Source organism: Blastococcus sp. DSM 46786 (assembly GCF_900109665.1).
GTDB lineage: Bacteria > Actinomycetota > Actinomycetes > Mycobacteriales > Geodermatophilaceae > Blastococcus > Blastococcus carthaginiensis.
The window spans coordinates 1-56,093 of sequence record NZ_FOAO01000009.1; the positions used below are offsets into that span (position 1 = coordinate 1).

Annotated in this window: 55 protein-coding genes and 2 pseudogenes (1 of these 57 running past the window's edge); 28 read left to right on the top strand and 29 right to left on the bottom strand. The window is 74.5% G+C overall.

Annotated features, from left to right (window positions below; genetic code table 11):
- Nucleotides 1-149: 149 nt before the first annotated feature.
- From BMW62_RS09625 to BMW62_RS09635, 3 genes are all read left to right on the top strand, one after another.
- Complete coding sequence (locus BMW62_RS09625) at nt 150-848, top strand: succinate dehydrogenase cytochrome b subunit (protein WP_244523938.1); 699 nt, start codon at nt 150-152, stop codon at nt 846-848.
- Between the two features lie 12 nt (nt 849-860).
- Nucleotides 861-2,807: a fumarate reductase/succinate dehydrogenase flavoprotein subunit gene (locus BMW62_RS09630; protein WP_091930651.1), complete on the top strand. Its 1,947-nt coding sequence runs from the start codon at nt 861-863 to the stop codon at nt 2,805-2,807.
- 62 nt (nt 2,808-2,869) lie between these two features.
- Complete coding sequence (locus tag BMW62_RS09635; RefSeq protein ID WP_091930793.1) at nt 2,870-3,625, top strand: succinate dehydrogenase/fumarate reductase iron-sulfur subunit; 756 nt, start codon at nt 2,870-2,872, stop codon at nt 3,623-3,625.
- A gap of 142 nt (nt 3,626-3,767) precedes the next feature.
- Here the strand turns inward: BMW62_RS09635 and BMW62_RS09640 are convergent, their stop codons facing one another.
- The 5 genes from BMW62_RS09640 to BMW62_RS09660 all read right to left on the bottom strand — a co-directional run bounded on the left by BMW62_RS09640 (nt 3,768) and on the right by BMW62_RS09660 (nt 9,287).
- Nucleotides 3,768-6,053 carry a putative bifunctional diguanylate cyclase/phosphodiesterase gene (locus BMW62_RS09640; protein WP_091930652.1) on the bottom strand — a complete coding sequence of 762 codons (2,286 nt, stop codon included), beginning with the start codon at nt 6,051-6,053 and terminating at the stop codon, nt 3,768-3,770.
- A gap of 90 nt (nt 6,054-6,143) precedes the next feature.
- The gene (locus BMW62_RS09645; RefSeq protein ID WP_091930653.1) at nt 6,144-7,049 is read right to left on the bottom strand and encodes a DUF1028 domain-containing protein; all 906 of its coding nucleotides are present in this window, start codon (nt 7,047-7,049) and stop codon (nt 6,144-6,146) included.
- 46 nt (nt 7,050-7,095) lie between these two features.
- Entirely contained in the window at nt 7,096-8,085 is a 990-nt protein-coding gene (locus BMW62_RS09650; RefSeq protein WP_091930654.1) for an LLM class flavin-dependent oxidoreductase, read from the bottom strand.
- Between the two features lie 130 nt (nt 8,086-8,215).
- Nucleotides 8,216-8,833, bottom strand: a complete 618-nt coding sequence (locus tag BMW62_RS09655; RefSeq protein ID WP_091930655.1) for an LURP-one-related family protein — start codon at nt 8,831-8,833, stop codon at nt 8,216-8,218.
- A 112-nt stretch (nt 8,834-8,945) separates the two neighbouring features.
- Nucleotides 8,946-9,287: a PspC domain-containing protein gene (locus BMW62_RS09660; protein WP_091930656.1), complete on the bottom strand. Its 342-nt coding sequence runs from the start codon at nt 9,285-9,287 to the stop codon at nt 8,946-8,948.
- Between the two features lie 98 nt (nt 9,288-9,385).
- Between BMW62_RS09660 and BMW62_RS09665 the strand changes: the two genes are divergently transcribed.
- Nucleotides 9,386-9,613: a toxin-antitoxin system YwqK family antitoxin gene (locus tag BMW62_RS09665; protein ID WP_091930657.1), complete on the top strand. Its 228-nt coding sequence runs from the start codon at nt 9,386-9,388 to the stop codon at nt 9,611-9,613.
- A gap of 7 nt (nt 9,614-9,620) precedes the next feature.
- On the opposite strand, the gene BMW62_RS09670 is transcribed toward BMW62_RS09665, so the two are convergent.
- Nucleotides 9,621-10,073, bottom strand: coding sequence for a nuclear transport factor 2 family protein (locus BMW62_RS09670; RefSeq protein ID WP_091930658.1), 453 nt, complete (start codon nt 10,071-10,073; stop codon nt 9,621-9,623).
- 146 nt (nt 10,074-10,219) lie between these two features.
- On the opposite strand from BMW62_RS09670, the gene BMW62_RS09675 reads away from it, so the two are divergent.
- The 6 genes from BMW62_RS09675 (at nt 10,220) to BMW62_RS09700 (ending at nt 14,454) form a co-directional block, all read left to right on the top strand.
- The gene (locus BMW62_RS09675; protein WP_170852312.1) at nt 10,220-10,759 is read left to right on the top strand and encodes a dihydrofolate reductase family protein; all 540 of its coding nucleotides are present in this window, start codon (nt 10,220-10,222) and stop codon (nt 10,757-10,759) included.
- 77 nt (nt 10,760-10,836) lie between these two features.
- Entirely contained in the window at nt 10,837-11,073 is a 237-nt protein-coding gene (locus BMW62_RS09680) for a hypothetical protein (protein WP_091930660.1), read from the top strand.
- 60 nt (nt 11,074-11,133) lie between these two features.
- Nucleotides 11,134-11,466 (top strand): hypothetical protein, encoded by a 333-nt coding sequence (locus BMW62_RS09685; protein ID WP_091930661.1) that lies wholly within the window; start codon nt 11,134-11,136, stop codon nt 11,464-11,466.
- 127 nt (nt 11,467-11,593) lie between these two features.
- A complete protein-coding gene (locus BMW62_RS09690) occupies nt 11,594-12,778 on the top strand; it encodes an NAD(P)/FAD-dependent oxidoreductase (protein WP_091930662.1) in 1,185 nt (394 codons plus the stop codon).
- 114 nt (nt 12,779-12,892) lie between these two features.
- Entirely contained in the window at nt 12,893-13,300 is a 408-nt protein-coding gene (locus BMW62_RS09695; protein ID WP_091930663.1) for a YciI family protein, read from the top strand.
- Nucleotides 13,297-14,454, top strand: coding sequence for an RNA polymerase sigma factor (locus BMW62_RS09700; protein WP_211435067.1), 1,158 nt, complete (start codon nt 13,297-13,299; stop codon nt 14,452-14,454). The genes BMW62_RS09695 and BMW62_RS09700 overlap by 4 nt, the downstream gene beginning before the upstream one ends.
- A 4-nt stretch (nt 14,455-14,458) precedes the next feature.
- Here the strand turns inward: BMW62_RS09700 and BMW62_RS09705 are convergent, their stop codons facing one another.
- The 3 genes from BMW62_RS09705 to BMW62_RS09715 all read right to left on the bottom strand — a co-directional run bounded on the left by BMW62_RS09705 (nt 14,459) and on the right by BMW62_RS09715 (nt 16,407).
- Nucleotides 14,459-14,656, bottom strand: coding sequence for a hypothetical protein (locus BMW62_RS09705; protein WP_091930665.1), 198 nt, complete (start codon nt 14,654-14,656; stop codon nt 14,459-14,461).
- A gap of 108 nt (nt 14,657-14,764) precedes the next feature.
- On the bottom strand, nt 14,765-15,838 hold the full coding sequence (gene ychF / locus BMW62_RS09710) for a redox-regulated ATPase YchF (protein ID WP_091930666.1): 1,074 nt from the start codon (nt 15,836-15,838) through the stop codon (nt 14,765-14,767).
- 59 nt (nt 15,839-15,897) lie between these two features.
- Nucleotides 15,898-16,407 (bottom strand): hypothetical protein, encoded by a 510-nt coding sequence (locus tag BMW62_RS09715; RefSeq protein WP_139206233.1) that lies wholly within the window; start codon nt 16,405-16,407, stop codon nt 15,898-15,900.
- 129 nt (nt 16,408-16,536) lie between these two features.
- Here BMW62_RS09715 and BMW62_RS09720 point away from each other — a divergent pair, with 129 nt between their 5' ends.
- From BMW62_RS09720 to BMW62_RS09735, 4 genes are all read left to right on the top strand, one after another.
- Nucleotides 16,537-18,828, top strand: coding sequence for an MMPL family transporter (locus tag BMW62_RS09720; RefSeq protein WP_091930794.1), 2,292 nt, complete (start codon nt 16,537-16,539; stop codon nt 18,826-18,828).
- A gap of 23 nt (nt 18,829-18,851) precedes the next feature.
- The gene (locus BMW62_RS09725; protein ID WP_170852313.1) at nt 18,852-19,574 is read left to right on the top strand and encodes an LmeA family phospholipid-binding protein; all 723 of its coding nucleotides are present in this window, start codon (nt 18,852-18,854) and stop codon (nt 19,572-19,574) included.
- An 85-nt stretch (nt 19,575-19,659) separates the two neighbouring features.
- Nucleotides 19,660-20,070, top strand: a complete 411-nt coding sequence (locus tag BMW62_RS09730; protein WP_139206234.1) for a hypothetical protein — start codon at nt 19,660-19,662, stop codon at nt 20,068-20,070.
- Between the two features lie 72 nt (nt 20,071-20,142).
- Entirely contained in the window at nt 20,143-21,435 is a 1,293-nt protein-coding gene (locus BMW62_RS09735) for a sensor domain-containing phosphodiesterase (protein WP_091930670.1), read from the top strand.
- A gap of 4 nt (nt 21,436-21,439) precedes the next feature.
- On the opposite strand, the gene BMW62_RS09740 is transcribed toward BMW62_RS09735, so the two are convergent.
- From BMW62_RS09740 to BMW62_RS09760, 5 genes are all read right to left on the bottom strand, one after another.
- Nucleotides 21,440-22,699, bottom strand: coding sequence for an HNH endonuclease signature motif containing protein (locus BMW62_RS09740; protein ID WP_348271457.1), 1,260 nt, complete (start codon nt 22,697-22,699; stop codon nt 21,440-21,442).
- A 140-nt stretch (nt 22,700-22,839) separates the two neighbouring features.
- A complete protein-coding gene (locus tag BMW62_RS09745) occupies nt 22,840-23,472 on the bottom strand; it encodes a response regulator (protein ID WP_091930672.1) in 633 nt (210 codons plus the stop codon).
- Nucleotides 23,469-24,713 (bottom strand): sensor histidine kinase, encoded by a 1,245-nt coding sequence (locus tag BMW62_RS09750; RefSeq protein WP_244523940.1) that lies wholly within the window; start codon nt 24,711-24,713, stop codon nt 23,469-23,471. The genes BMW62_RS09745 and BMW62_RS09750 overlap by 4 nt, the downstream gene beginning before the upstream one ends.
- On the bottom strand, nt 24,710-25,543 hold the full coding sequence (locus BMW62_RS09755; RefSeq protein ID WP_091930673.1) for an ABC transporter permease: 834 nt from the start codon (nt 25,541-25,543) through the stop codon (nt 24,710-24,712). The genes BMW62_RS09750 and BMW62_RS09755 overlap by 4 nt, the downstream gene beginning before the upstream one ends.
- Complete coding sequence (locus tag BMW62_RS09760) at nt 25,540-26,454, bottom strand: ABC transporter ATP-binding protein (protein WP_091930674.1); 915 nt, start codon at nt 26,452-26,454, stop codon at nt 25,540-25,542. Before BMW62_RS09760 ends, BMW62_RS09755 begins: the two co-directional genes overlap by 4 nt.
- A 141-nt stretch (nt 26,455-26,595) precedes the next feature.
- Between BMW62_RS09760 and BMW62_RS09765 the strand changes: the two genes are divergently transcribed.
- The 4 genes from BMW62_RS09765 (at nt 26,596) to BMW62_RS09780 (ending at nt 30,664) form a co-directional block, all read left to right on the top strand.
- Entirely contained in the window at nt 26,596-28,077 is a 1,482-nt protein-coding gene (locus tag BMW62_RS09765; protein WP_244523941.1) for an AlkA N-terminal domain-containing protein, read from the top strand.
- A complete protein-coding gene (locus BMW62_RS09770; RefSeq protein WP_091930676.1) occupies nt 28,077-28,610 on the top strand; it encodes a methylated-DNA--[protein]-cysteine S-methyltransferase in 534 nt (177 codons plus the stop codon). The genes BMW62_RS09765 and BMW62_RS09770 overlap by 1 nt, the downstream gene beginning before the upstream one ends.
- Nucleotides 28,611-28,718: 108 nt before the next feature.
- A complete protein-coding gene (locus tag BMW62_RS09775) occupies nt 28,719-29,801 on the top strand; it encodes a DNA recombination protein RmuC (RefSeq protein WP_091930677.1) in 1,083 nt (360 codons plus the stop codon).
- Between the two features lie 188 nt (nt 29,802-29,989).
- Complete coding sequence (locus BMW62_RS09780) at nt 29,990-30,664, top strand: DUF6542 domain-containing protein (RefSeq protein ID WP_091930678.1); 675 nt, start codon at nt 29,990-29,992, stop codon at nt 30,662-30,664.
- An 84-nt stretch (nt 30,665-30,748) separates the two neighbouring features.
- Here the strand turns inward: BMW62_RS09780 and BMW62_RS09785 are convergent, their stop codons facing one another.
- A complete protein-coding gene (locus tag BMW62_RS09785) occupies nt 30,749-31,720 on the bottom strand; it encodes a 4-hydroxy-3-methylbut-2-enyl diphosphate reductase (RefSeq protein WP_091930679.1) in 972 nt (323 codons plus the stop codon).
- Between the two features lie 146 nt (nt 31,721-31,866).
- On the opposite strand from BMW62_RS09785, the gene BMW62_RS09790 reads away from it, so the two are divergent.
- The 3 genes from BMW62_RS09790 (at nt 31,867) to BMW62_RS09800 (ending at nt 34,658) form a co-directional block, all read left to right on the top strand.
- Nucleotides 31,867-33,117, top strand: a complete 1,251-nt coding sequence (locus BMW62_RS09790) for a hypothetical protein (RefSeq protein ID WP_139206235.1) — start codon at nt 31,867-31,869, stop codon at nt 33,115-33,117.
- Between the two features lie 63 nt (nt 33,118-33,180).
- A complete protein-coding gene (gene xseA, locus BMW62_RS09795) occupies nt 33,181-34,443 on the top strand; it encodes an exodeoxyribonuclease VII large subunit (RefSeq protein ID WP_091930681.1) in 1,263 nt (420 codons plus the stop codon).
- Nucleotides 34,440-34,658, top strand: a complete 219-nt coding sequence (locus BMW62_RS09800; protein ID WP_091930682.1) for an exodeoxyribonuclease VII small subunit — start codon at nt 34,440-34,442, stop codon at nt 34,656-34,658. Before xseA ends, BMW62_RS09800 begins: the two co-directional genes overlap by 4 nt.
- A 27-nt stretch (nt 34,659-34,685) precedes the next feature.
- On the opposite strand, the gene BMW62_RS09805 is transcribed toward BMW62_RS09800, so the two are convergent.
- Entirely contained in the window at nt 34,686-34,973 is a 288-nt protein-coding gene (locus tag BMW62_RS09805; protein ID WP_091930683.1) for a hypothetical protein, read from the bottom strand.
- Between the two features lie 115 nt (nt 34,974-35,088).
- A complete protein-coding gene (locus BMW62_RS09810) occupies nt 35,089-35,712 on the bottom strand; it encodes a DUF4245 domain-containing protein (protein WP_091930684.1) in 624 nt (207 codons plus the stop codon).
- 100 nt (nt 35,713-35,812) lie between these two features.
- Between BMW62_RS09810 and glpX the strand changes: the two genes are divergently transcribed.
- Nucleotides 35,813-36,862, top strand: coding sequence for a class II fructose-bisphosphatase (gene glpX / locus BMW62_RS09815; protein WP_211435068.1), 1,050 nt, complete (start codon nt 35,813-35,815; stop codon nt 36,860-36,862).
- 168 nt (nt 36,863-37,030) lie between these two features.
- On the opposite strand, the gene BMW62_RS09820 is transcribed toward glpX, so the two are convergent.
- Nucleotides 37,031-37,654, bottom strand: a complete 624-nt coding sequence (locus BMW62_RS09820) for a DUF1707 SHOCT-like domain-containing protein (protein ID WP_091930685.1) — start codon at nt 37,652-37,654, stop codon at nt 37,031-37,033.
- A 59-nt stretch (nt 37,655-37,713) separates the two neighbouring features.
- Entirely contained in the window at nt 37,714-38,385 is a 672-nt protein-coding gene (locus BMW62_RS09825) for a hypothetical protein (RefSeq protein ID WP_091930686.1), read from the bottom strand.
- A 172-nt stretch (nt 38,386-38,557) separates the two neighbouring features.
- Between BMW62_RS09825 and BMW62_RS09830 the strand changes: the two genes are divergently transcribed.
- Entirely contained in the window at nt 38,558-39,973 is a 1,416-nt protein-coding gene (locus BMW62_RS09830; protein WP_091930687.1) for a class II fumarate hydratase, read from the top strand.
- 123 nt (nt 39,974-40,096) lie between these two features.
- On the opposite strand, the pseudogene BMW62_RS23585 reads toward BMW62_RS09830, so the two are convergent.
- Both BMW62_RS23585 and BMW62_RS09840 read right to left on the bottom strand, forming a co-directional pair.
- A pseudogene (locus tag BMW62_RS23585) lies at nt 40,097-40,330 on the bottom strand (CatB-related O-acetyltransferase); the annotation flags it as partial.
- 876 nt (nt 40,331-41,206) lie between these two features.
- The gene (locus BMW62_RS09840; protein ID WP_091930688.1) at nt 41,207-42,313 is read right to left on the bottom strand and encodes a DegT/DnrJ/EryC1/StrS family aminotransferase; all 1,107 of its coding nucleotides are present in this window, start codon (nt 42,311-42,313) and stop codon (nt 41,207-41,209) included.
- A gap of 285 nt (nt 42,314-42,598) precedes the next feature.
- Here BMW62_RS09840 and BMW62_RS09845 point away from each other — a divergent pair, with 285 nt between their 5' ends.
- The 5 genes from BMW62_RS09845 (at nt 42,599) to BMW62_RS09865 (ending at nt 49,467) form a co-directional block, all read left to right on the top strand.
- Nucleotides 42,599-43,570, top strand: a complete 972-nt coding sequence (locus BMW62_RS09845) for a WxcM-like domain-containing protein (protein ID WP_091930689.1) — start codon at nt 42,599-42,601, stop codon at nt 43,568-43,570.
- A gap of 48 nt (nt 43,571-43,618) precedes the next feature.
- Nucleotides 43,619-45,538, top strand: a complete 1,920-nt coding sequence (locus BMW62_RS09850; protein ID WP_091930690.1) for a glycosyltransferase family protein — start codon at nt 43,619-43,621, stop codon at nt 45,536-45,538.
- Nucleotides 45,535-46,836 (top strand): citrate synthase, encoded by a 1,302-nt coding sequence (locus BMW62_RS09855; RefSeq protein ID WP_091930691.1) that lies wholly within the window; start codon nt 45,535-45,537, stop codon nt 46,834-46,836. The genes BMW62_RS09850 and BMW62_RS09855 overlap by 4 nt, the downstream gene beginning before the upstream one ends.
- Before the next feature lie 124 nt (nt 46,837-46,960).
- Nucleotides 46,961-47,152: a hypothetical protein gene (locus BMW62_RS09860; RefSeq protein WP_091930692.1), complete on the top strand. Its 192-nt coding sequence runs from the start codon at nt 46,961-46,963 to the stop codon at nt 47,150-47,152.
- A gap of 185 nt (nt 47,153-47,337) precedes the next feature.
- Complete coding sequence (locus BMW62_RS09865; RefSeq protein WP_091930693.1) at nt 47,338-49,467, top strand: D-alanyl-D-alanine carboxypeptidase family protein; 2,130 nt, start codon at nt 47,338-47,340, stop codon at nt 49,465-49,467.
- A gap of 22 nt (nt 49,468-49,489) precedes the next feature.
- Here BMW62_RS09865 and BMW62_RS09870 read toward each other — a convergent pair whose 3' ends face one another.
- The 8 genes and pseudogenes from BMW62_RS09870 to flgK all read right to left on the bottom strand — a co-directional run.
- A complete protein-coding gene (locus BMW62_RS09870; RefSeq protein WP_091930694.1) occupies nt 49,490-50,260 on the bottom strand; it encodes a hypothetical protein in 771 nt (256 codons plus the stop codon).
- The gene (locus BMW62_RS09875; protein WP_091930798.1) at nt 50,257-50,604 is read right to left on the bottom strand and encodes a hypothetical protein; all 348 of its coding nucleotides are present in this window, start codon (nt 50,602-50,604) and stop codon (nt 50,257-50,259) included. Before BMW62_RS09875 ends, BMW62_RS09870 begins: the two co-directional genes overlap by 4 nt.
- Before the next feature lie 489 nt (nt 50,605-51,093).
- Nucleotides 51,094-52,197, bottom strand: a complete 1,104-nt coding sequence (locus tag BMW62_RS09880; RefSeq protein ID WP_091930695.1) for a sigma-70 family RNA polymerase sigma factor — start codon at nt 52,195-52,197, stop codon at nt 51,094-51,096.
- A gap of 71 nt (nt 52,198-52,268) precedes the next feature.
- Nucleotides 52,269-52,775, bottom strand: a complete 507-nt coding sequence (locus BMW62_RS09885; RefSeq protein ID WP_091930696.1) for a hypothetical protein — start codon at nt 52,773-52,775, stop codon at nt 52,269-52,271.
- Nucleotides 52,776-53,106: 331 nt separating this feature from the next.
- A pseudogene (gene csrA, locus BMW62_RS23590) lies at nt 53,107-53,280 on the bottom strand (carbon storage regulator CsrA); the annotation flags it as partial.
- 92 nt (nt 53,281-53,372) lie between these two features.
- The gene (locus BMW62_RS09895; protein ID WP_091930698.1) at nt 53,373-53,816 is read right to left on the bottom strand and encodes a flagellar assembly protein FliW; all 444 of its coding nucleotides are present in this window, start codon (nt 53,814-53,816) and stop codon (nt 53,373-53,375) included.
- On the bottom strand, nt 53,813-54,694 hold the full coding sequence (gene flgL, locus BMW62_RS09900) for a flagellar hook-associated protein FlgL (RefSeq protein ID WP_091930699.1): 882 nt from the start codon (nt 54,692-54,694) through the stop codon (nt 53,813-53,815). The genes BMW62_RS09895 and flgL overlap by 4 nt, the downstream gene beginning before the upstream one ends.
- A gap of 5 nt (nt 54,695-54,699) precedes the next feature.
- A protein-coding gene (flgK, locus tag BMW62_RS09905) for a flagellar hook-associated protein FlgK (RefSeq protein WP_091930700.1) crosses the window boundary here: on the bottom strand, nt 54,700-56,093 show its 3' portion. The gene runs 7 nt beyond the window's last position; 1,394 of the gene's 1,401 nt are visible here — the last part of the coding sequence; its start codon lies beyond the right edge, outside the window — the gene reads right to left on this strand; it ends in the stop codon at nt 54,700-54,702.

The window sequence follows — 56,093 nt, forward strand, 5'->3', positions numbered from 1 at the left end:
GGCTGCCTGACCCGAGTGCAGAAGTACCGGAGGACGGGCTTCGCCCGCCCCGCGCTGACGCGCGCCTGCAACTCACCTATTCACGGGTCTGTGTCACCTCGTGTTTGGTTGGTGGCAAGCACCGTGTAGTCCTAGCGTGGGGACTTGTGGTGACGGTGGAGCACGCGCAGCGCAGGACCCCCAAGGTTGCGAAGACCAACTCGGTCTTCAAGAAGGCCGTCATGGCCATCAGCGGCATCATCATGGTGCTGTACCTGATCGCGCACGTGATCGGGAACCTGAAGGCCTTCTCGGGCGCCGAGGCGTTCAACTCGTACTCGGGCTGGATCCGGACGGTCGGCAACCCCGCGCTGCCGGGCCAGACGACGCTCTGGGTCATCCGGATCGTGCTGCTGGTGGCGGTGGTGGCGCACTTCTGGGCCGCCGTCTCGCTGTGGCGCCAGGCCAAGCGGGCCCGCCCGCAGGGCTACGTCACCAAGAAGGCCACCGCGCAGAGCTACGCCTCGCGCACCATGCGCTGGGGCGGCGTGATCATCGGCGCCTTCATCATCTACCACATCCTCGACCTCACCACGGGCACGGTGAACGCCGAGGGCTTCGACAGCACGCCGTACGAGCGGCTCGTCGCGAGCTTCCAGAACCCCTTCGTCACGATCTTCTACGCCATCTCGGTGATCCTGCTGGGCATGCACCTGCGGCACGGCATCTGGAGCGCCACGCAGACCCTGGGCCAGAGCAACCGCCGCCGCGAGAAGACCGTCAGCCTCTTCGCGGTGGCATTCGCGACCGTGCTCACTCTCGGCTTCCTGCTCGTGCCCTTCTCCGTCCTCTTCAACATCATCGACTGAGGAGCTCCCCAGATGCCTCTCGAGCTGTTCACCGTCGGCGAGCCGATCGCCGACACCAAGGCCCCCACCGACGTCCCGATCGGCGAGCGCTGGAGCGAGCGCAAGTTCCGCGGCCGCCTGGTCAACCCGGCCAACCGCCGCAAGCTGACGGTCATCGTCGTCGGCACCGGCCTGGCCGGCGGCTCGGCCGCCGCCACGCTGGGCGAGGCCGGCTACAACGTGAAGTCGTTCTGGTACCAGGACAGCCCGCGCCGCGCGCACAGCGTCGCCGCGCAGGGCGGGATCAACGCCGCCAAGAACTACCGCAACGACGGCGACAGCGTGCACCGGCTGTTCTACGACACGGTCAAGGGCGGCGACTTCCGGTCCCGCGAGAACAACGTGCACCGCCTCGCCGAGGTCAGCGTCAACATCATCGACCAGTGCGTGGCCCAGGGCGTGCCCTTCGCCCGCGAGTACGGCGGCCTGCTCGACAACCGCTCGTTCGGCGGCACGCAGGTCTCGCGCACCTTCTACGCCCGCGGCCAGACGGGCCAGCAGCTGCTCTACGGCGCCTACCAGGCCCTCGAGCGGCAGATCGCGGCCAGCAGCGTCGAGCAGCACGCGCGCACCGAGATGCTCGACCTGATCGTGGTCGACGGCCGCGCCCGCGGCATCGTCGCCCGCGACCTGGTCAGCGGCGAGATCAGCACCCACTTCGCGGACGCCGTCGTCATCGCCAGCGGCGGCTACGGCAACGTCTTCTACCTGTCCACCAACGCCAAGGGCTCGAACACCACGGCGATCTGGCGGGCGCACAAGCGGGGCGCGTACTTCGCCAACCCCTGCTACACGCAGATCCACCCGACCTGCATCCCGGTCAAGGGCGACTACCAGTCGAAGCTGACCCTGATGTCGGAGTCGCTCCGCAACGACGGCCGCGTGTGGGTGCCCAAGGAGCGCGGCGACGACCGCGACCCGCGGGACATCCCCGAGTCCGACCGCGACTACTACCTCGAGCGGCTCTACCCCTCGTTCGGCAACCTGGTGCCCCGCGACATCGCCTCGCGCCAGGCCAAGAACGTGTGCGACGAGGGCCGCGGCGTCGGCCCCGGCGGCCTGGGCGTCTACCTGGACTTCGCCGAGGCGATCGAGCGGCTGGGCCGCCCGGCGGTCGAGGCGAAGTACGGCAACCTCTTCGACATGTACGCCCAGATCACGGGCGAGGACCCCTACGCGGTGCCCATGCGGATCTACCCCGCCGTGCACTACACGATGGGCGGTCTGTGGGTGGACTACGACCTGCAGTCGACGATCCCGGGCATGTTCGTGATCGGTGAGGCGAACTTCTCCGACCACGGCGCCAACCGGCTGGGCGCGAGCGCGCTCATGCAGGGCCTGGCCGACGGCTACTTCGTGCTCCCGTCGACGATCAGCAGCTACCTGGCCGACGGGCCGTTCGAGAAGGTCGACGAGAGCCACCCGGCCGCCGTCGAGGCGCTCACCGGCGTGCAGGAGCAGGTGCAGAAGCTGCTCAGCATCAACGGCAACCGCACCCCGGCGTCCTTCCACCGGGAGGTCGGCCAGCTGATGTGGGACCTCTGCGGCATGGAGCGCACGGACGAGGGCCTGCGCAAGGCCATCGACCGCATCCAGGAGATCCGCCAGGAGTTCTGGAGCAACCTGAAGGTGACCGGCGACTGGCACTCGTTCAACCAGACGCTGGAGCACGCCGGCCGGGTCGCCGACTTCATCGAGCTCGCCGAACTGATGTGCATCGACGCCCTGCACCGCCGCGAGAGCTGCGGTGGCCACTTCCGCGCGGAGAGCCAGACCCCCGAGGGCGAGGCGCTCCGCGACGACGAGAACTTCGCCTACGTGGCGGCCTGGGAGTGGACGCCTGCGGGCCAGCCCCCGGTCCTGCACCGGGAAGACCTCGAGTACGAGTACGTCCACCTCGCCCAGCGGAGCTACAAGTGACAGCCACACACGAAGGCGCGATGCGCTCCAGCGTCGGCAACCCCGCGGCCGAGAAGCGCGGGATGAACCTGACGCTGCGCATCTGGCGCCAGCAGGGGCCGACGACCAAGGGCAAGATGGTGACCTACAAGATCACCGACATCTCCCCCGACATGTCGTTCCTCGAGATGCTCGACGTGCTCAACGAGCAGCTGATCATGCAGGGCGACGACCCGGTCGCCTTCGACCACGACTGCCGCGAGGGCATCTGCGGCATGTGCGGCGTCATGATCAACGGCCAGGCGCACGGCCCGCAGCAGACCACGACCTGCCAGCTGCACATGCGGTCCTTCGCCGACGGCGACACGATCGACATCGAGCCGTGGCGGGCCACCGCGTTCCCGATCATCAAGGACCTCGCGGTCGACCGGCGGGCCTTCGACCGGATCATCCAGGCCGGCGGCTACATCAGCGTCCCGACCGGGACCGCGCCGGAGGCGCACGCGACGCCGGTGCCCAAGGCCGACTCGGACGCGGCGTTCGACGCCGCGACCTGCATCGGCTGCGGCGCCTGCGTGGCGGCCTGCCCGAACGCCTCCTCGATGCTGTTCACCGCCGCCAAGGTGACGCACCTCGGGCTGCTCCCCCAGGGCCAGCCCGAGCGCAACGACCGCGTGGTCAACATGGTGGCGCAGCAGGACCGCGAGGGCTTCGGCGGCTGCACCAACATCGGCGAGTGCTCGGCCTCCTGCCCCAAGGGCATCTCGATGGAGACCATCTCCCGGCTCAACCACGACCTGCTCGGCGCCCTGCGCGCGGGGGCCCGCCCGAAGAGCTAGAGAAGGAACCCCTCAACGGGTGGGCACCCACCTGGGTGCCCGCCCGTCGTGCGCTGAGTCCCGAGGAGCGGGGGGCCGGAGGCCTCCCCGACGAGGGCTCTCGGGGCTCAGCGCGCGTGGGGGACGGCTCCTGGTCGCGGTGTCATCCGGAGGATGACGGTGTCATGGCCCGTTCCTGCAGCCAAGCCTCGAGCTGCTCCGGCGGGAGCGGCCGGCTCAGGTGGTACCCCTGGACGACGTCGCACCCCAGTTCGGCCAGCGCCGCGACCGTCGCCGCGTCCTCCGCTCCCTCGGCCACCAGCACCAGGCCCAGCGCGTGGGCGAGCTGGAGGGTGGAGGTGACGATCGACGCCGCCCGTGCGCTGCCGGTCATGGCGGCGATGAACGTGCGGTCCAGCTTCAGCTCGGTGACCGGGAGCGCCGCGAGGTAGGCCAGGCTGGAGTGCCCGGTGCCGTAGTCGTCGATCGCCACGCCGACCCCGGCGTCCCGGAGCCGGGTGAGCACCCGGACAGCGCGCTCCCGGTCCTCCATCAGGAGGCTCTCGGTGACCTCGAGCACCAGGCTGCCGGCGGGGAGGCCGTGGACGGCCAGCAGGCGGGCGACGTCGTCCGGGAAGCCCTGGTCGACCAGGTTCGAGGGGCTGACGTTGACCGCCATGGTCAGCGACCGGCCCTGGTCGGCCCAGCGGCGGCACTGGCCCAGAGCCATGTCGATCACCCGGGTGGTCAGCTGCGCCATCAGCCCGGCCGACTCGGCGAGGTCGATGAACGCGTCGGGGTAGAGCAGGCCCCGCGTCGGGTGCTGCCAGCGCGCGAGCGCCTCGACGCCCGCCACGGTGCCCGTCGGGAGGTCCAGCTTCGGCTGGTAGTGCAGCACCAGCTCGCCGGTCTCCAGGGCCCGGCGCAGCGCCGCGATGTCCTCGAGCCGGTGCCGGCCGTGGCCGTCGCGGTCCTCGTCGTAGACGGCGGCGCCCAGCCGGCCGGACTTGGCCGAGTACATGGCCAGGTCGGCGAGCTGCAGCAGCTCGGCGGCGTTGCGGGAGTGCTCAGGCCCCACGGCGATGCCGGCGGCGGCGTCGACGGCGAGCTCCATGCCGCCCAGCCGGAACGGGCGCTGCAGATGGGTGCGCAGCCGCTCGGCCAGGGCCCGGGCGCCCTCGGCGTCGAGGTCCCGGGCAAGGACGACGAACTCGTCCCCACCCAGCCGGGCCAGCAGGTCGCCCTCGCGCACCTGGGCCCGCAGCCGGGTGCCGACCTCGCGCAGCAGCGCGTCGCCGACCCCGTGGCCCAGCGAGTCGTTGATCTCCTTGAACCGGTCGAGGTCGAGCACGAGGACGGCCACCTCCTCGCCGGCGAGCAGCCGCTCGTCGCCGGCGTCGAGGGCCTCGAAGACCGAGCGGCGGTTGGGCAGCCCGGTCAGCTCGTCGGTGCGCGCCTGCCGGCGGCTGTCGGCCAGCGCCCGGACGGCGCGGAAGGTGAGCGCGGTGCGGGCCAGGGCGGCCAGGACGGCGCCGAGGGCGAGCGCCCCGGCGACCGGGTCGCCCCCGTGGAAGTAGCCGTGCGCCAGCAGGCCGACCGCGCTCAGTGTGCAGACCGCCGGCACGAGCAGCGGTGCACGCCCCGCCGAGGCGTCGGTGCGCCCGCTCTTCGGGATGTGGCACGCCGAGAGCCCGAAGCAGAGGAACGCCAGGCCCCACACCACGTCCAGCGGGCTGCCCACGACGTAGGTGCCGTGCGCGACCTGGTAGGCGTACGCGGTGTCACCGGTGACGAAGAGGAGGAGGCCGGTGACGATCCACCACCACCCGCCCCCGCCGTGCCGGCCGATGACGACCAGCCCGCCGGCCAGCAGGCTCAGCAGCAGCAGGTCACCCACCGGGTAGGCGATGCCGACGAACGCGGCACCGTCGCCACCGGGGGCGCTGCGCAGCAGGTCGCCGAGAACCAGGGACGCGGCCACGGCACCGGCGGTGAGCCCGGTGACCAGGCAGTCGAGCCAGAGGTTCGCCGTCAGGCGCCGCACCCGGCCCCGGATCATCAGCAGGAGCGCCAGGAAGGCCAGCGGGTAGAAGCCCAGCTGGAACGCATCGGCCCACGACGGCCGGGGGACGGCGTCCAGGGACCGGTAGTGCATCTCGTAGACCGCACCGCCCACCAGGTAGGCGCCGACCGCGCCGGCGAAGCAGTGCCACGCCCGGCGGGTGGCCGGCGACACCCGCGCCCGCACGACGAGCATGCCGGTGAGCGCCGCGAGGAATACGAGCTTCCCCCCGGCGGCCAGGTACTCCCCGACGTACGGCGTCCCGAGGGCGGCCAGCGCCAGGCTGAGCACCCACACGGCCGTCGCGACGGTGGCGGTGATGCGGACGGTGCGCAGCGCGCGGTCCGCGCCCCGCTCCCGTGCGATCCCGGTGCGCCGCTGTCCCATGGCCGAGGGATCGGCGCGATACGGGATCGTCTGAAACGCAGATCACGTCCGCTCCCCCCGCCGGGGGGAGACCGGGCGCGGCGCACGGGGTCAGCTCGGCGGCACCGGCGGGATGATGCGGTCGACCACGTCGGCCGGCATGAGCCCGGCCTTGCCGAAGCGGCTGGCGGCCTCGATGAACTGCGGCGCGGAGGCGGCGAGGTCCACGAGCATCGCGCGGGCGTCGTCCTCGCGCCCGGCGAGCGCCGCCACGACGGCCCGCCACATCAGCTGGTCGGGCTCGCTGACCGGGTCCATCGGCCGCAGCAGCTCCAGCTCCCGGTCGGCGGTGACCGGGTCGCCGTCGATGGCCTGCTGGAACGCGCGGACGACGTCCTGGTAGCGGGCGCGGGTGACGGTGAGGTCGGCCAGGACGCCCAGCGGGTCCGGGGAGTCGTCGACGCGCAGGTCGACCACCATGTCGTGCCAGGGCCGCCCGGTGGTGGTGGCGCGGACGACCATGATCGCGGCCGAGCGGCGTCCCCGGAAGTCACCGCCGGCCTCCTCCCCCGCCACCAGCGAGCCGAGCAGCCGTTGCGCGAGCGGGCCGGCGGAGCCCTCGAACCGCTCCACCATCGCCTCCCACACCGCCGGGGAGCTGGCCATGTTGGCCAGCGCGACGCAGGTGTCGCCGATCAGGTGACCGGCGGCGTCCACGCAGCTCGTGCCGGTGTACGCGGACAGGTCTCCGTTCACCCCGAGGACCGCGACCTGGCGGCGCTCGGGCTGCGGGTCGACGCTGCTGAGCGCCGTCAGCACCTCCTGGGCGGTGAACCCGCCACGGAGCAGGTCGAGCCCGACGGCGCCGTACATGGGCTCGGCCATCGACTGCGTGGCGATGACACCGTGCCCGGGGAGGGCGAAGGGCACGCTGTTGCCGACCGCGAAGGCCTGGGACTGGGTGGCCACGCCCATCTCCCCGGTCTCGGGATCGCGGGCCACGATCGAGTACGTCACCGGCGCCGCCTACCCGTGGCTCCCCGGGGGCCGAAACACGGGTACGTCACAGCGCGCGGGATCCCATCGCCTCGGCCACGAGCTCCACCGACCGCAGCCGGCCCTCGAGGGACCCCGACTGGTGGGCGACGATCAGCTCGTCGGCGTCGGCGAGCTTGGCGAAGCCCTCGAGGTGCTCGCGCACCTCGACCGGGGTGCCGACGGCGGTGTGGGTGAGCATCGTGCCGACGTGGTGCCCGGCCCCCTGGGCGAGCAGCTGGTCGGCCTGCTCGTCGGTGACCGCCCGGCCGCGGCCGAACAGGCCGACGGCCAGGTTCCGGCGGACGGCGTGCAGCTGCTCCTGGGCGGCCGCGGTGCTGTCGGCGGCGACCACGTTGACGCCGGCGATGACGTAGGGCTCCGCGAGCTGCTCCGAGGGCTTGAACTCCTGCCGGTACGCGGCGACGGCGGGCTCGAGCATGGCGGGCGCGAAGTGCGAGGCGAAGGCGTAGGGCAGCCCCAGCGCGGCGGCCAGCGTGGCGCCGAACATCGACGAGCCCAGCACGTACAGCGGCACCCGCGAGCCCTTGCCGGGGATCGCGTCGACGCCGGGCACCCGGCTCTCGCCGGCCAGGTAGGCCTGCAGCTCGAGCACGTCCTGCGGGAAGGTGTCGGCGGAGCGCGGGTCGCGGCGCAGCGCGTACATGGTGTTCTGGTCGCTGCCCGGCGCACGCCCCAACCCCAGGTCGATGCGGCCCGGGTACATCGCGTCGAGCGTGCCGAACTGCTCGGCGATCGTCAGCGGCGAGTGGTTGGGCAGCATGATGCCGCCGGCGCCCAGCCGGATGCTGCGGGTCTGCGCGCCGACGTGGGCGATCAGCACGCTGGTGGCCGACGACGCGATCGAGGGCATGTTGTGGTGCTCGGCGTACCAGACCCGCGCGTAGCCGTGCTCCTCCGCGCGCTGGGCGAGGGCCACGCTCGCGGCGATGGCGCTCGTCGGGGTCTCCCCGCGCGGGATGGGTGCCAGGTCGAGGACGGACAGGGTGGTGCTCATGCGGTGCGGCCTTTCGCGTCGGTTGCCCAGCGCAACGCCCGACGTGGCCGGCTCCTTCCCCCGGGTGTGGGCGCGTACACCCGGTTCCAGCGCCAGGAACCGGGCGTACGCGCACTCCGTCGTCAGACGGTCAGCGGCTCTGCAGCGCGTCCAGGGCCACCGCCATCGACGCCGCCACCCGGAAGTCCAGGCGCGGATCGGGGACGGTCACCGTGTAGTGGTCGCGCAGCGCGATCCGCTTCTCGCTGCTCATCACGACCGTCCCGGTCCGGCTGTCGGTGAAGTCGAAGTGGAAGAGGAAGGGCACCGGGATGTTGTTCAGGAACGGGATGAAGTTCCACACCCGGCGCAGCACCGCGATGAACTGGTTGCGCTCCTGGCCGACCGCCTCGACGCCGGGTGCGGAGACGTGCCAGGTGGAGCGCAGGAGGCTGGCCCCGAAGTCCTTGCGGAAGTAGCCGATGGGCTGCCCGTGCTCGTCGACGATGTCGTGCTCGGCGCCGACGTCGAGGCGCTGCCGGGCCTTGAAGGAGAACACCCGCCGGGTCTTGCCCGCGTCGGCGAAGAAGACGACCTCCTCGCGGAGCTTCATCCGCTTCTGCTCGGCGAGGGCGAGGAGGTGCCCCTCGCTGCCGTCGGGGTTCGCCGCCAGCACCTCGTAGCGGTTGACCATCATCGTGACCCGCTGCCGGACGAAGAACTGCGGGACGACCATGGGGGCCGGCTGGTGTCCGGAGGGAACGGTCACGTCGGTGCTCCGTCGCTGATCGGGGCTGGGGCACGCCCATCCTGGCGGACCGGCGCCGGTCGTGGGCCGGCGCCGATCCGCGTGTCGCCCGTCGGGAGGACCGCCGCCGGGTTCACCGCGGCGAGGCCGCACGGCGCCCGGTGAGGGCGTCGTGCAGGCGCTGGACCAGCCGCTCCAGGGGGCTGGGGGTCTCGTCGCTGCGGGCCGGCCCGGCGGGCATCAGCACCCAGAGCAGCAGGTAGACCAGGACGCCGGCGCCACCGGCGACGGTGAGCCCGACGAAGCCGACCCGCCAGAGGACGGTGTCGATGCCGCTGTAGTCGGCGAGGCCGCCGCAGACGCCGCCGGCCATCCGGTCGGTGGTGCTGCGCCGGAGCTCCGGCCGTCCCGGCGGGGGCTGCTGCTCCGCGCCGGGGGCGTCCGCGGGGGGAGGGAGGGGAACCGAGTTCGTCATGCCACGAGCCTGCGTCCCGCGGCGGCGCCGGAACATCCGGTGACACCCGGATCCGCCCCTGGTTCCGCCCTCAGGGTCGGCCCTGGTGAGATGCGGGCATGCCGCAGGCCGACTTCTCCGAGGGACTCCACGAAGAGCGCCACCGTGACGGCTCCGTGCGCGCCCGCGGCCGCGTCGTCGGCGGTGAGCCGGACGGGTACTGGGAGTGGTTCCGGCTGGACGGCACCCTGCTGCGGTCGGGTTCTTTCGACCGGGGGCGCCAGACCGGTGAGTGGACGACGTACGACCGCGGCGGCGCACCGTACAAGGTGACGACCAAGCCCTGAGCCCGCCTCAGCGGAGCGGCAGCGGGCTGGTGTCGCCGTCCTCCCGCGGGCCGAGGATCCACCGCTCCTCGAGGGCGATGGGGACGTCGTTGATGCTGGCCTCCCGCCGGCGCATGAGGCCGTCGGCGGCGAACTCCCAGTTCTCGTTGCCGTAGGAGCGCCAGGTACGGCCCTCCGCGTCGTGCCACTCGTACTGGAAGCGGACCGCGATGCGGTCGTCGGTGAAGGCCCACAGCTCCTTGCGCAGCGCGTAGTCCTGCTCGCGCTGCCACTTGCGGGTCAGGAACTCCACCACCTCGTCGCGGCCCCGCAGGAACTCGGCGCGGTTTCGCCACACGGTGTCCTCGGTGTAGGCCTGCGCCACCCGCACCGGGTCGCGGGAGTTCCAGGCGTCCTCCGCGGCGCGCACCTTCTGGCGGGCGGTCTCCAGGGTGAACGGCGGGAACGGGGGGCGGGGCACGCGGTACCTCCTCGGCGCAGGGTGGCCGCCGGCCGGCCACCGCCGCCAGCCTGCCGGGGATGCGCCGTTGCCGCGCGCCCGGCGGATGAGTTCCCCGCCGCCTGCGCGTCTAGGTTCTCGACGACCGCATCATCGAAGGAGATCCCGTGGGGCGCATCACCGCTGCTCTGTTCACGACCGTCGACGGCTCGGCCGAGCGCCCCGATCTGTGGCACGGCCCGTACTTCGACGAGGCGATGGGCAAGGCCATGGACCGGCACCTGGGGCGCTGCGAGTCCTACCTCATGGGCCGGGTGCTGCACGACCAGTGGGCGGAGTACTGGCCGGGCAACGACAGCGACGAGTTCGCCGAGTTCATCAACCCGATCCCGAAGTTCGTGCTGTCCACGACGCTGGAGCGCTCCGGCTGGGCCGGCACCACGGTGCTGCGCAGCCTGGACGACGTGCGGGCGCTGAAGGAGCGCACCGAGGGCACCATCGGCATGTCGGGCAGCCTCAGCACGGTGCGGTCGCTGCTGGCGGCCGGCCTGCTCGACGAGCTGGTGCTGCTGGTCGACCCGGTCGTGGTCTCCGGCGAGCGGCGCTGGACCGACGAGCTGGACCGCACGCCGCTGGAGCTGGTGTCCTCCGAGGCGCTGCCGACCGGCGTGCTGCACGTGGTCTACCGGCCGGCCGCGCAGGGCTGAGACTGAGGCGCCGCGTCGCCGCCGAGAGTTCGGGGCTGCGTCACCTCCCGGACACCTCGGGTGCCCACGCTGGCGCCATGACGGCGAGCCTCTTCGTGATCGGTATCCGGGTCGGGTGGATCGGACCCGACGTCCGGCCCGGGGACGACGGTTTCGCGCGGGCCGCCGGCGTCGCGCACGCCGTGGCCAAGCCGGTGGTCGACGGGCTGGAGTCCTCGCTGTGCGGCCAGCTGGTGCGCGCCACCGCCGCGCAGGACTGGTCGTCGCAGCGGCAGGTGGCGCGCTGCGAGGAGTGCACCCGCCTCGCCGGCTGACCACCACCGGCGCGCGCGTGGGCCCACCGCTCGGCGCGCCGCTCACCTGACCTCCGCCGCGTGCTCGTCGAACACGCGCGCCTCCGCCGCACCCGCGTCGACCGGTGGCGGCGGCCGGTCCTCGCTCTCGCGGTCCTCGGCCTCGCCTTCTGGGCCGCGTCCTACAGCTGGGTGCTCGGGCTGACCCCGCCCACCCGGTGGCTCAGCGCCACCGCCCCGCCGTGGGGGGTCATGGAGGTCGCCGCCCTCGCCACCGGTGCGGCCGCCCTGGTCGGCGGCGTCCTGCTGGCCCGGCGTGGGGTGGGTCCCGCCCGGCGCACCGGGATCCTGGCGATCTGGGAGGCCGGCTTCACGCTGGTCGCGACGACCGCCGGGATGGTCGTCTCCGTGTGACGCCGAGCGGGCGTGCCGATCGAGCGCAGGTCCGCGGTTCGGAACCCGCGCAAACTGGGCAGGCTGGACACGGTGGCCGAGCTGCGGCGCTGAGGAGAGGTCCGCGGCCTGATCGTGGGGAGCGGACGTGGCGGGAACGAACGTGCTCATCGTCGGTGGCGGCAACGCCGGCATCTCGCTGGCGGCGCGGCTGCTCCGGGACGGGGTCCCCGACGTGACCGTGGTGGCCCCGCAGCCGGTGCACCGGTACAAGCCGCTGCTGAACTACGTCGCCGCCGGCGAGGCGTCGATGTCGGAGCTGGAACGCCCGATGGCCGAGGTCGTGCCGGACGGGTGCGCGTGGATCCGCGACGCCGTCGAGGCGGTCGATCCCACCGCCCGCACGGTGCGCACGCGCGGAGGCCGGACGCTGCACTGGTCGACGCTCGTGCTCTGCCCTGGCCTGGTCGAGGACTGGGGCGCGACGCCGGGGCTGCAGCAGGCCTACGCCGAGGGCTGGGCCGCGTCGTCCTACGTGCCGGGCAGCACCCCGCTGGTGTGGCCGAGCGTGACGTCGCTGCGGTCGGGCTCCGCCGTCTTCACCGTGCCGCCGGAGCCGGCGTCGTGCGGGCCCACCGCGCTGAAGCCCCTGCTCATGGCGTGCGACCACTGGCGGCGCGCCGGGGTGCTCGGCGACCTGCAGGTGCGCCTCCTCCTCCCGGAAGCGACCGGGACGGGCATCCCGGAGGCGGACCGGTTCCTGGAGGACGTGTTCGCGGACTACGGCATCGAGGTGCTCCGCGAGACGCGGATCGAGGAGGTGGACGGCGACCTGCACTCGGTCACGGTCAGCTCGCCGAGCGGCCGCCGGGTGCTGGAGGACGTCGCCTTCGCGCACGCCGTCCCGCACTACCGGGCGCCGCGCTGGATCGCCGACGCCGGGCTCGCCGTCGACCCGGCGCCGGGCCTGGTGGACGTCGACCCCCAGACGATGCGGCACCGCCGCCACGAGTCGGTCTGGGGCCTCGGTGACGCCGCCGCCCTCGCCACCCGGCCGTCGGGTGGCGCGCTGCGGAAGCAGGTCGACGTGCTGAGCAAGAACCTGCAGGCCGCCGAGAAAGGCAAGCCGATGCGGCACTACAACGGCTACACGGTCATGCCGATCACCGTGAGCCGCCGGAAGCTGATGCTCAACGAGGTCGACCGCGACAACCGGTCGCAGCCGTCGGTGCCCTTCCTGGACCCGTTCGTGCCGCGGCGGTGGCAGTGGCTGTTCGACCGCTACGGGCTGCCGCAGGTGTACTGGCACCGCATCCTCCGCGGCCGGGTCTGAGCCTCTTCGGATTCTTTTCGACGGGGTCTGCAGCCCGTGTCGAGAAACCGCGGGCGGTTCCGTCCCAGGGGTGCGAACGGCCACGATGGGCCGTACCTCACCAGGGAGAACACCATGGCCAAGTACCTGCTGCTCAAGCACTACCGCGGCGCGCCGGCGGCGGTCAACGACGTCCCGATGGAGAAGTGGACGCCCGAGGAGATCTCGGCCCACGTGCAGTACATGCAGGACTTCGCGACTCGGCTCGAGGGCACCGGCGAGTTCGTCGACGGGCAGGCGCTGGCGCCCGAGGGGACGTGGGTCCGCTCGGACGGCGAGGGCCGGCCGCCGGTCACCGACGGCCCGTTCGCGGAGACGAAGGACCTGATCGCCGGCTGGATGGTGATCGACGTCGACAGCCACGAGCGGGCGGTCGAGCTGGCCGGTGAGCTGTCCGCGGCTCCCGGCGCGAGTGGGAAGCCGATCCACGAGTGGCTGGAGCTGCGCCCCTTCCTCACGGCGCCGCCCACCATCACGGAGTGACCGCCCCGGTGGACGAGACCCTGCTGCGGGCGATCGTCCCCACCGTGATCGGGGTCCTCGGCCGCCGCGGAGCCGACTTCGCGGCGGCCGAGGACGCCGTCCAGGAGGCCCTGGTCGAAGCCGTGCGGGTGTGGCCGGACGACCCACCGCGTGACCCGCAGAACTGGCTGGTCACGGTGGCCTGGCGCAAGTTCCTCGACGCCACCCGCGCCGAGTCGTCGCGGCGGCAGCGCGAGCTGCGCGTCGAGGCCGAGCCGGAGCCCGGGCCGGCGGAGGCCCGGGACGATTCCCTGCGGCTCTACTTCCTGTGCGCCCACCCCTCGCTGACGCCGGCCTCGGCTGTCGCTCTCACGCTACGCGCGATCGGCGGGCTGACCACCCGGCAGATCGCCCAGGCCTACCTCGTGCCCGAGGCGACGATGGCGCAGCGGATCAGCCGGGCCAAGCGGACGGTGTCGGGCGTCCGCTTCGACCGGCCCGGCGACATCGGCACCGTGCTGCGGGTGCTCTACCTGGTGTTCAACGAGGGATACTCGGGCGACGTCGACCTCGCCGCGGAGGCGATCCGCCTCACCCGGCAGCTCGCGGCCGTCAGCGACCACCCCGAGGTGTCGGGGTTGCTCGCGCTCATGCTGCTGCACCACGCCCGGCGCCCGGCACGCACCGGCCCCGACGGCGCCCTGGTACCGCTGGCCGAGCAGGACCGCGGCGCGTGGGACATCCGGTTGATCGCCGAGGGGGTCGACGTGCTGCAGGCGGCGCTGGCGCGCGACCGGCTGGGCGAGTTCCAGGCCCAGGCCGCGATCGCCGCGCTGCACGCGGACGCACGGACGGCGGACGAGACCGACTGGGTGCAGATCGTCGAGTGGTACGACGAGCTGGTGCGGCTGACCGGCAGCCCGATCGCGCGGCTCAACCGGGCCGTCGCGGTCGGCGAGGCCGACGGCGCGCGAGCCGGCCTGGCGGCGCTGGCCGAGCTCGACCCGTCGCTCCCCCGCTTCACCGCCGTGGCGGCGTACCTGCACGAGAAGGACGGCGACGCCGCGACCGCGGCCCGGCTCTACGCCGACGCCGCCCGGGCTGCACCCGACCTGCGTGAGCGCGACCACCTCACGCGGCAGGCGGCACGGCTCAACGCCCGCCCCGGCGGGTGACTGGCTACCGCTGCTGCCGGCGGGCGATGAGGACGAGGCCGCCGACCAGGATGACGATGGGTGCCCAGCCCGGCAGGCCGAAGGGCCCGACGATCAGCTGGATCACGAAGATGGCGAGCTGGAAGGCGACGATGAAGCCCACCAGGAGCAGGAGCCCGAAGATCAGCGGCCGCTCCGCCTGCAGCTGTCGCAGGTAGTCCATCAGGTCTCCTCGGTCGTAGGCCGCCCCGGCAGCTCCGGGCCACCAGGGACATCGACAGCAGAACGCCGCTCCTGTAGCCCCTGTTCCGCCCGACCCCGACCCGCGCGGTCAGACGTTGAAGCGGAACTCCACGACGTCGCCGTCGGCCATGACGTAGTCCTTGCCCTCCATGCGCACCCAGCCCTTGGACTTGGCCTCGGCCATGGAGCCGGCCTCGACGATCTGGTCGTAGGAGACGATCTCGGCCTTGATGAAGCCGCGCTGGAAGTCGGTGTGGATGACGCCGGCGGCCTGCGGGGCGGTCGCGCCGACCGGGATCGTCCAGGCGCGGGCCTCCTTCGGCCCGGCGGTCAGGTAGGTCTGCAGCCCGAGGGTGCGGAACCCGACCTTGGCGAGCTGGTCGAGCCCGGGCTCGTTCTGCCCGATCGACTCCAGCAGCTCGGCGGCCTCGTCGGCGGGCAGTTCGATCAGCTCCGACTCGGTCTGGGCGTCGAGGAAGATCGCCTCGGCCGGGGCCACCAGCGCGCGCAGCTCGTCGAGCACCTCGGCGCTGCCCAGCTCGTCGGCGTCGACGTTGAAGACGTAGAGGAACGGCTTGGTCGTGAGCAGCGTCAGCTCGCGCAGCGGCTCGGGGTCGACACCGGCGGAGAAGAGCGTCTTACCGCTGTTGAGCACCTCCTGCGCGGCGACGGCGGCGTCGTGCAGGGCCTTGCGGTCCTTGTCCTTGCGCGACTCCTTCTCCAGCCGCGGGACCGCCTTCTCCAGCGTCTGCATGTCGGCCAGCACGAGCTCGGTGTTGATCGTCTCGATGTCGTCGGCCGGGCTGACCTTCCCCTCGACGTGCACGACGTCGGGGTCGGTGAAGACGCGGATGACCTGGCAGATCGCGTCGCTCTCGCGGATGTTCGCCAGGAACTTGTTGCCCAACCCCTGGCCCTCGCTGGCGCCGCGCACGATGCCGGCGATGTCGACGAACGAGACCGTCGCCGGGATGATCTTCTGGCTGCCGAAGATCTCGGCCAGCTTCGCCAGCCGCTCGTCCGGCACGCCCACCACGCCGACGTTCGGCTCGATCGTCGCGAACGGGTAGTTCGCCGCGAGGACGTCGTTCTTGGTCAGGGCGTTGAAGAGCGTCGACTTGCCGACGTTGGGCAGGCCGACGATCCCGATGGTGAGACTCACGGGATACCAGCCTACGGCGCCCGCGGCCGGAGTCCCGTGCCCGCCGCGGCCCGCGCCGGTCAGTCGGTCGTGTCGGGGCTCGCCGGTGCGAGGGGGCCCGTCGGCGGCGCCGCGCCCGTGGGCACGGCTCCGGGGGGACCCTCCGGCGTCCCGGCCTCCACCTCGCAGGCGTCGATGCTCGTCTGCAGCCGCCGCTGCAGGGGCTGCAGCTCGCGGACGATCTCGTCGAGCCGGGTGGCGTTGAAGTCGGCGATCGCCTCGCCCAGCTCGTCGATGAGCTGGGCGATGTCCTGGGCCGCGTTGACGGCGCGCAGGCAGTCGTCGTCGATCGTCACCTGCCCCGTCGCTCCGCTCCCCTCCCCCGCCCCGGGGTCCGGGAACGCCGGCCGCGCGGCGTCCGGGTTCGTCGGCACCGGCGCCGCCACGAGCACGCTGCCCTCGCTCAGCAACCCGACGAGGACGACCCCCACGACCAGGCCGCCCAGGAAGGCGCCGGCCCGTCCCCACCACCGCAGCACCCGCCGCCACCCCTCCTGGGGCATCGGTGACCTCGTGCCGGGTTCGGTCATGGTCGGACCTCCGCTCGCCGGGCAGGCGCGTCCGCCCCCGGTTACCCTCCGCGTGCGGTGCCAACCGGGGATCGGCCAGGGTGGAGGCCAGGTGCACGGTCGGACGACGTCTCCCCCACCGCCGGCATGATGACCGGCGGTCGGCAGCCCACGCGCGCGGCGGGACCGTTCCGCCTGCTCGCGGCCGCCTACCGCAGCACCGTCGTCAAGGCCCGCTGGTTCGTCGTGCTGGCCTGGATCCTGATCACCGTGTGGGTCTCGGCGGCCCTGCCCACGGCGAGCAGCGGCGGCGGCGGCATCGGTTCGCTGGTCCCGTCCGACAGCCCCGTTGTCGAGGCGCAGCAGCGCAGCCTGCAGCTGTTCCGGCTCCCGGTGCTGTCCGACACCTCGGTGGTGGTGCACGACCCGGGCGGCCTGAGCGTGCTGACGCGCGCCGACGTGGCGCTGTGGGCCCTGTCCTTCACCCAGAACTACCTGGGCGGCACCGTGCCCGTCGGCCGCGGCAACATCGCCGCCGCCGTCCCGATCCCGACCGGCACCTCCGACACCGCGGTCACCTACCTCTACGTCACGCCGTTCACGTCCCTGTCCCAGACGACGGCGCTCGCCCGCCAGTACGCCGCGCACTTCGAGAACCAGCCCGGCGTGCAGACGTACGTCACGGGCGTCGTCCCGGCCCAGATCCAGCAGGTGTCCTACCTGCAGTCCCGGATCCACGTGTTCGAGGTGGCCACGCTGGCCCTCATCGCCGTCGTGGTGGGGCTGGTCTTCCGGTCGGTCGTCGCGCCCTTCGTGGTGCTCTTCACGGCCGGGCTCGGCTACCTGGTCGCCATCCGCAGCCTGGGGGTGGCGGCGGCGGCGTTCGGCTTCTCCCTGCCCGACCAGGTGCAGCCGCTGATCGCGGCCCTGCTCATCGGCGTGATCACCGACTACTGCGTGCTGTTCTTCTCCGGGCTGCGCCGGGAGCTCGACCGGGGCCTGCCACGCCTCGAGGCGGCCCGCGCCGCCGTCGCCGTCGAGGGCCCGATCATCGCCGTCGCCGGCATCACGGTCGCGGCGGGGACGGCCGCGCTGCTGGCCGCCGACTACGAGCTGTTCCGCGCCTTCGGGCCCGCGCTGTCCCTCACCGTGGTCATCGGGGTCGTCGTCTCCCTGACCCTCGTGCCGGCACTGCTCGCCATCCTCGGCCGGTGGCTGTTCGTGCCCCACTCCGCGCGCCCCCGGCGGGAGCCCTCGACCCGCGGCGCCGGCCCGCTGGTCCGGATCGTCGTCAGCCGCCGCGGCGCAGCGGTCGCGGCCGTGCTCGGGACCGCCGTCCTCGTCGTGGCCGCGCTCCCCCTGACCTCCCTGCGCCTGGACCTGTCGTTCACCGGCGGCCTGCCCAGCGACGACCCCGTCAGCCGCGGCGCCGCCGTGCTCGAGGAGGCCGGCGTCCGCGGCGTGGTGGCGCCCACGGAGATCATCCTCGAGCGACCGGGGATCGCCGAGGACCGTGCCGCGCTGGAGTCCGTGCAGCGCGCCCTGACCGCCCAGCCGGGCGTGGCCACGGTCCTCGGGCCGGCGCAGAACCCGCTGCCCGACAACTACGGGGTGGTCTTCTCGGCGGACGGCGACGCCGCGCGCTTCGTCGTCGTCCTGGACAGCGACCCGCTGGCCGCGGGAGCCATCGCCGATCTGCGGAGGCTGGAGGACCGGCTGGGCCCCCTGCTGGCCGACGCCGGCCTCGGGGACGCCGACGTGCTGGTCACCGGCCAGACCGCGATCGCCGCCGAGCTCGCCCAGATCACGCGGGACAACCTCCGGTACACGCTGCTGGCAGCGCTCGTCGTGGAGCTGCTCGTGCTCGTCTTCTACCTGCGGGCGCTGGTGGCCCCCATCGCCCTGCTCCTCACCAGCGCCCTGAGCGTCGCCGCGGCCATGGGCCTGACCGTGCTGGTGTTCCAGGGGTGGCTCGACGACCCGGGGCTGACCTTCTACGTGCCCTTCGCCACCGCCGTCCTGCTGCTGGCGCTCGGCTCGGACTACAACGTCTTCGCGGTGGGCTCCATCTGGGAGGCCGCGAACCGGTTGCCGCTGAGCAAGGCGATCGCGCTGGCCATGCCGGCCACCGCGCGCGCGATCAGCGCGGCGGGGGTGATCCTCGCGACGACGTTCGCGATGGTGGCGATCATCCCCCTCGACACCTTCCGGCAGATCGCCTTCACGATGAGCGTCGGCCTGCTGATCGACACCTTCCTCGTCCGGCCGGTGCTCACGCCCGCGCTGCTCACGCTCCTCGGCCGGTGGTCCAGCTGGCCCAGCCACCGCATCCGCACCGAGGTGGTCTCGCGCGAGGAGCTGCGCGACACCGCCGAGACCGCGGCCCGCTCGCCCAGCGGCCGGCGGGTCGGCGAGCAGACCCTGGAGACCGCCGGGCGATGAGCACCGCGATGCAGAGGTGGACGGTGCGACGGCCGCGCCGGTCGACGCTGCTCCTGGCCGCGAGCGTGGCCGTCGGCGTCCTCCTGCTGCTGTGGGGCGCCGACCGGCTGGCCCGCTGGGCGGCGGAGGGCCTGCTGGCGCGCAACGTCCAGCTCGCCACCGGCGTCCTCACCCCGCCGGAGGTGGAGGTGCACGGGGCGTTCTTCCTGCCCCAGCTGATCGCCGGGCGGTACGAGCGCGTGGAGATCGTCGTCGAGGACCTTCGCGCCGGCCCGCTGCGCATCGAGCGCGTGGACGCCGAGCTGACCGGCGTCCACGTCCCGTTCCACGACCTGCTCACCCAGGACGTGGACGTCGTCTACCTCGAGCGGACCCGCGAGGTGGCGACGCTGACCTACGAGGACCTGAACACCTACCTGGAGGCGACGGGGCGTCCGGTGCGCCTGGACGGGCGACCGGACGGGGAGGCGCTGCTGACCGGGTCGGTCGAGATCCTCGGGCGCCGGCTCTCCGCGTCAGCGCGAGCCGTCATCGACGCCGAGGACGGGGACCTCGCGGTGCAGCCCACGCAGGTGGACACCGCCACCTTCCTGGACGACGCGAGCCGGTTGCTGCTGCGGCAGCGCTTCACCGTCGTCATCCCCATGGACCCGCTCCCGTTCGGCCAGGAGCTGACCGACGTCGACATCGGCGAGGAGCGCATCACCGTCGAGGCCGGGGGCACCGGGATCATCCTCAGGCCCTGACGACGATTGAGTGACCCAGGTCACAGTCACGTGACGTTCCGGCCGCTGCGGCGCGGCACGGTAGCGGCCGACCTAGCCTCGAATCATGGCCACCACACACACGCGAAGGCTCACCCGCGGGGCGCTCGCCGCGGGTGCAGTGCTGCTCTTCCCCCTGGCGGGGTGCTCGGGCGACGAGGCGAACACGGGCACGTCCGTCCTGGAGGACACCGGCGCCGCCGCGTCGACGGCGAGCTCGGCCGCGGGCGCCGTCGGCGAGGCCGTCGACTGCTCCGGGACCTCCTGCTCGGCGACCCTCAGCCCCGACACCCAGTCGGTCGAGATCCTCGGCACCAGCGTGTCCTTCGGCGGGGTCCAGGACGGTGAGGCGACCTTCAGCGTGGGCAACCAGGAGGTCTCCTGCACCGAGGGCCAGAGCGTCGGGGCCGGGCCCCTGACGGTGGAGTGCACCACGGTCTCCGACGACAGCGTCACCTTCACCGCCTCGCTCGGCTGAGGTCCGGGCACCTCATCCGGACGAGTGAGGTGCCCGCTCCAGGTTCCCGCCCCACCGGCCGACCACCCAGGAGTGGGCAAGCACCGCACCGACACCGAGCAGCAGATCGCCGACCTCCTGCGAACCGCGAAGAAGTCGCTGCACCTCTCCGTGGCGTTCCTCTCCCGGCTCGACGGCACCACCCAGCACCTGGAGGTGGTGGAGTCCTCCGTGCCGTTCCTCTTCCAGGAGGGCGTCACGCAGGTGCAGGAGACGTCGCTGTGCCAGGCGGTCCTGGACCGGAAGCTGCCCGCGGTCATCCCCGACCTCAGGAAGTTCCCCGAGGCCATGAAGCTGCCGGCCGCGCGCATGCCCCGCATCCGCAGCTACGTCTCGGTGCCGGTCACGCTGTCCGACGGCACCCTGTACGGCACCTTCTGCGCCGCGGGCCTGACCACCGACAAGGACCTCACCAAGCGCGACAAGGCGCTGATGGACGTGCTCGCGTCGGCCGCCTCGGTGATCATCGAGCCGCAGGTCAGGGAGGAACACCGGCGCACCGGCATCGAGGGCCGGCTGGCGCCCCTCATGGCCGCCGGCGGACCGGTCGTCGCGCTGCAGCCCATCGTCGACCTCGCCACCGGCGCCCGGGTGGGCGCCGAGGCGCTGAGCCGGTTCCCCGCCGAGTGGCAGCAGACGCCCGACGTCGTCTTCGAGGAGGCGCACAGCGTCGGCCTGGGCGACCAGCTCGAGCTGCTCGCCCTGCGCCGCGCCGCCGAGCACCTGCGGCAGGCCGACGGCTACGTGGCGATGAACGTCTCGCCGGGCACCCTGCTCACCCCGGAGTGCGCCGCACTCCTCGCCGAGCTGCCCCTGGACCGCATCCTGCTGGAGCTCTCCGAGCACGACGCGGTCGACGACTACGACGCGCTCGCCGCCACCCTGGCGCCGTTCCGGGCGGGCGGCCTGCGGCTGGCCATCGACGACGTGGGCGCCGGCTTCTCCTCGCTCCGCCACATCGTCGTGACTTCCCCCGACGTCATCAAGCTCGACCGCAGCATCGTCAGCGGGCTGGACACCGATCCGGTGCGCACCGTGCTGGTGCGCTCCCTGGTCGACTTCGCCGGCGGGCTGCAGGCTCGCGTCGTCGCCGAGGGCATCGAGACGGCGACGGAGGCCGACGCGCTGCGCTCCCTCGGGGTCGACTACGGCCAGGGCTGGCACTTCGGGCGGCCGGCCGTGCCCGAGTCGCAGCCGCCGGCTGCCGTGCAGCCAGGAGCCGTGCAGCCGGACACCGTGCAGCCGGACGGTGGCGAGCCGGCGCGCGCCGGCGGCGTTCCCCGACCCCGGTCGGAACGCCCGCACGTGGCGGCCGACCGGGCGTGACCGGTCAGCCGGCGCGGGAGTTGGCCGGTTCTGCGGTGATGCGGGGCAGGATGAGGATCTCGGTGCCGTCGGGGCGGTAGGTGCGCCATCGGCCGTCGGGTTGGCGTTCGATCCGGAAGCCGTGGTGGATCTTGGTGTGATGCCGTTCGCACAGGAGCGCGCAGTTGCCCAGGTCGGTCTGGCCGCCGTCGATCCAGTGGACGAGGTGGTGGACGTCGCACCAGTGGGCGGGGGCGTCGCAGCCGGTGAACACGCAGCCGCGGTCGCGGGCGTCCAGGGCGCGGCGCAGCGGGGGTGGGGAGATCCGTTGGCGGCGGCCGTAGTCCAGCACTTCACCGTCGGGGCCGATGACGATGCGGCTGACGCCGCCGTCGCAGGCCAGCCAGCGGGCGCGGGCGGCGGAGATGATCGTGCCGAAGCCGGTCTGGGCGGCGCCGGGGCCGGCCGCGGCGGGGTCGATGAGGTCTTCGAGGTCCACCCGGACCACCACGTGTGGTTTCTGGGTGCGCAGGATCGGCAGACCGCCGACGGCCAGGGCGTTGTCGGCCAGTTGGACGAGGGCGTCTGCCTGCTGCTGGGCGCGGGTCCGGGTGTCCCCGGCGGGCCGGTTGGCCTGCACGATGGATTCCACGGCGGTCTGCAGCTTCTCCCCGCCCACGGCGTCGAGTTCGCCGCGGAAGGTAATTGACCCGTCGGCGTGCTTGACGAAGCTCAGCGACCGGCCCTCGGTGGGGTCGGGCTCAGCACCGTCGGGGTCCAGCCGGCCCAGGTAATGCGCGACGACCTGCCGCAGTTCGGCGTGCGGGCGGGTGGCGGCCACCTGGGCGAGGGCGGCGTCCACGCCGGCGAGGTCGACGTCCTGGGCTGCGGCGGCGGCCAGGTTGGCCGGGGTGGTCACCGGCGCGATCACGGCCAGCGCCTCGGCGGGCACCGCCCCGGTCGCGGCCGCGGCGGCGACCGCCGGGAGGGCCTCGATCGCCCGCCCGGTGGTCACCAGCCGGAAGGCGGCGGCCGGGGAGAAGCGGGCGTGCCCGCGCAGCCAGGAGGCCATGGTCTTGTGCCCGTCGTGCTCGGAGGCGCCGGCGAGTTCGCACTGGTGCGTCGTGCGGGCGATTTCGGCGGACAGGCGGTTCGCGGCCGTCAGCAGCGGGGCCAGCCGCTCGAGCAGCTGCGGGCCGAACGCACCCTCGAGCCGTTCGGCGGCCAGGTCGTCCAACGCGGCGGCCAGCCGGGCCACCGCATCGACCGCACCTGTCGAACACATGTGCGAATACTACCGCCGACCGACGACACCCGCACCACGAATCCCCAGCTCAGTGGGCTGTCCACAGATGCATACGCGGCCTTGACACCGGCCCTGTTAACCCCCAGGAGCGGCAGCGGGCCGCGCCCGACACCGCCTCGTCAGCGCCCCAGGGGCGGCAGCAGGCCGCGCTCGACGGCGACCAGCACCGCCCGCGTCCGGTCGTCCACGCCGAGCTTCGCGAACACCCGCAGCAGGTGGGTCTTCACCGTCGCCTCGCCGATGTACAGCTCCCGCCCGATCTCGGCGTTGGTCAGCCCGCGCGCCACCCCGCGGAGCACCTCCAGCTCGCGCGCGGTGGGCGCCTCGGCCGCCGGCGCCCGCATCCGCGACACCAGCCGCGCCGCGACCGGGGGCGCGAGCACGGTCTCCCCGCGCGCCGCCGCCCGGACGGCGTCCGCGAGCTGGGGCAGCGGGACATCCTTGAGCAGGTAACCGGTCGCTCCGGCCTCGACCGCCCGCACGATGTCGGCGTCGGTGTCGTAGGTGGTCAGCACGAGCACGCGGACGCCGGGGTGCGACGCGGCCAGCTTCTCCGTCGCCGTCGCGCCGTCCATCCGCGGCATGCGCAGGTCCATGAGGACGACGTCCGGCGCCGTCCCCGCCACCACCGCCAGCGCCTCGAGGCCGTCGCCCGCCTCCCCCACCACCGAGAGGTCGTCCTGCGCGTCCAGCCACCCGACCAGCCCCCCGCGGACGACGGGGTGGTCGTCCACCACCACGACGCGGATCACGAGCCGGGCACCCGCACCGTCACGCGCGTGCCGGCACCCGGCGAGGACGCCACGTCCATTTCGCCGCCGACCGAGGCGACCCGGCCGCGCAGCCCGTCCAGCCCGGCCCCCTGCGCCCGGGACGGGTCGAATCCCACGCCGTCGTCCTCGACGTGCACCGACACGTGCCGAGCGTCCCGCTCCCCCACGGCGGAGATGCGGATCGCCACGCTGCTGGCGTCGGCGTGCCGGCGCACGTTGGTCAGCGCCTCCTGGGCGCCGCGGAGCAGCACGACCTCCTCGTCGCGGCGCAGCGCCACGCCACCGTCCAGCGCCGCGGTGTCCACCCGCACCGCCAGCCCGGTCTCCCGGCCGAACCGCTCGGCGAGCCGCTCCAGCGCCTCGACCAGCGTCGAGCCCTCCAGCGCGACCGGCGCGAAAGCGGCCACCACGGCCCGCGCCTCCTGGAGGTTGTCGCGCGCGACCTCCTCGATGAGGGCCAGCCGGTCGCGCGCGGCGTCCGCACCCTCGGGCAGCCGCGCCGCCGCGGTCTGCGCCAGCACGACGATGCTCGTGTAGCCCTGCGCGAGGGTGTCGTGCACCTCGCGGGCCAGGCGCTCCCGCTCGGCCAGCACCCCGCGCTCGCGCTCGGCCGTGGCCAGCTCGGCGCGGGTGCGCTCGAGCGCGCGGATCAGCAGCGCGCGCTGCCGGCTCTGCTCGAGCACCTGGAAGATCCAGAACCCCATCGCGAGGCTGAACGTCAGGCCGACCAGCGTCTGCGCGGGGCCGGACAGCGGCTCGTCGCCGCGCGTCCACGACACGAAGGGCCCGACGGTGCTGGCCGTGGCGAGCGCGAGCGTCCAGAGGACCCCGCGGGTGACGGTCTCGGAGAGGAACCACACCTGCGCGTAGCCGAGGAAGAGCAGGAACAGCAGCGAAGGCTCGAACCAGGCGAGCACGCCGAAGACCAGCACCAGGACCGCGAGGTAGGCGTTGGCGCGCCGCTCGTCGCGGCTGACCAGGGCCGGGGTGCCGAGCAGGGCGTAGGCCACGGCCAGCACGCCGAGCGGGACCAGCAGCACGGCCCGCGGCGCCTCGAACGGCGACAGCGCGATGGTCACCACGGCGATCGTCACCAGCAGCGCGAACACCACGTGCAAGCCCAGGACGGTCATCCGCCAGCCGCGCTCGGACAGCGGCGGGCCGCCGTCGTCCTCCTCGTCGGGAGGGACGACGGCGGCCCGGGTCGGGCAGTCGCTCACCCGTCGGCCCGGCGCCAGCGGAACGTGCGCACGCACACCACGGCACCGATGATCACCCACGCGGCCAGCACCAGGGCGATCCGGCCGTGCTCCCAGCTGCCCGCGGCCTCGGCGACGGCCGCCTGGTCGGGCAGGAACGCCGAGCGCATGCCCTGGGTCATCCACTTCAGCGGGAACAGGGCGGCCACCCGCTGCATCCAGCCCGGCAGCTCCCCGAAGGCGAAGAAGACGCCGGAGAAGAACTGCAGCACGATCGCGACGGCCGAGACGCTCGTGGTCACCGACTGCGCGCTGCCCCGCATCGCGGAGACGGCGATGCCCAGCACGGTGCCGGCCAGGGCACCGAGCACCGCGACCCACGCGAAGGCGAGCCAGTGGGCCAGGTCCACCGGCATCGGCACGTCGTAGCCGTACCGGGCCACCGGCAGCAGCAGCGCCAGCTGCGCGGCCGTGGTGACCAGCACCTGGCCGGCCTTGCCGCCGAAGTAGGCGACCGGCGGCGTGCCCAGCAGCTGCAGCCGTTCCAGCTGACCCGTCTCACGCTCGGCCGCGATGGCGGTGCCGACCGCCTGGAAGCTGGTCAGCATGATCCCGGTGGCCGCGATGCCGGCCAGGAAGTACTGCGGGAACGGCACGTCGCCGGGCAGCACGTCGCCGCCGAGCACCGCCCCGAAGATCACCATCATCACGACCGGGTAGGCGAACGAGAACACCACCTGCTGGCGCTCGCGGAAGAACAGCCGCAGCTCCAGGCCGACGCGGGCCCGGGCGATCGACAGCGCGGACGGCGGGGCGGGGCGGGTGGTCGGCGGGGGCAGGACGGCGGTCATGCCAGGTCTCCTCCGGAGCTCGCGGGGGCGGCGCCGACGAGCTGCAGGTAGACGTCCTCGAGGCCGGGCCGGGTGACGGTGAGACCGGGGACCTCGCCCCGGGTGGCGGTGGCGAGGAGGTCGCGCAGCACACCGGTGGGGTACTCGGTGACCACCTGGCGGCGGCTCCCGCCCTCGATCCAGCTGACGGTGGCACGCCGGCGCAGGTCGGCCCCCAGCTCCGCCGGCGGGGCGACGTCCACGAGCCGCCCCTCGGCGATCACCCCCACGCGGTCGGCGAGCTCGGCCGCCTCGTCGAGGTAGTGCGTGGTCAGCAGCACGGTGGTGCCGTCGGCTCGGAGACCGCGGACCAGCTCCCAGAACTGCCGCCGGGCGACCGGGTCCATGCCGGTCGTCGGCTCGTCGAGGAAGACCAGCTCGGGCCGGCCCTGCACGCCGAGGGCCACGGCGAGCCGCCGCCGCTGGCCGCCGGAGAGCGCCGACACCCGGGTGCCGGCCTTGGCGTCGAGCCCGGTCGCGGCGAGCAGCTCGTCGGTGGGGCGCGGCCGGGCGTGGTACCGGGCGAAGTGGTCCAGCGCCTCGCGCACCGACAGCGCCTGGCCCGCCGGCTCCCCCTGGCTGACGACGCCCATCCGCGCCCGCCACTCCCGGCGGCCGGTGGCGGGGTCCTCGTCCAGCACCCGGACCTCGCCGGCGTCGCGGCGCCGGACCCCCTCGAGGATCTCGATCGTCGTCGTCTTCCCCGCACCGTTGGGCCCGAGGAGCGCGAAGCACTCCCCCCGCCGCACGTCGAGGTCCAGCCCGTCGAGCACCGCCCGGCCGTCATACCGCTTCGCCAGACCGCGCACGGTCACGGCCGCCTCCACGACGCCGGTCCCCAGCGGGAGCGGCGCCACCTCCGTCGTCGTCATGCACGGAGCCTGTCCCCCCGGTGCGTGCGCCGGGACCGCCGATGCGCTGGTGCGGCGTCCACCGACCGGTGGACGCCGGCCACCACGGCCGTGTCCGAAACCCGCCGGGAACGGTCGGCGTGCACTGGCATGCTCGGTGCCGTGAGCGAGCTCCTGGACCACGAACGCTGCTACCGCGCCGTCGCCGGCCGGGACGCGCGCTTCGACGGCTGGTTCGTCACGGCGGTGCGCACCACCGGCATCTACTGCCGTCCCTCGTGCCCGGCCCGAACGCCCCTGGTCCGCAACGTCTCCTTCTTCTCCACAGCGGCCGCCGCGCAGGGCGCCGGCTACCGCGCCTGCCGCCGCTGCCGCCCCGACGCGGTCCCGGGGTCGCCGGAGTGGGACGTGCGGGCCGACGTCGTCGCCCGGGCCATGCGGCTGATCGCCGACGGCGAGGTCGAGCGGTCCGGGGTGCCGGGCCTCGCCAGCCGGCTCGGGTACTCCGAGCGGCAGCTGCACCGGCTGCTCGTGGGGGAGCTCGGCGTCGGGGCGCTCGCCCTTGCCCGCGCCCGTCGCGCCCAGACCGCCCGGGTGCTGCTGGAGACCACCGGCCTGCCGGTGACCGACATCGCCTTCGCCGCCGGGTTCGCCAGCGTGCGGCAGTTCAACGACACGGTGCGCGAGGTCTTCGCCACCACGCCCACCGAGCTGCGCCGTGCCCGCCGCGGCACCCCCGCCGGGCAGCCCGGCTGGCTGACGCTGCGGCTCGCCGCGCGGGCGCCGTACGCCGCCGACGAGGTGCTGCTCTTCCTGGGCGCGCACGCCGTCCCCGGGCTCGAGGAGTGGGACGGGACCACGTTCTCCCGCGTGCTCGACCTGCCGCACGGCCCGGCGGTGGTGCGGCTCTCCCCGTCGGCCGACGGCGCCGCCGCGGTGACCGCGCACCTGCGGCTGACCGAACTGCGTGACCTCGGCGCCGCGGTCACCCGGTGCCGCCGGATGCTCGACCTGGACGCCGACCCGGCCGCGGTCGACGACGTCCTGGGCACCGACGCCGCGCTGACCCCCCTCGTCGCCGCCGCCCCCGGGCGCCGGGTGCCGGCCTCACCCGACGCGGCGGAGCTGGCGGTCCGCGCCGTGCTGGGGCAGCAGGTGTCGGTGGCGGGTGCGCGCACGCTCACCGCACGGCTGCTGGCCGCCGGCACGCCGCTGGCCGAACCGGTCGGCTCGCTCACCCACGCCTTCCCCGGCCCGGCCGCGCTCGCCGACGGCGACCTCAGCGCCGTGGGGCTCACCGGGGCGCGCCGCCGCACGGTGACCGCCCTCGCCGCGGCGCTCGACCGGGGCGACATCGCGCTCGACCCGGGCGCCGACCGGGAGGAGGCCGGCCGCGCGCTGCTCGCCGTCCCCGGCATCGGCCCCTGGACGGCGGCCCTGGTCGCGCTGCGCGGCATGGGCGACCCCGACGTCTGGCTCCCCGGCGACCTGGCGCTGCGCCGGTCGCTGGCCTCGCTCGGCAGCTCCGACGCCGAGGCCGCCACCCGCTGGCGGCCGTGGCGGTCCTACGCCGTGATGCACCTGTGGGCGCTCGCCGCGCCGTCGCTGTTCACCCGCACCCCCGCCCTCCCGAGGAGCGCCTGATGACCGCCCCAGCCCGCCACGCCACCGTCAGCACCCCGCCCGGCCCGTTCACCGTCGTCGTCGAGACCGACCCCGACGGCCGGGACGTCGTGCTCGCCAGCGGGTGGACCGCCGACGTGGCCGACCTGCTCGCCGTCGTGCACCCCGCCCTGCGCCCCGTGCGCAGCGAGGTCTCCCCCGGCCTCCCGGTGCTCGACGTGGTCGAGGAGTTCCACGCCGGCCGGGTGGGCGCGATCGACGGCGTCGCCGTCCGGCAGCGCTCCGGCCCCTTCCTGCAGGAGGCCTGGGACGTCCTGCGCAGCGTGCCGGCCGGGCGGCCGGACACCTACGCGGCCTTCGCCGCCCGCTGCGGCCGCCCCGCCGCGGTGCGCGCGGCGGCCAACGCCTGCGCCCGCAACGCGGCGGCCCTGTTCGTGCCCTGCCACCGGGTCCTGGGTTCCGACGGCGGCCTGGGCGGGTTCCGCTGGGGGACGCCCGTCAAGCGCTGGCTGCTCGACCACGAGGCGGCGCACTCCGGCCTGCCCGTCGGCTGAGGAAGGACCGCCCTTCCCCCCGCCTCGCAGGCTCGGCCCGAGCCCCTGGAGGGCGGCCGTTCCACCACCTCCCCGAATCTGTCGGACCCCTCCGGCAGGGTCTCGCCCATGGACGCCGCTTCCCTCTTCCTCGGGCTCCTCCTCGGCGCGCTGCTCGGCGCCGCCATCGCACTGGGCGTCGTCACCCTGCTCGCCTGGCGCCGCCCGGAGGAGGCGGGGCTCGAGCCGGTGCACGAATCGCTGGACCACCTGCACCGGCTGCTGGCCGGCATGGAGCGGGCCCGCGCCACCGCCCACGGGGAGCTGCGGGAGCAGATGGGCACCGTGGGCCAGGCTTCGACGCAGCTGAAGCACGAGACGGCCGCGCTGGTCACCGCGCTGCGCACGCCGCACGTCCGCGGGCGCTGGGGCGAGGTGCAGCTGCGGCGCGTGGTGGAGGTCGCCGGCCTGCTCGAGCACTGCGACTTCGTCGAGCAACCCGCCGGCACCAACGACGAGGGCGCCGGCGTCCGTCCCGACCTCGTGGTCACCCTCGCCGACGGCCGGCAGGTGGTGGTCGACGCCAAGGTGCCGTTCACCGGGTACATCGAGGCGGTGCAGGCCGAGGACCGCGACGTGCGCGCTCAGCGGGTCGCCGCCCACGCCCGCCAGCTGCGCACCCACGTCGACCAGCTGGCCGCCCGCCGGTACCCGACCGCGTTCCGCCCGGCCGCCCCGTTCACCGTCCTCTTCGTGCCCTCCGACGGGTTCCTGACGACGGCGCTGGAGGCCGAGCCCGGGCTGCTGGAGTACGGCTTCGCGCGGGACGTCGTGCTCGCGACGCCGAGCACCCTGCTGGCGCTGCTGCGCACGGTCGCCTACTCGTGGCGGCAGGAGCGGCTGGCCCGCGACGCCGACCAGGTGCTCGAGGTCGGCCGGCGGCTGCACGCCCGCCTCAGCACGCTCTCCGGGCACCTGACCCGCCTGGGCTCGGCGCTCTCCACCACGCTGACCCGCTACAACGAGACGGTCGGCTCGTACGAGCGCTCGGTGCTGACCGCCGCGCGGCGGTTCGACGACCTGGGGGTCGCCGAGTCACCCGTGCCGGAGCCCGCGCCGGTCGAGGCGACGATCCGGGCGCTGCGGCCCTCCGGCGATCTCGGACACCTCGGCCCGGCACCTGCGGAGGAGCGCGACGGCACCTCCGGCTGACGCCGCGCACGCCCGGCCGGACGGACTCGTCCACCCCGCGCGTCACAGCGATCACCCTGCGTTGCTGGGTCCCCACCGGTTGCCTGCGACGCGACGACGTCCTCCCACGAACTGCCAGCTCGGGTCGCTACCGTGGCTGCGTCGGTCGGCCAGTCGGGTCGTCCAGCGGAGCGGGACGGAGGTGCGCCATGGCCACGGCGAGCACGGCGGGCGCATGGCAGGGCGGCGGACGCCCCGAGCGGCCGTACCCCGCACGCGCACCCCGCCCGCCGGCCGGCAGCGAACGCCCGGGCCGCCCGGCCCGCCCCGCGCGCGCCGCACGACCCCCGGTACCCGGTCGCGCCGGTGAGCGCCTGCGCGCCGCCGAGCGCGAGTACGCCGACGACCGGTTCGACCGGCCCGAGCCGTCCGGCCCCCGCCGGCGCGAGCCCGGCCCGCCGCGGCCGACCGCCGGCCGGCCCGCGCAGGATCGCGCCCGGTCGCGCATCGCGTCGCCGGCGTCGACGCAGGGCAGCCGGCTGCGCGGCTCCCTCGCCGTCCTGGGCGTCTTCCTGCTGACCCTCGCCGGCGGTGCCGTCGACTCCTTCTTCGGCATCGGCCTCGGCATGATCACGCTGGTGGCCCTGGCGGCGGGCACCTCGGCGGCCACCCTGCTGGTGCGGCGCCGGGACCTGCTCACCGTCGTCGTCGCCCCGCCGCTGGTGTTCACGCTGGTCGCGGTGGTGAACATCGCCCTCGCGCCGTCGGCGACGCTCAACCTGCCCACGATGGCAACCCTGCTGGTCCGCGGGTTCCCGACCATGGCCGTCGCGACCGCCATCGCAGCCGTGCTCGCCGTCGTGCGGCTCGTCAGCCGGCGCTGAGCTCCCGCGCCACGAAGAAGCCCCGCGCCACGACGAAGCCCCGGTCCGCGCAGCTGCGCGGGCCGGGGCTTCGTCGTGCGGGAGTCAGTCGCCGGTGTTCTGCTTCGCCTTCTCGGCGCGGCGCAGCTCGTGCGGCAGCGCGAAGACCAGCCGCTCCTCGGCGGCCTTCACCGTCTCCACATCGGGGTAGCCGCGGGCGGCGAGGAAGTCCAGCACCTCGCTGACCAGGATCTCCGGCACCGACGCACCACTGGTGACGCCGACGGTGCCGACGCCCTCCAGCCAGGCCTCGTCGATCTCGGAGGCGAAGTCGACCAGGTGCGAGGCGCGGGCCCCGGCCTCCAGCGCCACCTCGACCAGCCGGACGGAGTTCGACGAGTTGGTGGAGCCCACGACCAGCACCAGGTCGCACTCGCCCGCCATCTGCTTGACCGCCTGCTGACGGTTCTGGGTGGCGTAGCAGATGTCGTCGCTCGGCGGTGACTGCAGGCCCGGGAACCGGTTCTTCAGCTGGTCGACCGTCGCGAGCGTCTCGTCCACCGACAGCGTGGTCTGGGAGAGCCACACGACCTTCTCCGGGTCGCGCACCTGCACGTTCGCGACGTCGTCGGGCCCGTCGACGAGCTGGATGCGGTCGGGGGCCTCACCGGAGGTGCCCTCGACCTCCTCGTGGCCGCGGTGGCCGATCAGCAGGATGTCGTAGTCGTCGCGGGCGAAGCGCTTGGCCTCCTGGTGCACCTTCGTGACCAGCGGGCAGGTGGCGTCGATGGTGCGCAGCTGCCGGGCAGCCGCCTCCTCGTGCACCACCGGGCTCACCCCGTGCGCGCTGAACACGACGACCGAGCCCTCGGGCACCTCGTCGGTCTCGTCCACGAAGATTGCCCCGCGCCGCTCCAGCGTGGCGACGACGTGCTTGTTGTGGACGATCTGCTTGCGGACGTACACCGGGGCACCGTGGATCTCCAGCGCCCGCTCGACGGCGACCACCGCCCGGTCCACGCCGGCGCAGTACCCCCGGGGATCGGCCAGCAGGACACGTCCGCGCTGTTCAGCCATGGGCTCCATGGTAGGCGGGTGCCGGCAGCCGGGCGGGCGCGCGCGGGGGTCGCACCGCGTGGATGTGACCAGGCACATCCCTCCCCCGGGCGCATCGCCCCTGGTCGGGGGTGTCGGGCGGGACGTTCTGGGGCACGCTGTGCGGCATGGCCCGTGAGATCCCCGAGGTTGTCCGCGCCGCTGCCGGTCTGGCGGCGACCGTGCTCGACGAGGCGCGCAAGCTGCCCGAGACCCTGCCCGGCCTGCCGGTGCGCGCCATCGGTGTGGCGATGCAGCACGCGATGAAGGTGCAGCAGACCTACGCCGGGCTGGTCGCCCGCGGCGACGAGCTGCTCGTCGGGCTGCGCGGTGAGGGGGAACCGGGGCTGGCGACGTTCGACGACGAGGACGTCGAACCGGCCACGGGCTTCCGCGGCTCCGCCTTCGACCGCGCCGGCGGCCTCACCGACGAGGAGGCGGCCGACCTCCCCGACGACCCCGCCGCCGATGCGGTGGTGGCCGCCGTCGACGACCTCAGCCGCGATCTGGTCGAGGACCTGGCCGACGGCGCCGAGGACCTCGCCGACGGCACCGACCGCGCCGAGGAGGTCCTCGCCGACGAGCCGGTGGAGGCGCCGGGCACCGAGGAGGTGCTGGAGGAGCTGGCGATCGACGAGGTCGTCCCCGAGGTGGCCGAGACCGATCCGCTCGACCAGGGCCCCGCCGGGACGACGGCCGCCGACGACGCGGTGGTCACCGAGGACGCCGGCGCCCTGGAGCGGGCGCTCCTGGAGTCCGAGCCCCCGCCGGCGGCCGCGGCCGAGCAGCCCGACGGCGGCGAGAGCGTCGACGTGCTCACCCCGGACGGCGAGGTGGCGACCGTCGAGGCGGCGGTCACCGACGAGGGCATCGCCGCCGTCGAGGAGCCTCAGGGCGGTGCCGGCACCGACGAGACCGTCGCGGCCACCGACGGCACGGCGACCGCCGCGACGGGGACGAACGCCGGCCCGGACGTCGCCGTCGACGAGGGTGGCAGCCCGGTCGCCGCGGCCACTGGCGTGCGCACCGACGTGGGTGGCCCCGACACCGACGAGACCGACGCCGCGATCGCCGAGGGCGCGGCCGTCGACGCCGTCGGGGAGACCTCCGCGGCGCCGACCGACGACCCGCAGGGTGGCAGCGAGGTGTCCGGCGCGCAGGCCGCCGGCGCCGCGCCGGTCGAGGGCTACGACAGCTTCTCCATCGCCCAGCTGCGCGGACGCCTGCGCGGCTACCAGCTCGCGACGGTGTCCGACCTGCTGGCCTACGAGCAGGCCACCCGGGCGCGCGACCCCTACCTCCGGATGCTGCGCAACCGGCTGGAGAAGCTCGAGGAGCAGGCGGTCGAGTCCAGCCCGCTGGCCCCGCGCGGCACCTGACGGGGGACCCGTCCGGTCCGGGGGCGTCGGGGCGGTGTCGGTGCCGTCTGACACCCTCGGGGCATGACCGCGCCGTCGTCCCCCGAGTCGCCGTGGCCGGTCCGCACGGTGGCCCGCAAGGTGGCCGACTGGATCGGCCGGCTGGGTGAGGTCTGGGTCGAGGGCCAGGTTGCCCAGCTGTCGCGGCGCGGCGGCGCGGCCACCGTCTTCCTCACCCTGCGCGATCCTGCGGCCGACCTGTCGGTCCCGGTCACCTGCCACCGCGACGTCGCCGAACGCCCCGGCCTGGAGCTGACCGAGGGCGCCCGGGTGATCGTGCGGGCCCGCCCCGACTACTACGTCGCCCGCGGGTCGTTCTCGCTGCGGGCCACCGAGATCCGCGCCGTCGGGCTCGGGGAGCTGCTCGCCCGCATCGAGCGGATCCGCCGGCTGCTCGCCGCCGAGGGCCTGTTCGACACCGCGCGGAAGCGGCCGCTGCCCTTCGCGCCCGGTGTCGTGGGGCTGATCACCGGCCGGGACAGCGCCGCCGAGCGGGACGTCCTCGTCACCGCGCGCCGGCGCTGGCCTGCCGTGCGCTTCGCGGTGCACCACTGCGTCGTGCAGGGGCCGCAGGCGGCGGGCAACGTCATCGAGGGGCTGCGGAAGCTGGACGCCGACCCCGCGGTGGAGGTCATCGTCGTCGCCCGCGGCGGCGGATCGGTGGAGGACCTGCTGCCCTTCTCCGACGAGGGGCTGGTCCGCGCCGTCGCCGGCTGCCGCACCCCGGTGGTCACCGCCGTCGGGCACGAGACCGACACGACCCTCGTCGACCACGCCGCGGACGTCCGGGCCGCCACCCCGACCGACGCCGCGCACCGGATCGTCCCGGAGATCGGCGAGCAGCGCCGGCTGGTCGACGGGCTGCGCGCCCGCGCCCGGCACCTGGTCGCCACCCGGCTGGAGCAGCAGGTGCGCTGGCTGGAGTCGGTCCGCACCCGCCCGGTGCTCGCCTCCCCCGATCGCCTGCTGCACGGCCGGGAGGACGACGTCCTCGGCCTGCGCACCCGCGCGCGCCGGACGCTCACCCACCGCGTCGAGGGCGCCGAGCGCGACCTCGAGCACGCCCGGGCCCGGGTGGCGGCGCTCTCCCCCGCGGCGACGCTGGAGCGCGGCTACGCCGTCGTGCAGCGGGCGGACGGCGCCCTGGTGCGCGACCCCGCCGAGGTCGCCGACGGCGAGGTCCTGCGCGTGCGGGTCGCCGGCGGCCGGCTGCCCGTCCGCGTCGACCGGAGCGCCGCATCCGATCCGGGCCCCGTCGCCACCACCGTCCAGGAGGACCCCGCATGAGCGCCGACGAGCGCACCCCCGAGCCGACGACGACCTACGAGCAGGCCCGGGAGGAGCTGGCCGACGTCGTGCGGCGACTCGAGGCCGGCGGCCTCACGCTGGAGGAGTCGCTGACGCTCTGGGAGCGCGGCGAGGAGCTGGCCGGGGTGTGCCAGCACTGGCTCGACCGGGCCCGCGAGCGCCTCGCGGCCGCCGCCCCCGCCGACGAGGGCTGAGCCGCCGGGGTGGCCGCTGCCTGCGGGTCAGGCCGGGTGGCTGAGGCGGGTCCCCTGGGTCACCGCGAAGCCGGCGTCGGCCAGGGCCGTCAGCACCCGGTCCACCCGCTGCTCCACCGCCGGCGCACCGGGGGCCACGGTGGCCTCCGCACTGCCGGCTCCCTCGTCGAGGCAGCGCGCCAGCACCGCGCGCACGTCCACCGCCTCGGCGGCCGGGACGCCCACCGGGATCCGGGTCACCATCCCGCAGTCGCACGCGCCTCCGTCGGCCGGGGGCCGGTGGTCGCTGCCGGGGCAGTCCTCGCGTGCAGGCATCCGGGTTCTCCTCGCTGCGGTGGGTTCCACGGGCGTCACCGCCAGACTGCCGCCGGAGGACGGCCACCGCCGCGCGGACGCACCGGGTGTTCCCATGTCGTGACCTCGTCGCCGCTCACCCCGCGAATGGCTCCACGGCCTCGGCCACCTCGCGCAGCTCGTCGTCCCCGGCCGAGCCGGTGACGACCAGGGTGACGCCGTCGGCGACCCGCGTGAGCGCGGTCTCGCCGCGCTGCGTCGTCGACCGGGTCCACTCCTCCCCGTCGATCTCGACCGCGCCCTCCTCCGCGGCGCCGTCGAGGACGTCGAGAGCCTCGGCGTCGGCGTCGTCGGTGACCACGTAGCCGGCGTAGTTGCCCGCCGGTGTGACGTAGCCGAGCTGCACCGTGACCGGTGACCCCTCGGGATTCGTGCCGGCGTCGGTGCGCACGCTGGTGGGGCGGTACCCCTCGTCGAGGGCGGGGATCAGCAGCGGGTAGACCGCCCGCGCCTCGGCGAGCCGCAGCGAGCTCGTCGGCTCGATCTCCCGGACCGGGTCGTCGGGGTTGTTGCGGAAGGCCTGCCATCCCACCACCAGCAGGCAGATGACGACCAGGGGCAGCAGCGAACGGAGCATGTTCGCCGCGCTCAGCCGGTTGGCGCGCTCGGCGGCGGACACCGGGGGCGGCAGGACCTCGGCCCCGGCGGTTGCGTCGTCGGGGTGCGGGGGACGCTGGCTCGACGGGCCGGATCCGGTCATGCCCCTAGGATCGCAGGCGAGCTCTCCCCACCTCGCCGCCCATGGCCCCGTCCCGAGCGCTCCCGGGTGGGCGGGCCGGGGTCCAACTCCCGGAGGTCCTGTGTCGCTGCCCCTTCCCGACGGCCCGCTGCCCACCACGGCCGGGCACCCGTTCAGCGCCGACCGCCCGGCCCCCGACCGCAACCTGGCCCTCGAGCTGGTGCGGGTCACCGAGGCGGCCGCCATGGCCGCCGGGCGCTGGGTGGGCCGCGGTGACAAGAACGGTGGCGACGGCGCGGCGGTCGACGCCATGCGGGCGCTCATCGGCACGGTGAGCATGCAGGGCGTCGTGGTCATCGGCGAGGGCGAGAAGGACGAGGCGCCCATGCTCTACAACGGCGAGCAGGTGGGCGACGGCAACGGCCCGGAGTGCGACGTCGCGGTCGACCCGATCGACGGCACCACCCTGATGGCCAAGGGCATGCCCAACGCCATCGCCGTCATGGCCGTCGCCGAGCGGGGCGCCATGTACGACCCCTCGGCGGTCTTCTACATGGAGAAGCTGGCCACCGGACCGGCGGCGGCCGACGTCGTCGACATCACCGCGCCCGTGGCCGAGAACATCCGCCGGATCGCCAAGGCCAAGAAGAGCTCCGTCGGCGACGTCACCGTCTGCATCCTCGACCGGCCCCGCCACGAGCAGCTGGTCCAGGAGGTCCGCGAGGCCGGCGCCCGGATCAAGTTCATCACCGACGGCGACGTGGCCGGCGCGATCGCCGCCGCCCGCGAAGGCACCGGCGTCGACCTGCTGCTCGGCATCGGTGGCACGCCGGAGGGCATCATCACCGCCTGCGCGCTCAAGTGCATGGGCGGGGCGCTGCAGGGCCGGCTGTGGCCCAAGGACGACGATGAGCGGCAGAAGGCCCTCGACGCCGGGCACGACCTGGACCGGGTGCTGCACATCGACGACCTGGTGCGCGGCGACGTCTTCTTCGTGGCCACCGGCATCACCGACGGCGAGCTGCTGCGTGGCGTGCGCTACAGCGCCGGCGGGTGCACCACGCAGTCGCTGGTCATGCGCTCCCGGTCGGGCACCATCCGCTCGATCGACAGCCTGCACTCGCTGGAGAAGCTGCGCGCCTACTCCGCGGTCCCCTTCGACCGGGACTGAGACATCGCGATCCTCCGCAACACCGCGATCCTCCGGATCGCACCGCGGCCAGGTGCCGTCCCCCCGTCGCGCTGAGCCGCTGCGTCACCCCTGCGCGGAGCCCTCCGGGCCCCACTCGGGGTGACCGTGCGCGTAAGGCTCAGCACCGCGATCCGGAGGACGGCGGTGTCAGGGCAGTTGCCGGCCCTGGGCCAGCCGGTCCATCAGCGCCCGCCAGCGGCTGGGCGACTCCCCGGGGGCCAGGCTGCGCAGCCGCAGGTTCCCGAAGACCGTCCGGCCGTGCACCACGACCAAAGGCGTGCCCGCGAGCCGCGGCACAGGGGCCAGCTCGACCTTGCGGTCGCCGAACACGGTCCGGCCCAGCAGCTCGGCCTGCACGCCCTCGGCGACGATGACGTCGACGTCGCCGAAGACGGTGCTCACGTGCAGGTCGAGCCGCTCCTCGCCGGTGCGCAGGCCGCGCAGGTCGACCCGGACGTCGCCGAACACCGTGCCGGCACGCCGGGGCGGCGTCGCGGCAACGGCCAGGACGACGTCGCCGAAGACGCTGGTGACCTCCTCCGGCGTCCGCTGCCCGACGATCTCGACGGGCGGCGGGGCGTTGCCGGGGAGGTCGGCGACCAGCAGGTCGAGCTCGGCCCGCGAGACGGCCGCGTAGGCCTTCTCGGCCCGCTGGGCGAACTCGTCGAGGTCCAACCGGCCTTCCCCCACGGCCGCCTGCAACCGGGCGACCACAGCCTCGCGTTCGGCGTCCGAGGCGCGCAGGACGGGGACGTCGGGGTCGTCGCTCACGTCCCGGACGCTACCGAGTCGCCACGTCCGGACCCCCTCCCGGACGCGCGCCGGCGTGCTCAGCCGAGCTCGGTGCAGGCCATGACCGCGTAGGCCTTGACCCGGCCCGCGCAGGTGCTGGCGTACTCCTCGTAGGCCGACAGCGGCGGCGACTCGTACATCAGGTCGTCGCAGGCCTGCAGCTCCCCGCCGAAGCAGCTCTCCGCGTAGGCGTCGAGGGTCTCGTCGGGCCCGAGGTCCGCGGGCTCCACCGGCGGGAACTGCTCGACGGCCCCGCCCGGCACCCCGCCGTACCAGCCGGCGCCGCCCTCCTCGCCGTACGCGCCCATGGCGTCCTCCATCTGCGCCTGGGTGCCCTCGACCATCCCCTCGCGGATGCCGTCGGTCAGCGCGGGGCCGAGCTCGGCCGCCACGGCACGGCCGACGTCCTCGGCGCCGCCCACGACGGCGGCCCCCAGCAGCAGCGCGGTGGCCGCGGTGCCCACCACCAGCCCACCCAGGGCGGCGCCGGCGAGCACCCAGCGGCCGCGGGGCACCGGCACCGGAGCAGCGGGCGCGGGCACCGGCGGCGGCGGCGGCGCGGCGGGCTGCCACGAGGTCCCCCCGGCCCAGTCCGGCACCGGCTGGGCGCCCGGCGCCGGCCACCCCGCGGTGGGGGGCGGCCAACCGGGGTCGCCGCCCTGCTGCGGCGGGGCGGACGGTCCGGTCTCCGGCGGCAGGGGCTGGGACATGGGGCCCTCCTCGGGGCTCGTGCCGGCTCGGCACGGTGGCTCGCGCGCACACCTCCGGCGCGCACGCCCCTCCTCGGCGGCCCCGGGAGAGGGCGGGACCGGCGGCCTCCCCCACGGGTGTCTAGGGTCCCGTGCGGAGCACTGTCACCATCCACACCACCGGGAGCACAGCGTGGCCCAGCAGAACGGCGCAGCGCAGGACGGCGGGGACTTCCGCACCGAGCACGACTCCATGGGGGAGGTCCGCGTGCCCTCCTGGGCCAAGTGGCGCGCGCAGACCCAGCGCGCCGTCGAGAACTTCCCCATCTCCGGCACCCCCATCGAGCGGGAGCTGATCGGCGCCCTCGCCGCGATCAAGGGCGCGGCCGCCTCGGTCAACGCCGACCTCGGGGTCCTCGACCGCGGGATCGCCGACGCCGTCGCCACCGCCGCCGGCTCCGTGGCCCGGGGCGACTGGGACGACCACTTCCCGATCGACGTCTTCCAGACCGGCTCGGGCACGTCGAGCAACATGAACACCAACGAGGTCATCGCCACCCTGGCCACCGAGTCCCTCGGCTCGCCGGTGCACCCCAACGACCACGTCAACGCCTCGCAGTCGTCCAACGACGTCTTCCCGTCGGCGATCCACATCGCCGCGACCCGCGCCATCGTGGTCACGCTGATCCCGGCGCTCCGCCACCTCGAGGCCTCGCTGCAGCGCAAGGCCGAGGAGTTCGCGGAGGTCGTGAAGAGCGGCCGCACCCACCTGATGGACGCCACTCCCGTCACCCTGGGGCAGGAGTTCGGCGGGTACGCCGCCGCCGTCCGCTACGGCGTGGAGCGGCTGGAAGCCTCCCTCCCCCGCATCGGCGAGCTGCCCCTGGGCGGCACGGCGGTCGGCACCGGCATCAACACCCCGCCCGGCTTCGCCGCCGCGATCATCGAGAAGCTGGCCGCCGAGCTCGACCTGCCGCTGTCCGAGGCCCGCGACCACTTCGAGGCGCAGAGCTCCCGCGACGCGCTGGTCGAGGGCTCGGGCCAGCTGAAGACCATCGCCGTCGGCCTGGTCAAGATCGCCAACGACCTGCGGTGGATGGGCTCGGGCCCGCGCACCGGCCTGGGCGAGATCCAGCTCCCCGACCTGCAGCCGGGCAGCTCGATCATGCCGGGCAAGGTCAACCCGGTGATCCCGGAGGCGGTGATCCAGGTCGGCGCCCAGGTCATCGGCAATGACGCCGCCGTCACCTACGCGGGCACCACCGGCGTCTTCGAGCTCAACGTGACCCTGCCGCTGATGGCGCGCAACGTGCTGGAGTCGATCCGCCTGCTGGCCAACGTCAGCCGGCTGCTGGCCGACCGCTGCGTCGACGGGATCGTCGCCAACGTCGAGCAGTGCCGGGAGTACGCCGAGTCCTCCCCCTCGATCGTCACGCCGCTGAACAAGTACATCGGCTACGAGGAGGCGGCCAAGGTCGCCAAGCAGTCGCTGGCCGAGCAGAAGACGATCCGCCAGGTCGTGGTGGAGCGGGGCTACGTCGAGCAGGGCAAACTCACCGAGCAGCAGCTCGACGAGGCCCTCGACGTCCTCTCCATGACCCGCCCCTGAGGTCCGGCACCGCGCGGCCCGGGCTCAACCCGGCGGGGTGCCCGCCCCGCCGACCGAGCCCGGGTCGAAGTGGTCGAGGAACTCTGCCACCGGCCGGAGGAACCACCGGTGTGCGCCCTGGACGGCGGCCTCCGGCCAGTCCCACCAGCGGACCCGCATCAGCCGCTCGACGACGTCGTCGTCGAAGCGCTTGCGCAGGACCCGCGCCGGCACCCCGCCGACCACCGAGTACGGGGGGACGTCGCTGACCACGAGGGCCCGGCTGCCGACGATGGAGCCGGTGCCCACGGTGACCTCGCCGAGCACCGTGGCGCCGTAGCCGATCCAGACGTCGTCGCCGATGACCAGCCGCTCGCCGACCGCACCCGACGGCGGCAGGTCGTACGGCTCGTCCGGCACGAGGATGCTGATCGGGAACGTGGACGCCGTCTGCTCGCGGTGGTGGCCCCGCTGCGTCAGGTGCAGCTCGGTGCCGCCCTCGTCGTACAGTCGGCCCCCGGGCAGCACGATGCTGACCTGGTCGGCGATCGAGCAGTACGCCCCCAGCTCCACCCGGTCGAGCGGCGTATAGGTCTGCAGCACGAAGTTCTTCCCGGCGTAGGTGCCCGGCCCGGTGACCGCGCCGGGCTCCTGCAGCGGCCGGCGGACGCGCTCGCGCACCAGCCCGGCGCCGGGCACGGCGTTCACGGGGACCCCACCGGCCCGCGCCCGGCGGACCAGCTCCGGCGCCGGATCGGCGCTCTCCGCGGCACCTGCCCACAGGCGGCGGAGGAGCTTGGCCGGCGCGGCGACGTGGGGGGCGGGGTCGTCGGGCGAGGCCACCACCAGGCCGCCGTCGTGCAACGCGACCTCCACCATGGCGGCGAGCGCGGTGGGGGCCGCGCACGCCTCGGTGCCCCCGAACCACACCACGTCGGCGGTGGTCCCGGATAGCGCGAGGGTCAGCGCGCCCGCGCGGTCCACGCCCTCGGCCGGCACGACCCGGGCGCCGTCCACGGTGCGGAGGAAGGCCGCGACGTCGGCGCGCCCGGAGCTGTCGACGACGAGCACCTCGACCTCGGATCCGAGAGCCGCCTCGGCCTGCTCGACGGCGGGCACCAGCGCGTGCAGCGAGGCCTCCACCGCGCCGGCGCGGGTGTCGGCCACGAGCACGATGGTCAGGCTCATGGGCCGGGACGCTAACCCGGCCGGGCCGCCCGCCCCCGGCACCGGCGCCGTCGGCGTTTCCCCGGCTCAGAGCGCGGCGAGCGCGGCCGAGACGCGCCGGACCTCCTCGTCGGTCATCTCCGGGAAGCACGGCACGGTCAGCACGGTCTCGGCGGCCCGCTCGGCCACCGGCAGCCGGAGCCCCCGCGCGGCCTCGGCCAGCACCGGCTGGCGGTGGTCGGGCACCGGGTAGTGGACGTCGGTCCGGATCCCCGCCGCCGCGAGCGCCCGCCGGTCGGCCTTCCGGTCCGGGCTGACCAGCACGGCGAGGTGGCCGACGTAGGCGGGCGACCCGGCCGCCGCCCCGTGCACCATGCGCCGCTCGCCGTCGCCGAGGGCCTCGTGGTAGCTCGCGACGATCGCCCGGCGGCGCGCGTTCCACCCCGGCAGGCCGGGCAGGCGGGCGAGGAGCACGGCGGCCTGCAACTCGTCCAGCCGGCTGTTGCGCCCGGCCGGCACGGTGCTCGTGTACTTGCTGGTCCAGCCGTACTGCCGGAGCCTGCGCACCCGCTCCGCGACCTCCGGGTCGCCGGTCACGACGGCTCCGCCGTCGCCGAGGGCGCCCAGGTTCTTGGTGGGGAAGAAGCTGAAGGTCGCGACGTCGCCCAGCGACCCGGCCGCCCCCTCGCCACCGCGGGCGCCGGCCGCCTGCGCGCAGTCCTCCACCAGCGCGACCCCCGCGTCAGCGCAGAGCGCCCGCAGCGGGGCCACGTCGGCGAGCATGCCGTAGAGGTGGGTGACGACGACGGCTCTCGTCCGCTCCGTGAGCTGCGCGGCCGCGGTATCGGCGGTCAGCAGCAGGCTCCGCGGATCGACGTCGGCGGGGCGCGGGACGAGACCCGCGGCGAGGGCGGCGGTCGTGGTGTAGCCACCGGCGTCGGCGGCCGTCACGACCTCGTCCCCGGGGCGGCAGCCGACCGCCAGGAGAGCCAGCTGCAGCGCGTCGGTGCCGTTGCCGACGCCGACGCAGTGCGCCACCCCGACGGAGGCGGCGAACTCCGCCTCGAACGCCTCGTTCTCCGGGCCGAGCACGTACCAGCCGCTGCCCAGCACCCGCTCGACGGCCGCCCGCAGGTCCGCCTCCTGCGCCGGCGAGGCGCGTCGCAGGTCGTTGACCGGGATATCGTGGAGCACGGGGCCTCTCTCGGTGCATCGGTCGGGGGCGTTTCGACGGCCGCAGCCTACGGGCGCCCCGGACCCCGGCCCGCGGCGCGCGGGCCCGCGGCACCCCCCGGCGGTGACCGCCCGCCTCGTCCTCACCGGCAGCCCCAGGCGGCCCGGGCGGCGCGTGTCGGTCGCCCGGCTGGTCCGCGCCCGGGTGGTCGAATGCGCGGGAACTGCAGGTCCGGGTGACCCGAACGCGGCGGCCGCTCCGGTGCCGGGGTCGGCGCCGGGCCGACCCGTCACAGAGGAGCCACGGTGTCCTTCTTCGTCCATGACCTGGGCGTGTGCGAATCGACCGACGTGGGCCCCGGCACCCGCATCTGGGCCTTCGCCCACGTGCTGCCCGGCGCCCGCATCGGCGCCGACTGCAACATCTGCGACCACGTCTTCGTCGAGGGCGGCGCCGTGGTCGGCGACCGGGTCACGGTCAAGTGCGGAGTGCAGCTGTGGGACGGCGTGCACCTGGCCGACGACGTCTTCGTGGGGCCGAACGTCACGTTCACCAACGACCCGTTCCCGCGCAGCCGCCAGCACCTCACCAGCTACCCGCGCACCTCGGTCGGCCAGGGGGCCTCGCTCGGCGCCAACAGCACGGTCCTGCCCGGCCGCACGATCGGCCGGAACGCGATGGTCGGCGCCGGCGCGGTCGTCACCAAGGACGTGCCGCCCAACGCCGTCGTGGTCGGCAACCCGGCGCGCATCGTCGGCTACGTGGACGCCACCGGCGACGTCGCGCCGGAACCCACGCACCTGGGCGGCACGCTGCCGGAGAGCCGGGTGCCCGGGGTGTCGCTGCTCCGCATGGACCGCGCGGTCGACCTGCGCGGCAGCCTGGTGGCGGCGGACTTCGAGGACCTGCCGTTCACGCCGCGCCGCTTCTTCACCGTCTACGACGTGCCCTCGACCGACGTCCGGGGCGCCCACGCGCACCGGCGCTGCCACCAGGTGCTGATCTGCGTCCGCGGCAGCGTCCGGGCGGTCGTGGACGACGGCGAGCGACGTCAGGAGTTCGTCCTCGACCGGCCCGACGTCGGCCTGCACATGGCCCCGATGATCTGGGGGACGCAGTACCGCTACACGGCCGACGCCGTGCTGCTGGTCCTGGCCTCCGACCCCTACGACCCCGACGACTACATCCGCGACCACGACGAGTACCTCGCCGAGGTGCGCGCCGGGTCCCCGGCCGGGAACGGCGGCGGTCACGCCCTCCGGCCCACCCGCCGATGACCACCCCGGATCCGGGCGTGCGCCCGGCCGAGTAGCTGGAGGCCCACCGTGCACCGCCCCCCTACCCACACCCACCAGGTCCTCGACGGCAACCGGGGGACCTACGACCGGCTCGTCGACCTGGTGCGCACGCACGCGGCCCGGGGCGACGTCGAGCGGGTCCTCCGCAGCGCGACCATGGCCGCGTCGTACGGGTGGCAGGCCCCGACCGGGCTGCTCAGCGACCCCGGGCTCGAGCGGCTGGTGGTCCACGCCGTGCGCGGGGGCACGCCTCCGACCGTGGACGGCAGACGCGACACCGGCCGGGTGCTGCACGTCCTCACCGAGGCGTACGGGACCGGCGGCCACACCCGGTTGGCGTGGCGCTGGATGGACCGCGACCCGCGGGCCTCCGACGTCGTCCTCACCAACCAGTTCGCGCCGGTACCCGAGGCCCTGGTCGAGGTGGCGCGGTCTCGGGGCGGCCGGCTGCACGACCTCCGCACGGCGACCTCCGACCTGACGTCGCGGGTGACGGCGCTGCGCACCCTGGTGGACCGCGCCGACCTCGTCGTCCTGCACGTGCACCCCAACGACGCGGTCGCCCTGGCCGCCGTCAACCTGCCGGGGCCGCGGCCGCCGGTCATCTATGAGAACCACGCCGATCACGCCTACTGGCTCGGCGTCGGGGCGGCCGACCTGGTCTGCGACCTCCGCCCCGCGGCCAGCCGGCTGACCCTCTCGCGGCGGGGCGTCTCCCCGGAGCGGGTGGGCGTCCTGCCTCTGCCGCTGGAGACCCCGCCGTCGCCGGTGAGCCCGGAGGAGCTGCGCGCCGAACTGGGCGTCCGGCCCGACGCCGTGGTCGCCGTGGCGGTCTCCGCCGAGCACAAGATCGCCGCGACCTGGGGACGCGGCATGGACCAGCTGCTGGACCGGGCGCTGGCCATGTCGCCTCGGCTCGCGGTAGTGCTCGTCGGCCCGCCGGCCACCGGGGTGTGGGAACGCCTGGCGAAGCGGTACCCGGGCCGGGTGTTCCCGACCGGGGAGGTCCCCGATCCGGGGCCCTACTACGCGCTGGCCGACGTGTACCTGGACAGCTACCCGACCCGCGCGGTCACCTCGGTGCTCGAGGCGGCGCTGCTCGGGCTGCCGGTGCTCACCATCGTGGACATGCCCGAGGACTCCCCCGCGCACATCTTCCAGGCGGACTCGCCCGGGATGGCCGGCCTGCCCCGTGTCCGCACCCGCGAGCAGTACGCCGTCGCGCTGCGGCGCCTGGTCGACGACCCGGCGCTGCGTGCCCGGGAGGGAGCGGCGGCCCGGGAGTCCGTGCGCCGAGCGCACGACGGGCCGGAGTGGCTGGCCGCGATGGAGCGGCTCTACGCCCAGGCGAGGGCGCTCCCCGCCTGCGACGTCGACGACACCCCCGCGGTGGTCGAGGACCGGACCTACGGGGCCTTCCTCCTGGGCTACACGCCGACCCAGACGCAGAGCCCGCCGGCCGAGGCGTCGGGCGGGCCGCTGGGCGAGCTCTTCGACGACGGCCTGCTCGCCGACGTGTTCGCCGTCTGCAACCGGGACGCGGGCCCCTCGTTCACCGTCCGGGCGGCCGCCGGCTGGGAGCAGCACTCCGAGTGGACGATGCGGCTGCTCGAGCTCGCCGGGGCCCATCCCCGGCTGGCGGTCAGCCTGCCGTTCGTCACCGCCGACGACGCCCACGGCACCCGCAGCGGCGCCATCGTCGGTGCCCTGCTGGCGGCCATCGGGCAGACGCCGGAGACGTGCGGGGACATCAGCGTGGGCCCGCCCCCGGCGCCGGACGGCGGCCCGCGGCTGGCCGGGGAGCTGCGCCCGGCGCCGGGGGCGCTGGACCGGCTGGCCGGGCTGCTCGCCTCGCCGTGCTGGACCCCTCCCGCACCGCCGGAGCCGATGCCCGCGCGCGCGCCCGTGCCCACCGCTCCAGAACTGAGTAGCGTGCGCAGTCGATGAGCGAGACTGCGAGCACCTCGGACGTATCCCTGCGCTACCCCGGTGGAGAACTGCCCCTTGCCCTCAAGCGGGGAACCGAGGGCGCCGACGGCATCGACACCAGCAAGCTGCTGTCCACGACCGGCAAGGTCGCCCTGGACATCGGCTTCGTGAACACGGCGTCGTGCACCTCCGCGATCACCTACATCGACGGCGACGCCGGGATCCTGCGCTACCGCGGGTACCCGATCGAGCAGTTGGCCGAGGGGTCGAGCTTCCTCGAGGTCACCTACCTGCTGATCTACGGCGAGCTGCCCACCGCCGACCAGCTCGGTGAGTTCGACCAGCGGATCCGGCGGCACACGCTGCTGCACGAGGACCTCAAGCAGTTCTTCAACGGCTTCCCGCGCGACGCGCACCCCATGCCGGTGCTGTCCTCGGCGGTCAGCGCGCTGTCGACCTTCTACCAGGACTCGCTGGACCCGTTCGACGAGGAGCAGGTGGAGATCTCCACGCTGCGCCTCATCGCGAAGCTGCCGACGATCGCGGCCTACGCGTACAAGAAGTCGGTGGGGCAGCCGTTCCTCTACCCGGACAACTCGCTGGGCATCGTCGAGAACTTCCTGCGCATGACGTTCGGGTTCCCCGCGGAGCCCTACGACGTCGACCCGGACCTCGCCAAGGCGCTGGACATGCTCTTCGTCCTGCACGCCGACCACGAGCAGAACTGCTCCACCTCCACGGTGCGGCTGGTCGGGTCCTCGCACGCCAACCTGTTCGCGTCGGTGTCCGCCGGCATCAACGCGCTGTTCGGCCCGTTGCACGGCGGCGCCAACCAGTCGGTGCTGGAGATGCTGGAGTCCATCCGGGCCGACGGAGGCGACATCCCGCGCTTCGTCGAGCGGGTGAAGAGCAAGGAGCCCGGCGTCAAGCTCATGGGCTTCGGGCACCGGGTGTACAAGAACTACGACCCCCGCGCCGCCATCGTGAAGTCGACGGCCGACACCGTGCTGGACAAGCTGGGCGGCAACAACGAGCTGCTCGACCTGGCCCGCCAGCTGGAGGAGATCGCGCTCAACGACGAGTTCTTCGTCCAGCGCAAGCTCTACCCGAACGTCGACTTCTACACCGGGCTGATCTACCAGGCGATGGGCTTCCCGACGCGGATGTTCACCGTGCTGTTCGCCCTGGGCCGGCTGCCCGGCTGGATCGCGCAGTGGCGCGAGATGATCGCCGACCCGTCCACGAAGATCGGGCGCCCCCGGCAGATCTACACCGGTGAGACCGCGCGGGACTACGTCCCGGTCGACGCGCGCTGAGCGACGACCCCGTCCTCGCGACGGGGCGTGGCCGGGCCGGGTGACCCCGCAGGGTCACCCGGCCCGTTGCGTCCCCGGCCGGGATCCCTACGGTGGGTGCGCCACCATCTCGAGAGGACCGCGCATGGCCGAGCTCCCCGACGAGGACCTCCTCGTCCTGCCGCCCATGCCCTTGGCGACCGGCCGGCTGCTGGAGCCCGACGGCGAGGGCCCGCCCGTCCGCATCACGAAGCTGGAGTTCGTCGTCTCCACCGAGGACGGCGGCGAGCTGCGCATCCCCCTGGAACACCGGCACGGCGCCTGGTGGGCGCCCTGATCCACCGGCCCGGCACACCCCCGCCCGGCTCCTCCCCCGAGGTTCACCCCACCCCGTACGGGTGACCTCCTCCCAGCCCGTCCTTCAAGCACCTCCCCCGGCGTGTCGATGGATGTGCGGAGAGCTCCCGGCCCCAGTGGTCCCAGGAGCCCCATCCGTCACGACGAGATCGCCCGGGGGACGCAGTGCCTGCATCGCGGACACCCGGGCGCGCGGCTGCTCCCCGCACCGCCTCCGCCACGTCGGGCACTCCCGGCCGCACGCCGGCCGGACGGACCCCGACCGGCCGCACCCCCGCCGGGCGGACCCCGACCGGCCGCACACCGGCCGGACGCCCGCCCGAGAGCCGCGCCGGCGCAGCCGGTGCGAAGCGCTCACCGGCCCGACCGCCCCTGACCCCGGCGGAGGCCCGAGCACTGCGCGAGGCCCTGGCCCTGCGCCAGGCCGCTGCGGCCCGTCCCGGGATCACCCCCGAGCAGCTCGCCGCCGCCCGGGCGGCCGTCGCCGCCCGCACCGGCGGGTCCGGGAGCCGGCGTCCCTCCGGGTCGGCCTCCACCCGCGGCCGCCCGGCCGCCGGCCGGACCGCCGTCCGGCGGGCCACCGCCCCGTCGCGACGCAGCCGCAGCCGCGCCCCGCGGACCGGATCCCGCTGGTCGACGCGCCTCGGCGTCGTCGCGACCAGCGCCCTGCTCCTCCCCGCCGCGCTCGCGGTGCTGCTGCCCGCGGCGCAGGCTCCCGACGGCGGCGGTTCCGCCCTCGACCCGACCACCCTCGCCCTCACCGCGCGCAGTTCGTTGCTGGAGCAGGCCGACCTGTACCAGCAGCTGGCCGACGAGGCGGATCAGCGCCGCGCCCGGCTCGAGGAGGCGCAGGCCGCCGAGGACGCGGCCCGCGCGGAGCTCGCCGCCCGGCAGCGGACCGTCGGCGCCGGAGCGGCGCAGCTCTACCGGGCCGACGGGACCAGCCGGTACCCGGTGCTCGGTCTCGACCTCGACCAGCCGCGCAGCACCGCGACGTCCCTCACCCGACAGGCGCTGGCCGACCGGGCCGGGCGCGCGCTGGAGGGCGACGTGGTCCGCGCCGAGCGCACCGCCACCCGTCTGCAGGCAGCCGTCACCCGCGTCGCGGACGCCCGCGCCGCCCTGGCCGCGGCCGAGCAGCGCGCCGCCGAGGTCCTCGCCGCCATGCGCGACGAGGCGGGTGGCCTCCCCGCCGAGGTCACCGGCCGGCTCGCCGGCCTGGGCGCCCTCCCCGCGGCCGGCCCGCAGCAGCAGCGCAACGAGGCCGCGACGCGGCGCTGGCAGGAGCACCTCGGCCGGCTCGCCGCGGCCGGCATCGCGCCGCCGCCGGCGGCCGCGCTGGCCGATCCCGCCGCCTTCCCCGCGGGTCTGTCCCCGGCGCTGGACGCCGACGGCCGGCCCGTCCCGGGCGTGGCGTGGGCCGTGATCGGCAGCGAGCCCGTGACGGTGCCGGCGGCGGAGACCGTCGCGGCGGTGAGCAACGCCCTCTCCCAGCTCGGCAAACCCTTCGTGGCCGGGACCGCCGGTCCCGGGACCTATGGCTGCGGCGGCTTCACGGCGGCCTCCTGGTTGCTGGCCGGGTACGCGCTGCCCGGCGACCCCGGGGCCCAGTGGGCCTCCGGTGCGCCGGTCCCGGTGCGCGACGTGCAGATCGGCGACCTGGTCTTCGCCCCCGGTGGGCAGGACGTCGGCATCTACCTCGGCGCGGGGGAGGTCGTCGGCGCGTCCGCCGCCTCCTTCCAGGTGGCCGTCACCTCGACGCCGGCCGGGTCCTCCGCGGTGCGGGTCACCCTGCCGCGCCCGGCCGGGCCGAACCCCGCGCTGCCCGCCGGCGGCGGGACCGGCGCGTGCGGTGCCCCGCTGCCGGAGCCGGGCCCGGTGGACCCGCAGTGGGGCGGCTGGTCCAACGGCCGGATCCCCGCCGAGGCGCTGTGCCGACTGGGCGTGGGCAGGCACGCGCTGCGGTGCGATGCGGCCGCCGCGTACGCGCAGCTGGATGCGGCCTACACGGCGGAGTTCGGCACGCCGCTGCGCATCACCGACTCCTACCGCTCCTTCGGCGCGCAGGTGGCGGTCGCCGTCGCCAAGCCGGCCCTGGCCGCCGTGCCAGGCACCTCCAACCACGGGTGGGCCCTGGCGATCGACCTCGGCGGCGGCGTCCACGTGGCCCGCACCCCCCAGTGGAACTGGATGACGGCCAACGCCGCCCGCTTCGGCTGGGTGCAGCCCGACTGGGCGCGGCCCGGCGGCGAGAAGCCCGAGCCCTGGCACTGGGAGTTCGGCCACATCTCCTGAGCGGCCCGCAGCGAGCCGGCGCTCAGAGCCAGGGCAGGTCGACGACGGAGCGCCAGGGCAGCGTCACGCTTGCCTCGCTCGTCTGACCCGCGAGCCGTCGCGCGACCCCGGGGTCCGCGCACGCCACCGGGCGGTGCGGTGTCACGACCACGTGCATGTCCGGCAGCGCCAGGCCCGTGGTGGCGATCCGCTGGAGCATCAGCTCGGGAGCAACCAGGGCCGCCGAGGCCAGCACCGGGACCGCGCGGTGCGAGAAGAGCGCCAGCGGCCCCTCCACCCGCACCTGCAGCGGCACCTCGTGCGCCCGGCCGGTCGACGCCGAGCGCACCCGGTGCAGCTCGGCCGCGCGCGCCGCCGGCGAGGGCACCCAGGCCACCGCGAGATCACCGCGGACCACGACGACGGTCCAGCCCACCGCGGTCTCCGACCGGTCCACCCAGTCCAGGACGGCGATCCCCGATGCGGCGGCGGCCGCGTCGGTCACCGGGCGTCGCTCGACCCAGCTGCGCAGGGCGGCGGTGATGCCGGCGGCCGTGCCCGGGACTCCCGCCCGGCTCATGTCGTCGGCGAGGTCGGTCAGCGCCACGCGCTGCACCCGCTCGTCCTCCTCGACGTGCAGCACCGTCCCCGCGCCCGGACGCCGGACCAGGCCCAGGTGCAGCCGGGCCGACGCCAGCCGCGGCAGCAACTGCACGGCCACGTCGTGCAGGTCGGCGACGTCCACGGGGGCGGCGCGGAACCGCTGCAGCAGCCCCCGGGGCGCGATGGTGGTGCCGAAGGGGCCAGGGCTCACGAGCGGCCCCCGGTCGCGAGGAGCCCGCGCAGCCGGGCGGGCAGCGCGGGGAGGCCCAGCACCGCGGCGAGCTCGGCCGGGCTGAGCCGGACGGGCAGGACGTCCTCGTCCCAGCCCGTGGCCAGGCGCACCCGGGCGGTGGAGGCCGGCCACACCGCCTCGCGAGCGGCGGCCACGTGCAGCTCGGTGAGCACGTCCTGCAGGTGGATCGTGGCCACCGGGTGCACCGAGCTGCCGGCGAGGGCGGTGCGCACCGAGGCGGCCAGCAGCTCGCGGGCGGTGGCGTCCAGCCAGTGCGGGACGAGCGTCGGCGAGCCGGCGTCGCCGGCGGGCAGCGCGCTCACCGGGCACCGCCCCGGTACCGCGCCCCGGTCCGCGCCCACGGCCGGCAGGCCGGGCGGCAGGTCCTCGGGCGGGGTGTCACGTCGTGGATATCGGCAGGTTCAGGCCTCGTTCGACCCTGTGACAGGCCCTTTTCCGTATCGGATCTCCGGGGGGTCCGTCCCGTCCCGCGCGTCACCGCCGGCGGTCCGGGCGACCTGCCGCAACGCCGAGATCCCGCGCCCGCACGGAGGTGTGCGGGAGCGCGGGATCCACCGGCCTCGTCCAGAGGCTCACCCCGAGCATGGCGACGTGCTGGAACGGCCTCCCTGCAGGTGCCCGCGCCGAGCAGGCGACGTGCTGGAACGGCCCCCTTCAGGGACCGCGCCGAGCAGGCGACGTGCTGGAACGGCTCCCTGCAGGGGCCCGCGCCGAGCGGGTGACGTACTGGAACGGCCCCCTTCAGGGACCCGCTGCGAGCGTGCGAGCGGTGGGCAGAAGGGGGTCCTTCTTCAGTCGGCGAGCTCGGCCAGCCGGTCCTTCAGCGCCTTCTCGACGCGGTCGGCGTAGACGTTCATGTTCCGGACCGAGGTGCCGAGGTCCGTCGAGAGCTGCGTCTTGGTCCGCCCGCCCCACGTCGTCAGGTACCAGGTCGCCCAGCCGAGGACGTTGGGCTGACCGGCCCGCTGGTCGCGACGCGCCTCCGGGTCCGGCGCGCACGCGGCGGTCAAGGCGTGCGAGAGCAGCGTCTGCTCGGCCTCGCCCATGATCTCGTCGGGCGCCTCGGAGGAGTCCGGCAGCAGGATCTCGGTGGCCTCGGGGGCGCCGTCCAGCGACTGGAGGTTGCGCAGCCCGTTGAGCGTGGCCACCGTCTGGGAGTTGCGGCGTAGGGTGGCGACGCTCTGGCCCATGTAGGCGGCCAGCTCCTTCTCGCTGGGCCGCCGCTGGTGCTCGGCCATGAAGGCGGCGATCGCCTTCTGCTGCTTGTGCTCGGTGTCGGCGGCGGTCCGCCCGTGCGCGTTGCGCCCGAGGTCGTGCACCCACTTGGACAGCTGGGTGGCGAGGAAGGCCCCGAAGGGGACCGACTTGGTCTCGTCGTACTGGGCGACGGCCTTGAGGATCCACTCGAAGACCTGCTGCCCCAGGTCGTCGGGGTCGGGCAGGTGCAGGCGGATCGTGCTCATGTTCCGCTGCAGGCGCTTGAGGCTGACCGGCCCGTAGTGGCGGCACAGGTCGTCGAGGAAGGCCGGCGGCAGGTCCCGCGGGGCGCGCCGGCGGACGCCGGTCTCCGCGCGCAGCCCGATGGTCGTGGTCCCCCGGCCGGCGCACCAGGCCTTCACCCAGTCGGCCAGCACGGCGGCCGAGCCGCAGGCCCCGTCCACGCGGTAGAGGCCGTCCCCCTGGTCGTAGGTGACCGTCACGCCGTCGGGCAGGGCCTGGCGGAACTCGTCGAGCGGCAGTTCGTGGTCCACGCGGAAGTGCACCCGGTCGCGCGGGGTGATGGGCGCCAGCGCCCACCCGTCGGCCTCGGGGATGCCCCCGAAGACCAGGGGCTGGCGGGCACGGGCCCGGTCGTCGGCGGAGGTGGAGCTGGGGACGGGGATGCGGTCGGGCATCGGTACTCCTGGGCACTACGGGGAAGAAGGGGTGCCGGGGCGGCAGGCACTCCGCACTGCACGGGAGGCCGTCAGGCCGGGATGCGCTCCCCCGGACCGGGGCGGCGCGGCGAGGGGACGAGCGGGACCGGCACCGAGGCCTCGGGCAGCGCCTCGAGCACCTCCACCGGCAAGCCGTCGGCGCGTGCGGCACCGGCGGCGGCGTGCTCCAGCAGAGCGGTGGCGGCGGCGCGCTCGGCGCTGCTCGGCTCGGCCGTGTAGACCGGCATGTGGTCGTACAGCGAGGTGAAGAGCGCCGACACGAAGGCGTACGCCGCCTGCGCCTGCGGGGAGAACCGGGCCACGGCGGCACGGGGGCCGAGGTCCACGCCGACGGTCACCCGGACGACGCGGTCGTCCTTGCTCAGGCCGGTGACGGCGACGACGACGTCCTCGTGCTCGGCGGCCAGCGCCGCGAGCGCCGCGAGGCACTTGCGGGTGGCGCCCCGGCGAGGTCGCAGCTGCACGTGGACCACCACGGACTCCTGGTCGCCGGTCTGGTCCCCCGCCACCGAAGCGGTGAATGCGTTACGTGCCATCTTGATCGCCCCCTGTCACTTGCGTGAGGAGGAATCTGCCGCATGCACGCTCCGGACGCGGCACACAACTCGCTGTGTCCAGCGCAGTTGTGACGGGGAAGCTTCGGCAATAGTTGCCTGTGTCGGAGTCCGATCAGCCGGTCGCCACGTCAGATTGGCACGGTCTGCCGAGGTCGACCCCCCGGCGACCGTGCACATCTGCCGCTCAGCGGGACGTGCTGCCCTCCACCGCGGTCGCTCCGGCCGGCGCGGCCTCGGTCCCTGCGTCGTCCGGCGCCGCGGTGGGCGCGAACGCCGCCAGGGCGCCGAGCGTGTCGGCGGTGACCTGGGCGGCCAGCAGGTTGGCCTCGGCGATCTGCCGGTAGACCTCCTCGCGGTGGATCGCGATCTCGCGAGGCGCCTTGAAGCCCAGGCGGACGGTGCCGCCCCGGACCTCGACGACGTGGACCTCGATGTCGTCGCCGATGCGGATCGTCTCGCCGACGCTGCGGGTGAGTGTGAGCACGAGTACCCCTCCATGGGTGTGTGTGGTGGCCGTCCGTGGCGTCGCCCGCCGGGGCGGGCGTCGAAGCCGCGTCCCGACGCGGCGCAGTGAGGTTATCGGCGCAGGCGCCGCCGAAGGGGAAGGGAGCCGTCGTCCAGGACGACCTGCCGGGCGCGGGAGGTCGCGGGGGCGACGACCACCGGGGCCCGCAGGTTGGCCGTCGCCTCGGCCACGTCGCCGTCGGGCACGGTGACCAGGCAGAACACCCGCGCCTCGGCCGGATCGGCGAGCCCGAGCTCCACCCGCACGGCGGCGGGCAGGACGGGGGCGTACCCCGGGAAGAACTCCCGCGCCGGCACGGCGAGGAACCGGGGCCCGTCGGGGGCGACCGCCTGGAGCCAGAAGAGCAGCCCGGCGCTGTCCCCGGGGACCAGGACGTAGTCCCGGTGCCGCGGGAAACCCGGCAGCGGCTCGGCGAACGACAGCACCTGGACCGGGGGCGGAGCCGGTGCCGTCGTCGAGGCCGCCGCGGGGTGATCGGCGAGGGCGGTCGTCAACGCAGGTAGTCCATCAGCGTCGGGGAGATGGCCTTCGCTGTCGCCTGCAGCGCGGCCTGGTAACCGACCTGCTGCATCTGCAGCCGCATGATCGTGTTGGGCAGGTCCACGTTCTCGATCTCGCCGAGCTGGGCCTCCAGCGTCAGCGCCAGATCGCTGTTGATCTGCTGCTCGCGCTCGACGCGGGCCGCGCGGGCGCCCACGTCGGCGAGCCCGCCGAGCATCCGCTTCATCGCCGCGTCCAGGTCCACCAGCCCCTGGTCGAGGGCGGCGGGGTCGTTGACGAGGTCGTCGGCGATCCGTGCCACCACGGCGAAGAGGTCGTCCCCGGGGGGTCCGAAGGCCTCCGGTCCGGTGAGGTCCACCCGGACCTCCTCGGTGAAGGCGACCCGGCGCATGACGTCGGCCCCGCCCATGCCGGTGAAGGCGCCGGTGTCGCTGTAGGCGTTGGCGCCCGTGGTTACCCCGCCGAAGACGGGCCGGCCCTGAATCGTCGTGTTCGCCAGGCCCAGGAGGCTCTCCCGCAGCGACTCGACCTCCGTCGCCAGCGCCCGCCGGCTGGCCTCGGACGAGCTGCCGGTGCTGGCACCCTGCACGGTGAGGTCGCGGACCCGCCGGGTGACGTCGAGCATGTTCTGCAGCGTGGAGTCGGTGATCGACAGCCAGCTGTCGGCGTCGGCGATGTTGCGGCCGAACTGCTCGACGGCGGCCTGCTCCGACCGGATCTGCATCGCCTTGTTCGTGCCGGTCGGCGAGTCGGACGGGGCGTTGAGGAGCCTGCCCGAGGTGAGCTGCTGCTGCAGCTTGCCGAACGAGTCGAGGCCACGGTTCAGACCCTGCAGGCTGGTGAGGGCGACGGCTCTCTGCGTGATGCGCACTCAGATCACAGCCCCACGCGGCCGGTGCGGTTGATCAGGACGTCGAGCATCTCGTCGATCGCCGTGACCAGCCGGCCCGCGGCCGAGTACGCGTGCTGGAAGGACAGCATGTTGGTCATCTCCTCGTCGAGGTTGACCCCGGCCACGGACTCCCGGGCAGCGTCCACCTGCCCGGTGATGACCGCCTGGATGCCGAGGTTGCGCTGCGAAACCGCCGACTGCACGCCCAGCTCGACGATCATCTTGCGGTAGGCCGCGTCGGGTGAGCCCACGCCGTTGCCCAGCTGGGCCAGCTTGTCGGCGTTCGCGTGGTCGAGGTTGGGAGTGCCGGGGCCGATGGACGACGCGGCGATCTTCCGCGGGTCGGTGAGGGTCACGGTGATCGACGACGCCGTCACCGGCCCGCCCGAGGAGCCGAGCAGCGCGCCGCCCTGCAACCCGTCGAGGTCGTAGCCGTCTGCGTGCGCGGTGTTCAGCACGGTGACCAGCGACGAGGCGATGCCGTCGAGCTCGGTTCGGTAGGTGGGGAGGATCGCGTTCAGCGCGTGCAGCTGCCCTCCGGCAGCACCCCCGACGGTGACCGGGAGACCGCCGGCGGCGGTGACGACGCGCGGCGGGTCGCCGGCGGTGCCCGCCGGGTCGACCGTGCCGTGCACCGCGAGCTTCGACGCGGTGCCACCGGAGACCAGCGTGACGCTGCCGACGACCACGTCGACGACACCGCCGTCCCGCGGCCGCACCGACACCCCCACCTGGTCGGCGAGCTTCATGACCAGCAGGTCGCGCTGGTCGGTGAGGTCGTTGGCCGGCAGGCCGCTCTGCGAGGCCCGCAGGATCGCGGTGTTCAGCTGGGCGATCGTCTCGGCCGCCGCATTGACGTCGTCGACGAGGACACCGAGGTTCTCGCGGGTCTGCAGCCACTGGCCGTCCAGTTGCGCGCTGCTGAAGTGCAGGCCGCCGACGAGCGTCTCGAGCCGCTTGAGCACCTGCCCCCGGGCGGCCGGGTCCTCCGGCTTGTTGGCCACGTCCTGCCATCCGCGCCACATGTCGGCCATGAGGTTCTGCAGGCCGGTGATCCCGGGCTCGCGGAACGCCTGCTCCACCAGCTCGTACGCATCCGTCTCGGCCGTCAGCTGCGCGCTGTTGGCGTGCTCCGTGTGCCCGCGACCCTCCAGGAAGGCGTCACGGATCCGCGTCATCTCGTCGGCGTTCACGCCGCCACCGATGCCGGTGCCGGTGGAGTAGAACGCCGGGACGGCGCTGCCGCCGATCGCCCGCATGTCGACGCGCTGCCGGGAGTACCCGTCGGTGTTGACGTTCGAGATGTTCTGACCGGTCACATCGAGCGCCCGGCGCTGCGCCCACAACGAGGTGGTCGCCGTGTTGAGGAGGCTGAAGG

Bases quoted from the DNA above. Each gene is read 5' to 3' on its own strand.
- BMW62_RS09630 (WP_091930651.1), top strand. From the start codon at position 861: ATGCCTCTCGAGCTGTTCACCGTCGGCGAGCCGATCGCCGACACCAAG.
- BMW62_RS09635 (WP_091930793.1), top strand. From the start codon at position 2,870: ATGAACCTGACGCTGCGCATCTGGCGCCAGCAGGGGCCGACGACCAAG.
- BMW62_RS09640 (WP_091930652.1), bottom strand. From the start codon at position 6,053: ATGGGACAGCGGCGCACCGGGATCGCACGGGAGCGGGGCGCGGACCGC.
- BMW62_RS09650 (WP_091930654.1), bottom strand. From the start codon at position 8,085: ATGAGCACCACCCTGTCCGTCCTCGACCTGGCACCCATCCCGCGCGGG.
- BMW62_RS09660 (WP_091930656.1), bottom strand. From the start codon at position 9,287: ATGACGAACTCGGTTCCCCTCCCTCCCCCCGCGGACGCCCCCGGCGCG.
- BMW62_RS09665 (WP_091930657.1), top strand. From the start codon at position 9,386: ATGCCGCAGGCCGACTTCTCCGAGGGACTCCACGAAGAGCGCCACCGT.
- BMW62_RS09680 (WP_091930660.1), top strand. From the start codon at position 10,837: ATGACGGCGAGCCTCTTCGTGATCGGTATCCGGGTCGGGTGGATCGGA.
- BMW62_RS09695 (WP_091930663.1), top strand. From the start codon at position 12,893: ATGGCCAAGTACCTGCTGCTCAAGCACTACCGCGGCGCGCCGGCGGCG.
- BMW62_RS09705 (WP_091930665.1), bottom strand. From the start codon at position 14,656: ATGGACTACCTGCGACAGCTGCAGGCGGAGCGGCCGCTGATCTTCGGG.
- BMW62_RS09715 (WP_139206233.1), bottom strand. From the start codon at position 16,407: ATGACCGAACCCGGCACGAGGTCACCGATGCCCCAGGAGGGGTGGCGG.
- BMW62_RS09720 (WP_091930794.1), top strand. From the start codon at position 16,537: ATGACCGGCGGTCGGCAGCCCACGCGCGCGGCGGGACCGTTCCGCCTG.
- BMW62_RS09730 (WP_139206234.1), top strand. From the start codon at position 19,660: ATGGCCACCACACACACGCGAAGGCTCACCCGCGGGGCGCTCGCCGCG.
- BMW62_RS09740 (WP_348271457.1), bottom strand. From the start codon at position 22,699: ATGTGTTCGACAGGTGCGGTCGATGCGGTGGCCCGGCTGGCCGCCGCG.
- BMW62_RS09755 (WP_091930673.1), bottom strand. From the start codon at position 25,543: ATGACCGCCGTCCTGCCCCCGCCGACCACCCGCCCCGCCCCGCCGTCC.
- BMW62_RS09760 (WP_091930674.1), bottom strand. From the start codon at position 26,454: ATGACGACGACGGAGGTGGCGCCGCTCCCGCTGGGGACCGGCGTCGTG.
- BMW62_RS09770 (WP_091930676.1), top strand. From the start codon at position 28,077: ATGACCGCCCCAGCCCGCCACGCCACCGTCAGCACCCCGCCCGGCCCG.
- BMW62_RS09775 (WP_091930677.1), top strand. From the start codon at position 28,719: ATGGACGCCGCTTCCCTCTTCCTCGGGCTCCTCCTCGGCGCGCTGCTC.
- BMW62_RS09780 (WP_091930678.1), top strand. From the start codon at position 29,990: ATGGCCACGGCGAGCACGGCGGGCGCATGGCAGGGCGGCGGACGCCCC.
- BMW62_RS09785 (WP_091930679.1), bottom strand. From the start codon at position 31,720: ATGGCTGAACAGCGCGGACGTGTCCTGCTGGCCGATCCCCGGGGGTAC.
- BMW62_RS09790 (WP_139206235.1), top strand. From the start codon at position 31,867: ATGGCCCGTGAGATCCCCGAGGTTGTCCGCGCCGCTGCCGGTCTGGCG.
- xseA (WP_091930681.1), top strand. From the start codon at position 33,181: ATGACCGCGCCGTCGTCCCCCGAGTCGCCGTGGCCGGTCCGCACGGTG.
- BMW62_RS09800 (WP_091930682.1), top strand. From the start codon at position 34,440: ATGAGCGCCGACGAGCGCACCCCCGAGCCGACGACGACCTACGAGCAG.
- BMW62_RS09805 (WP_091930683.1), bottom strand. From the start codon at position 34,973: ATGCCTGCACGCGAGGACTGCCCCGGCAGCGACCACCGGCCCCCGGCC.
- BMW62_RS09810 (WP_091930684.1), bottom strand. From the start codon at position 35,712: ATGACCGGATCCGGCCCGTCGAGCCAGCGTCCCCCGCACCCCGACGAC.
- BMW62_RS09825 (WP_091930686.1), bottom strand. From the start codon at position 38,385: ATGTCCCAGCCCCTGCCGCCGGAGACCGGACCGTCCGCCCCGCCGCAG.
- BMW62_RS09855 (WP_091930691.1), top strand. From the start codon at position 45,535: ATGAGCGAGACTGCGAGCACCTCGGACGTATCCCTGCGCTACCCCGGT.
- BMW62_RS09860 (WP_091930692.1), top strand. From the start codon at position 46,961: ATGGCCGAGCTCCCCGACGAGGACCTCCTCGTCCTGCCGCCCATGCCC.
- BMW62_RS09880 (WP_091930695.1), bottom strand. From the start codon at position 52,197: ATGCCCGACCGCATCCCCGTCCCCAGCTCCACCTCCGCCGACGACCGG.
- BMW62_RS09885 (WP_091930696.1), bottom strand. From the start codon at position 52,775: ATGGCACGTAACGCATTCACCGCTTCGGTGGCGGGGGACCAGACCGGC.